At 60.6% G+C, this 55707-nt stretch carries 55 protein-coding genes, 1 tRNA gene and 1 pseudogene (1 of these 57 only partly in view); 28 read left to right on the forward strand and 29 right to left on the reverse strand.

Features of this window, described 5'->3' with window-relative positions; all coding sequences use genetic code 11:
* Positions 1 to 446 precede the first annotated feature (446 nt).
* Entirely contained in the window at positions 447 to 2396 is a 1950-nt protein-coding gene (locus EV561_RS12015) for a M23 family metallopeptidase (RefSeq protein ID WP_132521681.1), read from the forward strand.
* 67 nt (positions 2397 to 2463) lie between these two features.
* Here the strand turns inward: EV561_RS12015 and clpB are convergent, their stop codons facing one another.
* From clpB to EV561_RS12055, 8 genes are all read right to left on the reverse strand, one after another.
* Positions 2464 to 5067 (reverse strand): ATP-dependent chaperone ClpB, encoded by a 2604-nt coding sequence (gene clpB / locus EV561_RS12020; RefSeq protein WP_132521683.1) that lies wholly within the window; start codon positions 5065 to 5067, stop codon positions 2464 to 2466.
* A gap of 294 nt (positions 5068 to 5361) precedes the next feature.
* The gene (locus EV561_RS12025) at positions 5362 to 6054 is read right to left on the reverse strand and encodes a DUF4167 domain-containing protein (RefSeq protein WP_132521685.1); all 693 of its coding nucleotides are present in this window, start codon (positions 6052 to 6054) and stop codon (positions 5362 to 5364) included.
* Positions 6055 to 6390: 336 nt separating this feature from the next.
* Positions 6391 to 7263: a peptide chain release factor N(5)-glutamine methyltransferase gene (prmC, locus tag EV561_RS12030; protein WP_132521687.1), complete on the reverse strand. Its 873-nt coding sequence runs from the start codon at positions 7261 to 7263 to the stop codon at positions 6391 to 6393.
* Positions 7260 to 8339, reverse strand: a complete 1080-nt coding sequence (prfA, locus tag EV561_RS12035; protein WP_132521689.1) for a peptide chain release factor 1 — start codon at positions 8337 to 8339, stop codon at positions 7260 to 7262. Before prfA ends, prmC begins: the two co-directional genes overlap by 4 nt.
* A gap of 28 nt (positions 8340 to 8367) precedes the next feature.
* Positions 8368 to 10635, reverse strand: a complete 2268-nt coding sequence (gene ptsP, locus EV561_RS12040) for a phosphoenolpyruvate--protein phosphotransferase (protein WP_132521691.1) — start codon at positions 10633 to 10635, stop codon at positions 8368 to 8370.
* Between the two features lie 91 nt (positions 10636 to 10726).
* Entirely contained in the window at positions 10727 to 11980 is a 1254-nt protein-coding gene (locus EV561_RS12045; protein WP_132521693.1) for an aspartate kinase, read from the reverse strand.
* Between the two features lie 241 nt (positions 11981 to 12221).
* Positions 12222 to 12569, reverse strand: coding sequence for a hypothetical protein (locus tag EV561_RS12050; protein ID WP_132522593.1), 348 nt, complete (start codon positions 12567 to 12569; stop codon positions 12222 to 12224).
* 80 nt (positions 12570 to 12649) lie between these two features.
* On the reverse strand, positions 12650 to 13546 hold the full coding sequence (locus EV561_RS12055) for a LysR substrate-binding domain-containing protein (RefSeq protein ID WP_132521695.1): 897 nt from the start codon (positions 13544 to 13546) through the stop codon (positions 12650 to 12652).
* A 97-nt stretch (positions 13547 to 13643) separates the two neighbouring features.
* Between EV561_RS12055 and EV561_RS12060 the strand changes: the two genes are divergently transcribed.
* Positions 13644 to 14579 (forward strand): AEC family transporter, encoded by a 936-nt coding sequence (locus EV561_RS12060; RefSeq protein ID WP_132521697.1) that lies wholly within the window; start codon positions 13644 to 13646, stop codon positions 14577 to 14579.
* A 45-nt stretch (positions 14580 to 14624) separates the two neighbouring features.
* Here EV561_RS12060 and EV561_RS12065 read toward each other — a convergent pair whose 3' ends face one another.
* Positions 14625 to 14927, reverse strand: coding sequence for a hypothetical protein (locus tag EV561_RS12065; protein ID WP_132521699.1), 303 nt, complete (start codon positions 14925 to 14927; stop codon positions 14625 to 14627).
* Between the two features lie 287 nt (positions 14928 to 15214).
* Here EV561_RS12065 and EV561_RS12070 point away from each other — a divergent pair, with 287 nt between their 5' ends.
* The 3 genes from EV561_RS12070 (at position 15215) to ubiG (ending at position 17989) form a co-directional block, all read left to right on the forward strand.
* Entirely contained in the window at positions 15215 to 15832 is a 618-nt protein-coding gene (locus EV561_RS12070; RefSeq protein ID WP_132521701.1) for a TetR/AcrR family transcriptional regulator, read from the forward strand.
* An 82-nt stretch (positions 15833 to 15914) separates the two neighbouring features.
* The gene (locus EV561_RS12075; protein WP_132521703.1) at positions 15915 to 17144 is read left to right on the forward strand and encodes a YbfB/YjiJ family MFS transporter; all 1230 of its coding nucleotides are present in this window, start codon (positions 15915 to 15917) and stop codon (positions 17142 to 17144) included.
* An 86-nt stretch (positions 17145 to 17230) separates the two neighbouring features.
* Positions 17231 to 17989: a bifunctional 2-polyprenyl-6-hydroxyphenol methylase/3-demethylubiquinol 3-O-methyltransferase UbiG gene (gene ubiG / locus EV561_RS12080; protein ID WP_132521705.1), complete on the forward strand. Its 759-nt coding sequence runs from the start codon at positions 17231 to 17233 to the stop codon at positions 17987 to 17989.
* 10 nt (positions 17990 to 17999) lie between these two features.
* On the opposite strand, the gene EV561_RS12085 is transcribed toward ubiG, so the two are convergent.
* From EV561_RS12085 to EV561_RS12105, 5 genes are read right to left on the reverse strand one after another with little or no spacing between them, the layout of a single operon-like run.
* On the reverse strand, positions 18000 to 18584 hold the full coding sequence (locus EV561_RS12085) for a DUF3291 domain-containing protein (RefSeq protein WP_245512654.1): 585 nt from the start codon (positions 18582 to 18584) through the stop codon (positions 18000 to 18002).
* Between the two features lies 1 nt (position 18585).
* Entirely contained in the window at positions 18586 to 19014 is a 429-nt protein-coding gene (locus EV561_RS12090) for a DUF1178 family protein (protein ID WP_132521707.1), read from the reverse strand.
* Entirely contained in the window at positions 19011 to 19868 is an 858-nt protein-coding gene (locus tag EV561_RS12095; protein ID WP_132521709.1) for a carbon-nitrogen hydrolase family protein, read from the reverse strand. The genes EV561_RS12090 and EV561_RS12095 overlap by 4 nt, the downstream gene beginning before the upstream one ends.
* A 10-nt stretch (positions 19869 to 19878) precedes the next feature.
* Positions 19879 to 20136, reverse strand: coding sequence for a glutaredoxin 3 (grxC, locus tag EV561_RS12100; RefSeq protein WP_132521711.1), 258 nt, complete (start codon positions 20134 to 20136; stop codon positions 19879 to 19881).
* Positions 20137 to 20168: 32 nt separating this feature from the next.
* Entirely contained in the window at positions 20169 to 20945 is a 777-nt protein-coding gene (locus EV561_RS12105; RefSeq protein ID WP_132521713.1) for a ComF family protein, read from the reverse strand.
* Positions 20946 to 21041: 96 nt separating this feature from the next.
* Here EV561_RS12105 and EV561_RS12110 point away from each other — a divergent pair, with 96 nt between their 5' ends.
* On the forward strand, positions 21042 to 21926 hold the full coding sequence (locus EV561_RS12110; protein WP_132521715.1) for a methyltransferase domain-containing protein: 885 nt from the start codon (positions 21042 to 21044) through the stop codon (positions 21924 to 21926).
* A 32-nt stretch (positions 21927 to 21958) separates the two neighbouring features.
* Here EV561_RS12110 and EV561_RS12115 read toward each other — a convergent pair whose 3' ends face one another.
* From EV561_RS12115 to EV561_RS12140, 6 genes and pseudogenes are all read right to left on the reverse strand, one after another.
* The gene (locus tag EV561_RS12115) at positions 21959 to 22132 is read right to left on the reverse strand and encodes a Flp family type IVb pilin (protein ID WP_132521717.1); all 174 of its coding nucleotides are present in this window, start codon (positions 22130 to 22132) and stop codon (positions 21959 to 21961) included.
* 69 nt (positions 22133 to 22201) lie between these two features.
* The gene (locus tag EV561_RS12120; protein ID WP_132522597.1) at positions 22202 to 22516 is read right to left on the reverse strand and encodes a hypothetical protein; all 315 of its coding nucleotides are present in this window, start codon (positions 22514 to 22516) and stop codon (positions 22202 to 22204) included.
* A 147-nt stretch (positions 22517 to 22663) separates the two neighbouring features.
* Complete coding sequence (gene mutT, locus EV561_RS12125; RefSeq protein WP_132521719.1) at positions 22664 to 23077, reverse strand: 8-oxo-dGTP diphosphatase MutT; 414 nt, start codon at positions 23075 to 23077, stop codon at positions 22664 to 22666.
* Positions 23074 to 23882: pseudogene (locus EV561_RS12130) on the reverse strand (GNAT family N-acetyltransferase). Before EV561_RS12130 ends, mutT begins: the two are co-directional and overlap by 4 nt.
* Positions 23863 to 25104: a bifunctional glutamate N-acetyltransferase/amino-acid acetyltransferase ArgJ gene (gene argJ, locus EV561_RS12135; RefSeq protein ID WP_132521721.1), complete on the reverse strand. Its 1242-nt coding sequence runs from the start codon at positions 25102 to 25104 to the stop codon at positions 23863 to 23865. Before argJ ends, EV561_RS12130 begins: the two are co-directional and overlap by 20 nt.
* 50 nt (positions 25105 to 25154) lie before the next feature.
* On the reverse strand, positions 25155 to 26084 hold the full coding sequence (locus EV561_RS12140) for a peptidylprolyl isomerase (protein WP_132521722.1): 930 nt from the start codon (positions 26082 to 26084) through the stop codon (positions 25155 to 25157).
* A 241-nt stretch (positions 26085 to 26325) separates the two neighbouring features.
* Here EV561_RS12140 and secA point away from each other — a divergent pair, with 241 nt between their 5' ends.
* The 3 genes from secA (at position 26326) to EV561_RS12155 (ending at position 31954) form a co-directional block, all read left to right on the forward strand.
* On the forward strand, positions 26326 to 29049 hold the full coding sequence (gene secA / locus EV561_RS12145) for a preprotein translocase subunit SecA (RefSeq protein ID WP_132521723.1): 2724 nt from the start codon (positions 26326 to 26328) through the stop codon (positions 29047 to 29049).
* Positions 29050 to 29264: 215 nt separating this feature from the next.
* Positions 29265 to 30680, forward strand: coding sequence for a polysaccharide biosynthesis C-terminal domain-containing protein (locus EV561_RS12150; protein WP_132521724.1), 1416 nt, complete (start codon positions 29265 to 29267; stop codon positions 30678 to 30680).
* 2 nt (positions 30681 to 30682) lie between these two features.
* Positions 30683 to 31954: a GNAT family N-acetyltransferase gene (locus EV561_RS12155; protein WP_132521725.1), complete on the forward strand. Its 1272-nt coding sequence runs from the start codon at positions 30683 to 30685 to the stop codon at positions 31952 to 31954.
* Here EV561_RS12155 and EV561_RS12160 read toward each other — a convergent pair.
* On the reverse strand, positions 31932 to 33623 hold the full coding sequence (locus EV561_RS12160) for an AMP-binding protein (protein WP_132521726.1): 1692 nt from the start codon (positions 33621 to 33623) through the stop codon (positions 31932 to 31934). The two genes, EV561_RS12155 and EV561_RS12160, sit on opposite strands and share 23 nt — an antisense overlap.
* Positions 33624 to 33884: 261 nt before the next feature.
* Between EV561_RS12160 and EV561_RS12165 the strand changes: the two genes are divergently transcribed.
* Both EV561_RS12165 and EV561_RS12170 read left to right on the forward strand, forming a co-directional pair.
* Positions 33885 to 34865 carry an aldo/keto reductase gene (locus EV561_RS12165; protein WP_132521727.1) on the forward strand — a complete coding sequence of 327 codons (981 nt, stop codon included), beginning with the start codon at positions 33885 to 33887 and terminating at the stop codon, positions 34863 to 34865.
* 192 nt (positions 34866 to 35057) lie between these two features.
* Positions 35058 to 35852 carry a class I SAM-dependent methyltransferase gene (locus EV561_RS12170; RefSeq protein WP_132521728.1) on the forward strand — a complete coding sequence of 265 codons (795 nt, stop codon included), beginning with the start codon at positions 35058 to 35060 and terminating at the stop codon, positions 35850 to 35852.
* Positions 35853 to 35875: 23 nt separating this feature from the next.
* Here EV561_RS12170 and EV561_RS12175 read toward each other — a convergent pair whose 3' ends face one another.
* Positions 35876 to 36472 (reverse strand): TetR/AcrR family transcriptional regulator, encoded by a 597-nt coding sequence (locus tag EV561_RS12175; protein WP_132521729.1) that lies wholly within the window; start codon positions 36470 to 36472, stop codon positions 35876 to 35878.
* Positions 36473 to 36715: 243 nt separating this feature from the next.
* On the opposite strand from EV561_RS12175, the gene EV561_RS12180 reads away from it, so the two are divergent.
* From EV561_RS12180 to EV561_RS12190, 3 genes are all read left to right on the forward strand, one after another.
* On the forward strand, positions 36716 to 38014 hold the full coding sequence (locus tag EV561_RS12180) for an MFS transporter (RefSeq protein ID WP_132521731.1): 1299 nt from the start codon (positions 36716 to 36718) through the stop codon (positions 38012 to 38014).
* Between the two features lie 145 nt (positions 38015 to 38159).
* Positions 38160 to 38244: transfer RNA gene (locus EV561_RS12185), tRNA-Leu, on the forward strand.
* A gap of 211 nt (positions 38245 to 38455) precedes the next feature.
* Positions 38456 to 39205 carry a CHAP domain-containing protein gene (locus tag EV561_RS12190; protein ID WP_132521733.1) on the forward strand — a complete coding sequence of 250 codons (750 nt, stop codon included), beginning with the start codon at positions 38456 to 38458 and terminating at the stop codon, positions 39203 to 39205.
* Between the two features lie 383 nt (positions 39206 to 39588).
* On the opposite strand, the gene EV561_RS12195 is transcribed toward EV561_RS12190, so the two are convergent.
* Both EV561_RS12195 and EV561_RS12200 read right to left on the reverse strand, forming a co-directional pair.
* Entirely contained in the window at positions 39589 to 39798 is a 210-nt protein-coding gene (locus EV561_RS12195) for a KTSC domain-containing protein (protein ID WP_132521735.1), read from the reverse strand.
* 84 nt (positions 39799 to 39882) lie between these two features.
* Complete coding sequence (locus EV561_RS12200) at positions 39883 to 40167, reverse strand: hypothetical protein (protein WP_132521737.1); 285 nt, start codon at positions 40165 to 40167, stop codon at positions 39883 to 39885.
* Between the two features lie 254 nt (positions 40168 to 40421).
* Here EV561_RS12200 and EV561_RS12205 point away from each other — a divergent pair, with 254 nt between their 5' ends.
* Complete coding sequence (locus EV561_RS12205) at positions 40422 to 41012, forward strand: YqaA family protein (protein WP_132521739.1); 591 nt, start codon at positions 40422 to 40424, stop codon at positions 41010 to 41012.
* Positions 41013 to 41034: 22 nt separating this feature from the next.
* On the forward strand, positions 41035 to 41547 hold the full coding sequence (locus tag EV561_RS12210; RefSeq protein ID WP_132521751.1) for a disulfide bond formation protein B: 513 nt from the start codon (positions 41035 to 41037) through the stop codon (positions 41545 to 41547).
* Positions 41548 to 41568: 21 nt separating this feature from the next.
* Here the strand turns inward: EV561_RS12210 and EV561_RS12215 are convergent, their stop codons facing one another.
* On the reverse strand, positions 41569 to 42126 hold the full coding sequence (locus tag EV561_RS12215; RefSeq protein ID WP_132521753.1) for an HNH endonuclease: 558 nt from the start codon (positions 42124 to 42126) through the stop codon (positions 41569 to 41571).
* A gap of 112 nt (positions 42127 to 42238) precedes the next feature.
* A complete protein-coding gene (locus tag EV561_RS12220) occupies positions 42239 to 42883 on the reverse strand; it encodes a DNA-3-methyladenine glycosylase (RefSeq protein ID WP_132521755.1) in 645 nt (214 codons plus the stop codon).
* Between the two features lie 55 nt (positions 42884 to 42938).
* Between EV561_RS12220 and gluQRS the strand changes: the two genes are divergently transcribed.
* The gene (gluQRS, locus tag EV561_RS12225; protein WP_132521757.1) at positions 42939 to 43820 is read left to right on the forward strand and encodes a tRNA glutamyl-Q(34) synthetase GluQRS; all 882 of its coding nucleotides are present in this window, start codon (positions 42939 to 42941) and stop codon (positions 43818 to 43820) included.
* Here the strand turns inward: gluQRS and EV561_RS12230 are convergent.
* Entirely contained in the window at positions 43785 to 44696 is a 912-nt protein-coding gene (locus EV561_RS12230; protein ID WP_132521759.1) for a YihY/virulence factor BrkB family protein, read from the reverse strand. The two genes, gluQRS and EV561_RS12230, sit on opposite strands and share 36 nt — an antisense overlap.
* A 127-nt stretch (positions 44697 to 44823) precedes the next feature.
* Here EV561_RS12230 and EV561_RS12235 point away from each other — a divergent pair, with 127 nt between their 5' ends.
* The 6 genes from EV561_RS12235 to EV561_RS12260 all read left to right on the forward strand — a co-directional run bounded on the left by EV561_RS12235 (position 44824) and on the right by EV561_RS12260 (position 49394).
* Complete coding sequence (locus tag EV561_RS12235) at positions 44824 to 45657, forward strand: SDR family oxidoreductase (protein WP_132521761.1); 834 nt, start codon at positions 44824 to 44826, stop codon at positions 45655 to 45657.
* A 20-nt stretch (positions 45658 to 45677) separates the two neighbouring features.
* Positions 45678 to 45881: a twin transmembrane helix small protein gene (locus EV561_RS12240; RefSeq protein ID WP_132521763.1), complete on the forward strand. Its 204-nt coding sequence runs from the start codon at positions 45678 to 45680 to the stop codon at positions 45879 to 45881.
* A 10-nt stretch (positions 45882 to 45891) separates the two neighbouring features.
* The gene (locus tag EV561_RS12245; protein ID WP_132521765.1) at positions 45892 to 46470 is read left to right on the forward strand and encodes a cob(I)yrinic acid a,c-diamide adenosyltransferase; all 579 of its coding nucleotides are present in this window, start codon (positions 45892 to 45894) and stop codon (positions 46468 to 46470) included.
* A gap of 196 nt (positions 46471 to 46666) precedes the next feature.
* Complete coding sequence (locus EV561_RS12250; protein ID WP_132521767.1) at positions 46667 to 47416, forward strand: electron transfer flavoprotein subunit beta/FixA family protein; 750 nt, start codon at positions 46667 to 46669, stop codon at positions 47414 to 47416.
* Positions 47417 to 47441: 25 nt separating this feature from the next.
* Positions 47442 to 48371 (forward strand): electron transfer flavoprotein subunit alpha/FixB family protein, encoded by a 930-nt coding sequence (locus tag EV561_RS12255; protein ID WP_132521769.1) that lies wholly within the window; start codon positions 47442 to 47444, stop codon positions 48369 to 48371.
* 141 nt (positions 48372 to 48512) lie between these two features.
* Positions 48513 to 49394, forward strand: coding sequence for a 3-hydroxybutyryl-CoA dehydrogenase (locus EV561_RS12260; RefSeq protein ID WP_132521771.1), 882 nt, complete (start codon positions 48513 to 48515; stop codon positions 49392 to 49394).
* A 70-nt stretch (positions 49395 to 49464) separates the two neighbouring features.
* Here the strand turns inward: EV561_RS12260 and EV561_RS12265 are convergent, their stop codons facing one another.
* Positions 49465 to 50232 carry a DeoR/GlpR family DNA-binding transcription regulator gene (locus EV561_RS12265; protein WP_132521773.1) on the reverse strand — a complete coding sequence of 256 codons (768 nt, stop codon included), beginning with the start codon at positions 50230 to 50232 and terminating at the stop codon, positions 49465 to 49467.
* 124 nt (positions 50233 to 50356) lie between these two features.
* Here EV561_RS12265 and EV561_RS12270 point away from each other — a divergent pair, with 124 nt between their 5' ends.
* Both EV561_RS12270 and EV561_RS12275 read left to right on the forward strand, forming a co-directional pair.
* Positions 50357 to 51340 carry a nitrilase family protein gene (locus EV561_RS12270; protein WP_132521775.1) on the forward strand — a complete coding sequence of 328 codons (984 nt, stop codon included), beginning with the start codon at positions 50357 to 50359 and terminating at the stop codon, positions 51338 to 51340.
* A 98-nt stretch (positions 51341 to 51438) separates the two neighbouring features.
* A complete protein-coding gene (locus tag EV561_RS12275) occupies positions 51439 to 52461 on the forward strand; it encodes an LLM class flavin-dependent oxidoreductase (protein WP_132521777.1) in 1023 nt (340 codons plus the stop codon).
* Between the two features lie 15 nt (positions 52462 to 52476).
* On the opposite strand, the gene EV561_RS12280 is transcribed toward EV561_RS12275, so the two are convergent.
* Entirely contained in the window at positions 52477 to 53145 is a 669-nt protein-coding gene (locus tag EV561_RS12280) for a TlpA disulfide reductase family protein (protein ID WP_132521779.1), read from the reverse strand.
* A gap of 23 nt (positions 53146 to 53168) precedes the next feature.
* Here EV561_RS12280 and argH point away from each other — a divergent pair, with 23 nt between their 5' ends.
* From argH to lysA, 3 genes are all read left to right on the forward strand, one after another.
* Entirely contained in the window at positions 53169 to 54572 is a 1404-nt protein-coding gene (gene argH, locus EV561_RS12285; protein WP_132521781.1) for an argininosuccinate lyase, read from the forward strand.
* 306 nt (positions 54573 to 54878) lie between these two features.
* Positions 54879 to 55073, forward strand: coding sequence for a lipoprotein (locus tag EV561_RS12290; protein WP_132521783.1), 195 nt, complete (start codon positions 54879 to 54881; stop codon positions 55071 to 55073).
* A gap of 15 nt (positions 55074 to 55088) precedes the next feature.
* Positions 55089 to 55707, forward strand: the beginning of a protein-coding gene (gene lysA, locus EV561_RS12295; protein WP_132521785.1) for a diaminopimelate decarboxylase. It continues 650 nt past the right edge of the window; 619 of the gene's 1269 nt are visible here — the first part of the coding sequence; its start codon is at positions 55089 to 55091; its stop codon lies off the right edge, out of view.

Genomic DNA, 55707 nt, shown 5'->3' on the forward strand with positions numbered 1-55707 from the left:
CGAAACTCCAGAGCGAGGCAGTTCGTCGCCAGCAGCGCCGCCGCCCTCGTCAGTGATCGGGCTTATAGACCCTACCCAACGAACTAGTCAACAGCCGAATTTCAAAAAACTGTAAAAATTCGCAAATTATTGATTTTGAACGATAATTCTTAGAGGCCCTAAAATACGCCCTATTTTACCGACAAATACCAGCCTTCAGACGGCACGGAGGCCCGACCGGCATGGGGATGAGCGCCTCGCGAGATAGAAAGACGTGGATGCAGGCATATTTCCTTTGACGGAAGTCCCTCCATATTCCATTCGCCCGATTGCCCGAGCGACGCAGGATTCACACAGGCAAGACAATTTGACGTCACGCGCACGGGATTTGACTCCGCCGTGATAAATATGCACATCTTTTGCGCAGCCAGGACGGCTTGCTGGAGAAGGAACCTGATCGGATTGGCATGTTGACGGACAAGATGATGCTCCGATCGCTTGGCAACGAGCCGCCAATCCTGGCCGACGGGCGACGCGCGCCCGACCGACGCGAGGTTTCCTTGCGCTGGCTTTCGGGTACGTTCCTCACGGGCATCACGTCCAGCATCCTGATGGGCGTCGCGCTTTTTGCAGCGCTCGACGGTCGCCAACAGCTCGCCATCCCCGCCGAGGCTTATGCGACAGCCGATAGCGCCCAGGATAATGCAGACAATGCACAGGTGACCCGTGGCGGACGCCTTATCCCCACTGCCCTTGCCGCCAAACCATCCGACCGCAACATCCTCGAAGTATCGACCGTCGTCCGCGACGGCGAGAAGGAGGTCGTGCGCAGGCAGCCCTTCGCGCATGTGAAGATGGCGCTTGCCGCCAATCATGTCACATCGGAGGACTATCCCGCATTTGATCCACTCGCGATCTTCTCGGCGGATACCAACATTCCCGCCCCGGCCAACCACACTGGAGCGATCTATGGCTCCGACGTAGAATCCGAAGTCAGCCTCAAGACGATCCCCTTCCCGATCAAGGAGGCTAGCTTTCCGCTTGCCGCTTCCATGTCGCTCGATGAAGTGGAAGAGAACGTCCGTTCGAACGGCTCGGTCCTGACCGACGGCAACACCCAGGTTTCCGCTCTCTATTACGTCGATCCGCAGCGCTTTGCGACAGATGACACCGATGTCGATCTCACGGCGGGGCTTGCTGCCCGCATCGTCGAGGAAAACATGTCGGTGTCGACGCCGGAACAGGTAACGTCGAAAATGCCGGAATATGCCGACGACGTCATTCCGGCACGGCAGGATACGCCGATTGCGGCCGCGCTGACCAATGCCGGCTATACGCAGGCCGATGCGGACGCCATCGCCGGCAGTATCCAGCCGCTTTTCGGCTCGTCCGAACTCGAGCGCGGCGACGTGCTTCGGGTCGGCATTCTCCAGCAGGGCGAACAGACTGACATCATCAGGGCCAGCATCTACCGCGGCACCAAGCATCTTCTCACCATCGCCAAGGACGACAGCGGCAGCTTCGTCGCCGGCGCCGAACCGCCCGAACTGGATGCGGTCGCCAGCGCCTTCGACAATGACATGGCGCCGGTGACGGCCGGCCGCGACCTGCCGAGCGTCTACGACGGCGTCTACCGCGCCGGTCTTTCCTACGGCATGACCAAGGAGATGATCGCGCAGATCATCAAGCTGCTCGCCAGCAATGTCGATTTCCAGGCCCAGCTGAAGCCAGCGGATTCGCTGGAAGCATTCTTCTCGGTCGCCGACAAGAACGGCAAGGCGACGGCAGACTCGGAACTGCTCTACGTCAACGCCAAATTCGGCGACAACGAGACACGCTTCTACCGTTTCGAGGATCCCGAGGACCATTCGGTCGACTATTTCGACCAGAACGGCAAGAGCATCCGGCAGTTCCTGTTGAGGAACCCCGTGCCGAACGGTGTCTTCACCTCAGGCTTCGGCATGCGCCGCCACCCGATCCTCGGTTTTGCCCGCATGCACACGGGCGTGGACTGGGCGGCACCACGCGGCACGCCGATCATCGCGACCGGCAACGGCGTCGTCGAAAAGGCAGGCTGGGATTCCGGCGGCTTCGGCAATCAGACCCTGATCCGCCATGCCAACGGCTATGTCTCGTCCTATAATCACCAGAGCGCCATCGCCAAGGGCATCGTCCCGGGCGCCAAGGTCGTGCAGGGACAGGTGATCGGCTTCATCGGCTCGACCGGCATGGCAACCGGCGCGCATCTCCATTACGAGCTGGTCGTCAACGGCACCAAGGTCGATCCGCTGCGCATCCGCCTGCCGGGCGGAAAGACGCTGGACGGCGATGCGCTGGCGAAATTCGAGGAAGAACGCAAGCGCGTCGATACGCTGCTCAGCGACGAGAAGTCGAAGCAGGTCGCCAGCAAGGAATGACATAAGTCCGAGCAAGAAAATGGCGGCCCAAGAGCCGCCATTTCGTATTCGTTTATAGCGAGAAGCCTTACGCCGCCTGGCTCGTCGCCTGACGAGGCCGGAACAACAGGCGGTCCGAACCGCTTGTCACCTTGACCGTCGAGCCATCCGGAATGTTGCCCGACAGGATCTGCTCGGCGAGCGGGTCCTGGACGAACTTCTGGATCGCTCGCTTCAGCGGCCTTGCGCCATAGACGGGGTCGTAACCCTTGTCCGCCAGCCAGTTGCGCGCATCCTCATCAAGGTCAAGCGTGATCTTGCGCTCCGACAACAGAGCCACCAGCCGCTTGAGCTGGATATCGACGATCGCGCCCATCTCGCTGCGACGCAGGCGATGGAACAGGATGATTTCGTCGACACGGTTGAGGAACTCCGGCCGGAAATGACCGCGCACCACATCCATGACCTGGTCGCGAACCTTGTCACTATCATCATTGTCGCCAAGCTGAGCGAGATATTCCGCACCCAGATTGGAGGTCATGATGATCATCGTGTTGCGGAAATCGACCGTGCGGCCCTGCCCGTCCGTCAAGCGTCCGTCATCCAGAACCTGGAGCAGGACGTTGAAGACGTCGGGATGCGCCTTTTCGATCTCGTCGAACAGCACGACCTGATAGGGACGCCGGCGAACCGCTTCCGTCAGCGAGCCGCCTTCCTCGTAGCCGACATAGCCGGGAGGTGCGCCGATCAGCCGGGCAACGGAGTGCTTCTCCATGTATTCCGACATGTCCATGCGCACCAGCGCGGTCTCGTCGTCGAAGAGGAAGCGTGCAAGCGCCTTGGTCAGCTCCGTCTTGCCGACGCCGGTCGGTCCGAGGAAGATGAACGAGCCGATCGGCCGGTTCGGATCCTGCAGGCCGGCGCGCGCGCGGCGAACCGCCCGCGATACGGCCTGAACCGCATCGCCCTGGCCGACGACTGACTTAGCCAGCTCATCTTCCATCCGGAGCAGCTTGTCCTTTTCGCCTTCCAGCATCTTCTCGACCGGAATGCCCGTCCAGCGCGCCACGATCTGCGCGATGTTGTCGGCGGTCACGACCTCCTGCACCATCGCGTTGCGGCTGTTGTCTTCCTTGCTTTCCGCTTCCGCAAGCTGCTTTTCCAGCCCCGGGATCACACCATAGGCAAGTTCGCCGGCGCGCTGGAATTCACCCTTGCGCTGGGCGATCGCCAGTTCGTTGCGGGCGTCATCGAGCTGCTTCTTCAGGTCGGCGGCAAGACCGAGCTTCTGCTTTTCCGCCTGCCAGCGCGCGGTCAGCGCATCGGCTTCCTCTTCAAGGCCGGCAAGCTCGGTTTCGAGCCGAACCAGCCGATCGGCGGACGCCTGGTCGGTTTCCTTCTTCAATGCCTCGCGCTCGATCTTCAGCTGGATGATGCGACGATCAAGTTCGTCGAGTTCTTCCGGCTTCGAATCGACCTGCATTCGCAGGCGGGCAGCCGCCTCGTCCATCAGATCGATGGCCTTGTCGGGCAGGAAGCGATCGGTGATGTAGCGGTTGGAAAGCGTCGCAGCCGCCACCAGAGCCGAATCCGCGATCCGGACCTTGTGATGCTGCTCGTATTTTTCCTTCAGGCCGCGCAGGATCGAGATCGTGTCCTCGACCGTCGGCTCCTCGACCATGACCGGCTGGAAGCGGCGGGCAAGTGCCGGATCCTTTTCCACATGCTTGCGATATTCATCGAGCGTGGTGGCGCCGACGCAATGCAGCTCGCCGCGGGCAAGGGCAGGCTTCAACAGATTGGAGGCATCCATCGCCCCATCCGCCTTGCCGGCGCCGACGAGCGTATGCATTTCATCGATGAAGAGGATGATCTCGCCGTTCTCCGACTGAACCTCGTTGAGCACGGCCTTCAGCCGCTCCTCGAACTCACCGCGGAATTTCGCTCCGGCAATCAACGCGCCCATGTCGAGCGCCATCAGCTTCTTGTCCTTCAGCGATTCCGGCACGTCGCCGTTGACGATGCGCAGAGCAAGGCCCTCGACGATTGCCGTCTTGCCGACGCCGGGTTCGCCGATCAGGACAGGATTGTTCTTCGTGCGGCGCGACAGGACCTGAATGGTGCGGCGAATTTCGTCATCGCGGCCGATCACAGGGTCGAGCCTGCCCTCGCGGGCCTCGGCGGTGAGGTCGCGTGCATATTTCTTCAGAGAATCGAACCCCTGCTCCGCATTGGCGGAGTCGGCCGTACGGCCCTTGCGGATATCGTTGATGACCTGATTGAGAGCAACCGGTGTTACGCCTGCATTCTTCAGCGTCGTGGACGTGGAAGCTGTCGGCTCCAGGGCAAGCGCCTGCAGCAGCCGCTCGACGGTGACGAAACTGTCACCGGCCTTCTTGGCAGCCTCTTCGGCAGTCGTAAACACCTTGGCGAGCGGCTGCGCCAGATAAACCTGGCCATTGCCGCCGGAAACCTTGGGCAGCTTGGCAAGTGCGGCATCATTTGCAAGCCGTGCAGCCTTCGCATCACCGCCTGCGCGATCGATCAGCGACGCAGCCATGCCCTGATCGTCGTCCAGCAGCACTTTGAGAACATGTTCGGGCGTGAATTGCTGATGCCCCTGGGCAAGCGCATTGGTCTGAGCGGATTGCAGGAAACCGCGCACCCGCTCCGAGTATTTTTCTATATCCATTATGACCTCCATAGATCGCTCCGCCCTCAAGGCACGAAACGATGATTGAGATTGAGCTCCCTCAAGAGGCGAGCCCTGCCTGCCACGATTGGGATTTGCGGCGGGCAACTTTTCGTGAATATGGGATGATATTTCGACAGTTTAAAGAGCGCGGAAACGAAAAGTCCTGCGATTTCAAACCAACTCCGAAAGATCCGATTCCGGCTTGAGAAGCCCGGCGAACACCTAGCCTATAAACGCAAAAAAGCGCAGCAACCCGAAAGGCTGCTGCGCTTTCAAACTTCTAGGGAAAGCTTATTCCGAAGTGGCTTCGGCCAGGGCCGGAGACGCTTCGCTCGAAGCTGCCTCGCCTTCGCCCTGCGCGCCATCGCCGCTGTTGCGTGGCTGGCGGCGGGGACGGCTGCCGGTACTACGGCGGCGCGGCTGACGCGGAGCTGCAGCTGCCGGGGTCTCTTCCTCGATCGCGACTTCGGCCGGGATACCTTCGATCACGGGCTGGGGACCCGTGCCATCGATGATCTCTTCTGCCGGAGCAGCAACGGGAGCGGGCGCCGCCTGCTGTGTGCGAACCGGCGCAGCAGCGACCGGCTGTTCGTCCATGTCGCCGTTATCGAGATCATCCATATCGCGCTCGTTGCCGTCGCGATCGTTGTAATCCTGACGGTCATCACGCTGGAAGCGTTCCTGCATCTGAGCCTGGGCGGCTGCAATGATGCGGTTATAGTGCTCTGCGTGCTGAAGATAGTTTTCCGCCATGACACGGTCGCCGGCGCTCTGGGCGTCACGAGCGAGTGTCGAATACTTCTCGGCAATATGCTGAGCAGTTCCGCGGATTTTCACATCTGGACCCGAGCTGTCGTAGGTCCTGGTGAGCGGATTCGAGCCCTTGCGGTTAAAGTTGTTATTGTTGTTGTTATTGCCGCCGCCACCGCCGCCGCCGTTGTTACCACGCCCTCGACCGCGCTTGTTCTGCTGTCCTGGCCTCATAGATCCTTCACCTGAATTCCGTTGCTGTGATGAATATGCGGCACCTGCCGCCGTGGCCGGAATTTTCCGTGCCAGAGCTTTCGCACCGCAAGCAGACTGCGCCATCGCGCCGGTCTGCCGCTCGACTACATCAGATTAACTGATTCACGCATTGGGTAATCATCAACCTTTGCACTCTTTCGGAGCGGACCCCTGAGGCTGCCTGGAACCTTGACGAATCTCCGTCTGCTTCCAGCTGCCCAACGCGTGAGCGCAACCTATATTGCTTCCTCAGGAAATCCAAGCCTTTTCTTCGCAATAGCAATAACATCCCGGTAGCTGCTGCAATTTGTCGCTTCAACTACTATGCCTGAACACGAGCGCCCGATCGTTGTGACCGTAATCGCGCGCTGCCTCGACAAGGGTAAATCCCGTTCCTTCGAAAATCGACGTCACCGCAATGCGCTGGTCGAAACCAATCTCCACTCCGATAATGCCATCCGCATGCAGAAAACGTCCTGCATCGTTGGCAATCGCCCTGTACGCGTCAAGTCCGTCTTGGCCGCCGTCCAAAGCTGCCGGAGGATCGAAGATCTTCACTTCTGGTGCGAGAGTGGGGATGACACTGGACGCAATATAGGGCGGATTTGAGACAATCGCATGAAATTGACCGTGGACAGTCTCGAACCAACTACTTCTGAGCGTCTGGAATCTTCCCGATAAACCATTGCTTTCTGCGTTTGATTTCGCGATCTCAAGGGCATCTGCCGAGATGTCGGACCCGACGCCGGTCGCTGTGGGACATTCGCTCAAGAGCGCGAGGCAGATTGCCCCTGTTCCAGTCCCGATGTCGAGAATGTGGATATTCCCATGCGTAATTGCAAGACCCTTCAGGTAAACAAGTACGGTATCGACCAAGATTTCCGTATCCGGCCGCGGCTCCAGTGTCGCCGGCGAAAGCTTTAGCGGCAGCCCGTAGAATTCCCGTTCGCCAAGGATGCGATGCACCGGCTCATGGCCAAGCCGTCGCTCGATGGCTGCCTCCAGCGCGGCTGCCAGTTCCGGCCCGACGGCTTCGTCGCCGCGGACCGCAAGGTCCGTCGACGAAAGATCAAGCAGGCCTGAAACGAGAACGCGCGCATCGGCGGCCGGATCGTCGAGCCCAGCCTCGGCAAAGCGGCTGCGCGCCTGCCTCAGGAGCTCCGACACAGTCCGCCCTTCGCCGCTCATTGCTGCTCGCCGAGTTGGGCGAGCTGGCTCGCCTGGTAATCCGCCATCAGAGCATCGACCACTTCGTCGATTTCGCCTTCCATCATCCGGTCGAGCTTGTAGAGCGTCAGGTTGATGCGATGGTCCGTAATGCGGCCCTGCGGGAAATTGTAGGTTCGGATGCGCTCGGAGCGGTCACCCGAACCGACCTGGCTCTTGCGATCGGCCGAACGCTCGCTGTCCATGCGCTGGCGCTCCATATCATAAAGACGCGAGCGCAGAACCTGCATGGCCTTGGCGCGGTTCTGGTGCTGGGATTTCTCCGAGCTGGTGACGACGATGCCGGAGGGCAGATGCGTGATGCGCACGGCGGAATCGGTCGTGTTGACGTGCTGGCCGCCGGCACCCGACGAACGCATCGTGTCGATTCGGATATCTTCCGGCTTGATTTCGATATCCACCTCTTCCGCCTCAGGCAGAACCGCGACGGTCGCCGCCGACGTGTGGATACGGCCGCTGGCCTCGGTTTCCGGGACGCGCTGCACGCGATGGACGCCGGATTCGAATTTCAGCTTGGCGAAGACGCCCTTGCCGGTGATCGTCGCAATGATTTCCTTGTAGCCGCCGGCTTCGCCGTCGCTTGCCGAGAGGATTTCCACCTTCCAGCCGTGGGTCGCCGCATATCGCTCGTACATGCGAAAGAGATCGCCGGCGAAAAGTGCTGCCTCGTTGCCGCCGGTGCCGGCACGGATTTCAAGGATGGCGCTCTTTTCGTCGGCGGCATCCTTCGGCAGGAGCTGGATCTGGATTTCCGTTTCCAGCCCCTCTATCCGGTCCTTGACCTCGGGTAGCTCGGTTTCCGCAAGCTCGCGCATCTCGCGATCGACATCCTTCTCCGCCAGCATGGTTTCGAGATCAGTCCGCTCCGCCAGCGCCTTTTCATAGTCGCGGATTTTCGTCACGACGGGCTGCAATTCGGAATATTCCGACGCGAGCTTCACATAGACATCCGCCGAGGGCCCGGCCGACATACGCGCCTCGATTTCGCCGAAGCGGCGCTCCAGCTCGCGCATCTTTTCAACGGGAAGCTTCGCCACCCTTCACTCCGATTCTTCTTTTGTTTTTCTAAAGGGGAATATTGTGGCTTTCGGCAAAGCCGACAAGGATATCGCGCATCGCAACCGTCGAATGCGTGTCGTCCAGCGCCTCCTCCACGGTCTTCGACAGCGCAGCAGCATCCAGCCCAAGCAACATGGCCTTGACTGGACCGATTGCGGCCGGGGACATGGAGATCGAGCGGAAGCCGATACCGATCAGGGCCATGGCCGAGATTGGCCGTCCCGCAAGCTCGCCGCACAGGGTCACCGGCGTGTTGTTGCGTTCGCCGGCCCTTACGATATCGCGAAGGATGCGCAGGAACGGCCGCCCCAACGGATCGAAGCGGTCCGAAACGCGGGCATTGCCCCGATCGGCCGCCATAGAAAACTGGAAGAGATCGTTGGAGCCAACGGAAACGAAGTCGACGGCGTCCATCAGCTCGTCGAGCTGCCAGAGAAGTGCCGGCACTTCCAGCATCGCGCCGAATTGCAGCTTGCGCGGCAGCGCGTAGCCGAAGCGCGACAGATGCTGCACTTCCTTCTGCAGCAGCTCCCGGACCGCCGCAATCTCGGATACTTCCGTGACCATCGGCACCATCATCTTCAATTCGCCGTCCGCCGCAGCCCTGAGCATAGCGCGAAGCTGGGTGCGCAGGAGGCCCGGCCGGTCGAGCGACAGGCGGATGGCGCGCCAGCCGAGCGCCGGATTCTCTTCCTCATGCGCGCGGAAGTAAGGCACCACCTTGTCGCCGCCGATATCGAGCGTCCGGAAGGTGACCGCGCGGCTGCCGGCCTGCTTCAGCACCGTGCGATAAAAGGCTTCCTGCTCATCCGCCTTCGGCATGGTCGAGGCGATCATGAACTGCAGCTCGGTGCGGAAGAGGCCGATGCCCTCGGCACCGGATTCGGCAAGCTGCGGCAGGTCCACGACGAGGCCGGCATTCATCAGAAGCGAGATTCGCTGACCGTCCTTGGTGACTGGATCGACGGAGCGCAGCGCGCGGAACTGCTCCTGCCGACGGGCGCGAAAGCGCACCTTTTCCTCGTAGGACCGCTGGTGATCCTGCATCGGGCGCAGATGGACGTGACCCTCGTCGCCATCGATGATGACGGAATCACCGTTCTCCACGAGCGCCACGATACCCGTCGCCTGGCCGACGACGGGAATGCCCATGGCCCGGGCGACAATGACCACGTGACTGGTGACCGCGCCCTCCTCGAGCACAAGACCGCGAATATTGGTGCGCGGATAGTCAAGTAATTCGGCAGCGCCCATGGCACGGGCAAAGATGATGGCGTCGTTCGGAAAGCCTTCCGAGGCGGCACGGCCGGAATAGCCGGTTAGCTGGCGCAGCAGCCGGTTGGCCAGATCCTCGAAATCATGCATGCGCTCACGCAGGTAAGGATCCGTCAGGCGCATCATCCGCGCCTTGGTGTCGGACTGCACCTTCTCGACAGCAGCCTCGGCGGTCAGGCCGTTGCGGATCGCCTCTTCCAGCTTGCGCACCCAGCCCTGGTCATGCGCGAACATGCGGTAGGTTTCCAAGACCTCGCGGTGCTCGCCTTCGGTCGGCACGTCACGGCGCGACAGCATGTCGTCGATAGAGATGCGCAGCGAGCCCAGCGCATCCGCCATGCGCTGGATTTCCTTCTCGGTATCGTCGTTCAGGAGATTGGTGACGACGACGCGAGGCTCGTGCAGCACGACGTAACCGAGCCCGATGCCCTCATTATAGCTATCGCCGTCGATGGTGAGGGAGCGGGTAAGGTCGAGTTCGAGACCGGGCTTGGCGATCTTCTTGAGTTCGCCGGTCGCGATCATTTCCGCCAGGACCATTGCGGTCGTCTCGAGCGCTTCAAGCTCCTCGTCACGATAGTTGCGGCTGGCCTTGTTCTGTACGACGAGGACGCCGAGCGAACGGCCGGCACGCAGGATCGGCACGCCGAGGAAGGAATGGAATATTTCTTCGCCCGTTTCAGGCAGGTAGCGGAAGGCGGGGTGCGACTGCGCGTCCGAAAGATTGAGCGGCTGCGCGGACGCGGCGATCGTGCCGACGAGGCCTTGCCCCATCTTCAACTGCGAAAGGTGGACGGCTTCCTTGTTGAGACCTTCGGTCGCGTAAAGCTCCAGCACGCCGTCGGCGCGCAGCACGTAGACGGAGCAGACCTCCGCCACCATGTTTCCGGCAATCTGGCGAACGATCCGATCAAGCCGCTCCTGCGGTTCGAGCGGCTCGGCCATGAGCTCTCGCAGCCGTTTGAGCAGAACGCGTGGACCGCCGGATAGGTCTCTCATGGCGCCTCAAGCTCCCGAAAACAAAGATATCACCCTCGTTTGCGCCGGCCGAAACTGCCCCCTGTCGCGGTCCGCCAAACCTAATGATGAATCAACTCTTATCCAGACCGTAGCAAGAATGCAAAGTCCTGACTGCAAGTTCCGCATATGGACCGTCGATAAGAATGGAAATCTTGATTTCCGACGTGGTGATCGCTTTGATGTTGATGCCTTTTTCGGCAAGTGCACGGAAAGCAGTCGCCGCAACGCCCGCGTGAGAGCGCATGCCGATACCGATGACAGACACCTTCACCAGACCTGATTCGTTCTGGATGACGTCATAGCCGATCTTTTCCTTGTGCTCGGAGAGCACGCGCATCGCCTTGTCGACATCGCCCGACGGCACCGTGAAGGTCATATCGGTCTTCGAGCCGTCCTCGGAGATGTTCTGGACGATCATGTCGACATTAATATGGGATTCGGCGAGCGGTCCGAAGATCGCGGCGGAGACGCCCGGCCGGTCGGCAAGACGGCGCAGCGAGATTTGGGCTTCATCCTTGGCATAGGCGATGCCGGTGACTACTTCCTGTTCCACGATTTCTTCCTCGTCACAAATCAGCGTTCCGGGCGGGTTCAAGAGGTCGCCCATGCCCGGAGCATCGGGATCCTCGAATGAAGAGCGAACGAAGGTGCGCACCTTGAAGACCATGGCAAGCTCAACCGAGCGCACCTGCAGCACCTTGGCGCCGAGCGACGCCATTTCCAGCATTTCTTCGAATGCGATCTTTTTCAGGCGACGTGCCTTCGGCTCGATGCGCGGATCCGTCGTATAGACGCCGTCGACATCGGTATAGATGTCGCAGCGGTCGGCCTTGACGGCAGCGGCGATCGCCACGGCCGAGGTGTCCGAGCCGCCGCGGCCGAGCGTCGCGATCCGGTTATCGGGGCCGAGACCCTGGAAGCCGGCGACGACGGCCACTTGGCCCTCGCCCATGCGGCGGATGATTTCATCGCCGTTTATTTCCATGATGCGGGCTGCGCCATGGGCATTGTCGGTCTTGATCGGAATCTGCCAGCCCTGCCAGGAGCGAGCATTGATGCCGAGATGTTGAAGCGCGATCGCCAGGAGACCCGAGGTTACCTGCTCGCCGGAGGCAACGACGGCGTCATATTCGCGCGCATCGTGCATCGGCGACGCATCGCGGGTCCAGCCAACCAGCTCGTTAGTTTTGCCGGACATGGCGGAGACGACAACTGCCACCTCGTGGCCGGCATCGACTTCACGTTTCACATGGCGGGCGACATTGCGGATGCGGTCCAGATCAGCGACGGATGTTCCGCCGAATTTCATTACGATGCGTGCCATAGGCCTCTACCAATCAAGCGCCGAGCGGCCCGAAAGGCGAAACAGCCCGGCATACCAATGCGCCCCGCGCCTCAAGCGGACGGCCTCTGGGGAAAGCGGACTTTCGAGAAGGGCACCGTCGCCGGAACAGCGGACGTCAAGTTGCGGCGTCTCTTAGCGAGTTTGTCGGGTAAGGGCAATGGGGATCGCAGGAACGGTAACGAGTATATGACAGCGGCGCTCAACAATAGGCGCAGGTCCCTCAGCCGAGTATCGGCATCTTGCCGAGGCCGAGCATGTCGTTGACGAGAGCGATGCCCATGCCGACTGCAACGATGATCAGCCCTATCATGAAGAGTTTGCGTGACCGATCATATTTAGAAGCCAGCAGGGAGTCGCGGGCAAGAAGATCGGAAACAACCTTTACCTGCAGGACAATGCCGACAAGCAGAAATCCCGCCGGCAGGATATCGACCCGGCTCCAGTCGTTGGGATTGGAAACCCAATGGCTGATGAAGCTCAGCGAAAAACCGAGAATGATCCCGACAGCCGTCAGCGTGCCGTTGCGAAATGTCGAGTCGATCTTCTCTTGCGGCTGCGGATCGGACATGGCTGTTTCGCTCTGCATCAGTGGCGACCGATCGTCAGGAAGTCAGAAAATCGGAACGGCGGCAAGCGGGAAAACCCATGTCAGTCCAGCTGCATCGTGGCTTTGGGCACCTCGGCCACCGTAAGAAACGCTCTGAGGGCCGGATTGAGGTTCTGCGGCCTCCAGGCGATCACCTGCTCGATGGCAGGCGCATCCTCAAGCGCGCGAAAAACCACGTCGCGGGTCTGAAGCTTGGCCATCGACTGCGGCACGAGCGCAATGCCGAGATTTTCGCCGACGAGGCTAATGATCGTCTGCTGGAGCTGTGTTTCCAGCCTGATCGTCGGCTCGAAACCGTAAGGCCGGCAATAGTCGGAGATCGCCTGCCGGAGCGTTGGAGCGACATCAACCGGTGTCGCAATCAGCGGCTGCCCCTCAAGCGCCGCTGCGCCGATGACATCATGCGCCGCGAATTCGTGCTCGCGATGGATTGCAAGGCACAGGTTTTCCCGATGCACCGGATAGGTTGCCAGCCCCCTGACGGGGCCGGGCGAAAACGTGATCCCGGCATCGAAACGCCCCGCCACCACATCGCCGGACAGGGAGCTCGGGATGACTTCGCGCAATTTGACCTCCACCAACGGAAAGGCCGCCATGTATCGCTTGGCGAGGCCGGGCAGGACGGTGTGGGCGGCATGCATCATGAAGCCGATCGAAAGTTCCCCGAGCTCGCCGCGATCGGCGAGACGAACATTGCGGCAGGCCTGATCGAAGGAAGACACGACGGAGCGGGCATCCTCCAGAAATTGCTGACCGGCGGCAGTCAATACCGCCCGGCGCGAATGCCGCTCAAGCAGCTTCACCCCAAGCTCGCGCTCCAGTGCGCCCACCTGACGGCTGAGGGGCGGCTGGGTGATGTTGAGCCGATCGGCGGCGCGGCCGAAATGCAGCGTTTCGGCAAGCGCAATGAAATAACGCATCTGGCGAATGTCGACCATGATACCGATCCGGTATGAATTGAGGCAGAAAACGGCATTGGATTATATCAATCACCGGCGGTAGAGGAAGCCATTCTGTTCTTTCCGGCACCGTCTCATGATCTCGACCTTTTTCACCGTCATTCCGATCTTCGCGCTCATTCTTGCGGGCTGGGTTGCCAGACGAACCGCCGTTCTCGGTCCCCATGCGACGACGGAGCTCAACCGCTTCGTCGTTTATCTGGCCCTGCCCGCGCTGCTGTTCGATATCATGGCCCATGCCCAATGGTCGGATCTGTGGCAGCCCGGCTTCATCGCTGCCTTCGGTCTCGGCAGCCTTCTGGTCTTCGCGGTGACGGTATTTGTGCGGCTTCGGGGCGCCCGCCATCTCGCGGATGCCGCGATCGACGGTTTGAATGCCGGCTATGCCAATACGGGTTTCATGGGATTTCCGCTTGCGCTGGTGGCACTCGGAAGCCAGGCGATGCCTTCGGTAACGATCGCGACGATCATCACCGTCTGCCTGATCTTTGCCGTCGCCATTGTCCTGATCGAGATCGGCCTGCGCACGGACAAGAACCGCGGCAATGTCGTCTTCAAGGTCGCCCGGGCGTTGGTGAAGAACCCGCTGCTCGTTTCGCCCACCCTCGGCGCACTTGCGTCTTTGGCCCAGCTACCGATTCCTGCGCCGGCCGAGACTTTCCTGAAACTTTTGGGTGGTGCGGCCTCACCGAGCGCGCTTGTGGCCTTAGGGCTGTTCCTCGCAACCCCGCGAGAGAAAACCTCTTCGACCGACGGGTTGAGCGCCATACTCGTCGGCGCCAAGCTGATATTGCAGCCCGTCCTCACCTGGATACTGGCCGCTCTCGTCTTTCACTTGCCACCAACATTGACGCAATCGGCAACCTTGCTTGCCGCGCTGCCAACTGGCACCGGACCTTTTATGCTCGCAGAGTTCTACAATCGCGAGGCGGCGGTCACATCTAGGGTGATCCTGATCTCCACCGTCTTTTCGATCCTGACGGTCTCAGCCTATCTTGCCCTGGCAAAATAGGCTTCCTACATCCATTTTAAGTGCTAAGCGCCGACCTCAAGGAGGTCAGCAGGACCGTCCGCCATAAGGCGACTCTTCCTCACAACGCACGTGGTAATGCCAGTCACCTACCGTCTGGCTGGCGGCTGGCAGCGTATGGTGAGGCTGAGCTGGCGGCGAAAGACGACCACCGACTGCGACGCCGGTCAGGAGCGCCACGACCAGGAAGAGCACGAGGCGTTCGCCGGCCGACAGGATATGGCTGCGGACATGCTGGATATAATCCCTCTCGCCGCCCGCCTTTTCGGTGCCCGTATGAGATTCGCGAGACGCCCCGTCTTGGCGGCTGAAAAAATCGCAATTTGCCATGGTTTTTCTGCTCCTTTCTCCGCCCCCGCAGAAGTTCTTTTCTCGATTACGCTGCATCATGTGTGCTTTTGAAGGCCACGCTTAAAGAGCCTTTCGGCAAACGCACTGTTCGCGAATTGTGTCTAATTCTCGGCAATTATTGCTTGACGCACGGAAGCGTGAACAAAGGGCAGAAAATGGCTTGGATAACGACTCGAATTTCCTCTTGATATTTTAGATCGGTCGCTCTAATTAAATTCTAGAGCAAACGCTCCAAAATCAGTTTTTCCGCAAGAGGGCGCCTCCTGATGGCAAGACCCAGACAGTTCGATGAAACACAGGTGCTGGAAGCCGCCGGAAACATTTTCTGGCTGAAAGGCTTTGAGGCCACGTCGACCCGCGATTTGGCCGAGAGCATGGGCCTGACACAGGCTAGCCTCTACAATGCCTTCGGCGACAAGCGCGGCCTCTATATGAAGGCGCTCCGGCAATATGTCGACAGTCGCCTCTATGGTCGATTCGCCCGCAGCACCGGCGCTCCGACGCCCGGGCTTGCCATTGTTTCCTACTTCTCATCGATCATACGGGATTCGCTGGCCGATCCCGATCATCGCGGCTGCCTGCTTGTCAACGGCGCGTTTGAAGCGCAGCCGGACGACGCAGAACTGCAGAGAGTCATCGCCGCGGAAACCACAGAGATCGAGGCCTTCTTCCGCCATCATCTTGCTCTTGCTCAGGAGAGCGGCGAGATCCCGAATTCAGAGCCTCCCGAGGATCTGGCAAAAATGCTGCTCGCCGTTCAATTCGGCTTGCGTACCCTCGTCCGCGTCCGCCCCGAACGTGAACTGCTCGATGGCATGGTCAGGCCTGTTATGTCGATGCTGACCCTGCCCTGGCCACTGCCCGCGCCGCAGCCGGACGGATAAGCCCTAAATTCCATCTAATCCCGAAACAGAGAAATCAGGAACGGACCGCGGCTTCGGCGGGTCCGCAACAGAGACTATTGCCATGTCCACTGACAGAACCCAGACATCTTCGGCCCATGCCGCCGCTGCCGCCTCTCTTGACCGGTCGGCATGGTTTGCCACCATAGCCGGCCTTTGCGGCAGCCTCGTTGCCATCGGCCTTGCCCGCTTTGCCTATACGCCGCTCATTCCGTCGCTGATCGAAGCCCACTGGTTTTCGGCTGGTGACACGGTAACGCTCGGTGCCGCCAATTTTGCCGGCTATCTCGCCGGCGCCCTCCTCGGCCGGCCGATCGCGGCAGCCCTGTCGAACCGGCAAGCCCTGCGTCTTTTGATGGCGATGGCAACAGCCGCATTCTTCGCCTGCGCCTTCCCGGTCTCGATCCCCTGGTTTTTTGTCTGGCGCTTCGCCTCCGGTCTTTCCGGTGGGGCGATCATGGTTCTGGTCGCAACCAGCATTCTTCCGCATATCCCGGTCGCGCGTCGCGGTTTCGTCGGCGGCATGATCTTTCTCGGTCTTGGCCTCGGCATTGCCGCATCAGGCACGCTCGTTCCTGAACTCCTGCGGTTTGGCTTGCAGGAAACGTGGATCGGCCTTGGCGTCCTTTCGCTTATCCTGACTGCGGTGAGCTGGTTCGGTTGGCCCGCGGCCAATCCGCCGCAGCCGGCTGCCCATCCCTCCGGGCACCATCGCTCCGCCAAGAGCGAATGGTCCCTGCGCATACTTTATGGACAATATGCGGCCAACGCTCTGGGACTCGTGCCCGCAATGGTTCTCCTTGTCGACTATGTCGCCCGCGGCCTCGGTCGCGGAGCCGATATCGGCGCTGCCTACTGGGTTATCTACGGCCTCGCGGCCATCGCCGGCCCGGTCATTTCAGGCTACGTTGCCGACCGCATAGGCTTCGGCGCTGCCTATCGCTGCGCCCTGCTGCTTCAGGCCGTCGCCGCAGCACTGCTCGCAGCCAGCGGCAATTGGATCGTGATCGGCATCGCCACTGTCATCTTCGGCGTCTGCACGCCCGGTATCGTTCCCCTTGCGCTCGGCCGCATCCACGAGATCCTGCCGCACAGCCATGTCGAACAGCGTGCCGCCTGGAGCAAGGCGACGACAGGCTTTGCCCTATTCCAGGCTCTCGCCGGCTACGGCTATTCCTATCTCTTCATCCACACCGGCCAGAACTACGCGATCATCTTCCTGTGCGGGACGGCAGCGCTCGTGCTTGCCCTGCTGGGCGACGCGCTCTTCAGCCTGAAGAAGCACAAGTCGTAGGCCAGTGGCGGGATGCGACCGTCCTGCCCCTTGACTTCCAGCGCCGATCGTCCGACTTCACATCGAAGCAGATGAAGGAGCGACCCATGAGCGAAGCGGCGAAAAGCACCATCGACCAGAGCGAAGTGGATCGCTTTTCCGCCATGGCAGCGGAATGGTGGAGCCCGACCGGCAAGTTCAAGCCACTGCACAAGTTCAATCCCGTTCGCCTCGCCTATATCAGAGACCGCGCCTGCGAAAACTTCAGCCGCGACCCGAAGACGGCCCGGCCGCTCGAGGGCCTGCGCGTCCTCGATATCGGCTGCGGCGGCGGACTGCTGTCGGAGCCGATCGCGCGCATGGGCGCGTCGGTCGTCGGCGCTGATCCGTCCGAAAAAAACATCGGCATCGCCTCGACCCATGCAAAGGCGTCAGGCGTTGCCGTCGATTATCGGCCTGTTACCGCCGAACAGCTGGCCGAGGCGGGAGAAAGCTTCGATATCGTCCTGAACATGGAAGTGGTCGAACACGTCGCCGATGTCGAGTTCTTCCTTTCGACCTGCGCCAAGATGGTCCGCCCCGGAGGCCTGATGTTCGTCGCCACGATCAACCGTACGATGAAGGCCGCAGCACTGGCCATCTTCGCCGCCGAAAATATCCTGCGCTGGCTGCCGCGCGGCACGCATCAATATGAAAAGCTGGTGCGCCCGGAAGAGATCGAGAAACCGCTGGCAGCAGGCGGAATGGAAATCATCGCGCGGACAGGCGTCTTCTTCTCGCCGCTCCAGAACGAGTGGAACCTGTCGAAGGACATGGACGTCAACTACATGCTGCTAGCAAGGAAATTGGACGCCGCTTCCGGCTGATTTCCGTTGATCAAACCGGCAAACCGGCGACATGGACGAGCAAATCCTTTTGGCTCTCCGCGTTCAACACTGCGATCCGGCGTACCGCATCGCGATCTATCAGGGTTTCGCTGCCATCCTCCGCGAAAGGCTGCTTGAACGTGAAGGCCAAAGGGCTCGAGCCGACATCGTGCAGGTATTCCAGCCGTTCCACACCCTCTCGCCATTCGGGAATATGCTCCGGCTCGACCCACCAGAGCACCAGCGGCGGCCAGGATTGTTTGACGTTCCAATTGCGAGCGCCCCTGAGCGCTTCGGCATGAACGCCGCCATAGGAAAAGGCCATCAAGGATTCGATATCGGTCCAGAGCGACAGTGAAGACGGCGCGCTGGAGAAGCCGCTGCCTTCGATGAAACGGGGAAACACCTGGGTTCCCCAGCTCTCCGGACCTGCCTCGCCTGCATAACCCGATCGTGCAACAAAACCATGGGCACCGGCCGCGGCGTCGAAATTTGGCCCTTCCCGCAACCGGAAACCTTCGACACGTGGGCTGTCGTAGGGTGCGACATGTAACCCGAAATTATAGATCGCCAGACGCTTCCGCGCGCCGTTCACGTCAATTCACGTCGTCGGGCAAGACGGGGATCGCCGCGATCTCGATGCCTTCGTCGATCAGCGCTTTCGCCTCAGTCGGTGTGGCCTGGCCGATGATGCCTCTGGCATCTGCCTCGCCATAGTGGATCTTGCGAGCCTCTTCCGGGAATTTGGTGCCGACATCCTCGGCATTGGCCTTTATCGCGTCGACGGCCTCTTTCAGTTTGGCAAGCGCTTCCTTGCGCGCTGTGTCCATGGCAAGGGTCTGCATCTCCTGCTTCTTGCGGGCGGTCGAAACCGACGGCGCCATCAGAAGCTTCGAGATCGCCGAGGAGCCGCAGGTCGGGCATGTCAGGAAGCCGCTCTCCCCCTGCCGGTCGAAGTCGTCGCTTGCCGCAAACCACCCTTCGAACTCATGGGCATTGTCACAGGTAAGCGAATAGCGGATCACGCGGCAACGCCTCCGGTCGCCGGTGCTTCCACCTTTTCGAGCGAGAAATCGCGGGCATTCCTAAGATTTGGGATCTTGCCGCGCGCCGCCTTGACCGCCGCGACATCGATATCGGCAGTAACGACCGCTTCACCGGTCCCGCCGGCAGATGCGAGCACCTTGCCCCAGGGGTCGATGATCATCGAATGGCCGAATGTTTCGCGGCCGTCTTCATGTACGCCGGCTTGAGCCGCCGCAATGACGAACATGCCGTTCTCGATGGCGCGGGCACGTAGCAGGATTTCCCAATGCGCCTCGCCCGTCTGCCGCGTGAAGGCGGCAGGCACCGTCATCACTTCGGCGCCGGCAACAGCCTGCGCCTGGAAGAGCTGCGGAAAACGCACGTCGTAGCAAATCGAAAAGCCCATTTCGGCAAAGGGCAGCGAAACCACCCGGGCTTGCGAGCCGGGCGTATAGGCAGCACTTTCGCGCCAGCTTTCGCCATTGTCGAGATCGACGTCGAACATGTGGATCTTGTCATATCGGGCAAGCAGCGCGCCGTTCGGACCGAAAAGAAAGCCGCGATTGGCGATCTTGCCGTCTTCGAGCGCAATCGCCGTCGAGCCGACATGCACGTGGATGCCGAGTTCCTTCGCAAGGTCCGAAGCCGTCCGTGCAATGATGTCGCTACCCTCATCTCTGAGGACAGCGCGCAAGGCTGCGCGATCTTTTTGCAGAGCGCCAGTCATCTCCGGCGTCTGCACGTAAACAGCACCTTGCCCTGCAGCGTCACGGACGAGCCGCGCCATGTCGGCAGCGTTCCTTACAGGGTCGACCCCGGAGCACATCTGGATGGCTGCAGCCTTGAAACTCATCGTCATTTCCTCACGCCGCGAGCAGCGGATCAAGCTTGCCGGCGCGGTCAAGCGCGTGCAGGTCGTCGCAGCCGCCGACATGTTCGCCGTTGATGAAGACCTGCGGGAACGTCGAGCGGCCATTCGACTTGCTGATCATCTCCTGACGGAGATCGGGCGAATAGGTCGCATTATGCTCGACAAAATCGACGCCCTTGGATTCCAACAGCGACTTGGCGCGAGCACAGTAACCGCAAAATTCCCGGGTATAGATGACAACAGATGCCATGATGCACTCCAAATGGAAAAGACCTTTATCCGTCATATAGTTTCGGCCAGGGCCCTTGCAAAGGTCAAAACTGTCACATCCGCGGCACCTGCCCTCTTGAGAACGCGTGTTGCCGATGCGACCGTGGCGCCGGTCGTATAGACATCGTCGATCAACACGATCCGACGTCCGAAAATGTCATTGTCGCGACGGGGAGCGATGGCGAAAGCGCCGCGGACATTGTCCTGACGAGCACGGGCTCCGAGGCCGACCTGCTGGGTCGTTCGCTTGACGCGAAGCAGGGAGGAGGCGAGCAGAGGCTTGCCCGAGAGCAGGCTGAGATGCCGCGCAAGCTCCGCCGCCTGATTGTATTTGCGCGAGAACAGCCGCACGCGATGGAGGGGAACGGGAATGAGCGCATCGCATCGCGCGACCGCGCCGTCGCTGGCGCGCAACATCCACGCCGCCATCATCGGCGCCAGATCGGTCCGATCACGATATTTGAGCCCGTGAACGAGATCGCGAACGACGCCGTCATGGATCGCGGCCGACCGCAGCCGGTCGAAGGGCGGCGGCTCCGCGATCGCACCGGCACTCAGGATGCCGGCGCCGAGATCATGCGAAAAAGGACTGCCGAGCACTTCGCAATAGGGTCTCTCGATGAAGCGAATGGAACTCCAGCAGGCCGGGCAAAGGCTGCGATGCGTGCCGGTGGAAATGCCACAGCCGGCACAGCTCGGCGGGTAGAGGAGATCGGCCAGCGCCAGCCACGGTCGCGCAAACCCCGTTCGGCGGCCGGATATCGTGAATTCGAATTTGATCGTCCCCATATGAAGAAGACTAGCCTTTTCCCGCCACCTTTGCGAAGGGAAAAGCGTCGGCTGCAAAGCCGGGCAGCACGACATTGCGAATGCAGGAAATAACCCATGGATATCGTCTTCGACCAGATGCTGATTGCCGCCAACCGCCGCCGCGCCCTTGCGCAACAGGGCGCCAAGGCTGATTTCCTTCTGGAGATTGCCGCACAGGAAATGGCCGAGCGCCTGACGGTCGTGGAGCGACATTTCGACGAGGCGGTCGAACTTCATGGGGCAACCGGCATCGCCGGGCGGGAAGCGCTTGCGACCGGCAAGATCGGCCATCTGGCCCGGATCGAGAGCAACGCTGCTTTCGCGGCCTCCGGCGAAGACATCATCGAGGCCGAGTCGGAAGAGGTGCCGCTGGCTCCGCAATCCGTCAATCTCGTGCTGGCGCCCCTTAATCTGCATGTGACCAACGACACGCCCGGCATCTTCATCCAGATCCACCGGGCTCTGAAGCCGGATGGCCTCTTTCTGGCTGCAATCCCCGGCGCGGGAACGCTTCAGGAATTGCGGGATGTCCTGTTGTCGACCGAGATCGAGCTGAGCGGGGGCGCGAGCCCGCGCGTCATTCCCTTTGCCGATGTTCGCGATGTCGGCGGGCTGCTGCAGAGGGCGGGATTCAGCCTGCCGGTCATCGACGCGGAAACCTATACCGTTCGCTACGATTCCCTGTTTCCGCTGATGAAGGACCTGCGCGCCATGGGCATGGCCAATCCGCTTGCCGACCGCAGCCGCAAGCCGTTGACGCGCGCCTTCTTCATGCGCGCGGCCGAAATCTATGCGGAACGCTATTCGGACCCTGATGGCAGGATCAGGGCAACGTTTTCCATCATCTATGCCTCAGGCTGGACACCGCATGAGAGCCAGCAGAAACCCCTGCGCCCCGGCTCGGCAAAGGCGCGGCTTGCCGATGCCCTCAAGGTCGAGGAACACAAGCTGAAACAATAGGATTCGATAATTGGCAGGCCGGCAGCAAAAGCTTACGGAGCAGGCTGCTCGATGTTGTTTGCCACCGTGCCGAATACGTTCTGGAGACTGCTCCCGATCGCTCCGACCCCGGCGATAAGACTGACCGAGATGAGTGCGGCAATAAGGCCATATTCGATGGCAGTCGCACCGGTTCTGTCCTTCAGGAAATTCCGAAAAAACGTCATAAAAGGTCCCCTGATCAATTAAATATCAGCGAACCCGATGCGAAGAGCATCCGATAAGCTGGTTAAATTCTAGCAACCGCTATCCGCACCATAACCTTGGACGACGCAAACCGAACCCGGCTCCTGCTGCAGCACGCTGCGGCGGATCGTGTAACGCTTGCCGTTTTCGGTCTTCGGGATGGAACCGGTGGTAATATTATCGAAATCCGGCGCGCTTGCGAGCACGCTCGACTTGGACTTATCGGAAAGCATGGGCGTCAGGATGAGCGAAAGCGCAACAGCCGCCGTGCCGAACAGCAGGGCGATGTTCAATGCTCCCGTCTTGCGCGACGTAAAAGAAGTCTGTTCCTTTTCGCGGACAGCCTTCCAGAAATCGTCGTCCATCATGTCAAGCCTCTTTACTCGTACGACAACCGCTTGATTGAGGCCGATCTTTGCCAGAAGGTATTAAACGATCTCTTAATATCCACAGCCAAAAGCGCTGTATTGTGTTCACATTTAAGTAATACGCTAAATTAGTTGAGATTCAAATCAGAGCAGATCCTGCAGGAAAGGAATAAGCGGCTCGTCGGCGGGCGGCATCGGATAATCGCGCAATGCCAGCGGCCGGACCCACTTGATCGCCTGGCCTTCCCTGCCCCGCGGTATGCCCTCGTAACGACGGCAAATGTAAAGCGGCATAAGGAGATGGAAGCTGTCGTAGGTGTGGCTCGCAAAGGTCAGCGGAGCAAGGCAGGGGATGCGCGCCGTGATCCCAAGCTCCTCGTCGAGTTCCCGCACAAGTGTCTCCTCCGGCGTCTCTCCGGCCTCGACCTTGCCCCCAGGAAACTCCCACAAGCCGGCCAGCGATTTCCCTTCCGGGCGTTGTGCCAAAAGAATACGACCATCCGTATCGATGAGCGCACAGGCGGCGACGAGGAGAATTTTGCGGCCGCCTTCGCTCACCGGACGTCCTTCGGCCGCCAATAGCGGTAACGATATGCTTCGCGAAAGCCGAAGCGGGCGTAAAGGCCGAGTGCCGGCGCATTGCTCGCGCCGACCTGCAGCCAGCCGATCTTGGCGCTGCGCATTCGCGCCCAGCGCAATGCTGACGAAAGGATCTCGACGCCAAGGCCCTTGCGCCTGTGGTCGGCTGAAACAGAGAGCGACATGATCCCGGCGAGATCATTGTCCTGCACGCAAAGCACGGTCGCCATCGGCCCCGCCTCGGCGTCCTCGATGACAAACAGGCCGGTTGGCGGCTTGATGCCGCTGACAACCTCAGCCAGAGCCGGCTTGAGCGCCGGATCGGAACGATCGACCAGCAGATTGGCATCGACGAAACGACCTACATCGTGGCTCGGCAGGTGATCGAGCATATCGGGCAGCTCGATATCGCCGAGGCTGGCGGTCATCACGACCGTTTCCTCAAAGCAGGTCCAGTCCTCGCGGCGCAAAAGATCCATCAGGACAGGCGGTGCGAGTGGTGTTTCGCGCACCACGATCGGCCGTCCATATGCTTCGAACTTGCGCTGCGCCTTCTGCAGGCGGATTTCGACGTCGCGATGATCGGATGGATCGAGCGGAACGATGGAGTTCAGCCGCTTGGAAGGATGGCCAGCCGTCAGCCGCACCTGCCAGCTTCCGTCATATTGAACGGACGAAGCCGGCCAGGCCCGGAAACCGACGGCCTCAAGCCTGCGCACAAGCGGCAGATTATTCAAAGGGGTAAGCGCATGCATCAACGACGGTCAGCTCCGATAGTCGCCATTGATGGCAACATATTCCTTGGTGAGGTCGCAGGTCCAGACCGTGGCCTTTCCGCTGCCAAGACCCAGATCGACTTTCAACGGGATATCCTGCCCCTTCATGACATTTGAGGCGGCCTCTTCGGAATAGTCGGGATCACGCTCGCCGTTGACGGCGACGCGGACATCGCCGAACCAGATCGCCAGCTTGTCTCGGTCCGCGGCCTCGCCGGCCTTGCCGACGGCCATGACCACGCGACCCCAATTGGCGTCCTCGCCGGCAGCCGCCGTCTTGACCAGCGGCGAATTGGCGATCGACAACGCGATCGTCTTGGCTGCCGCATCGCTTTCAGCGCCCGTGACGGTGATCTCGAGCATCTTGGTGGCGCCTTCACCGTCGCGGGCGACTTGGATGGCAAGATCCTTGAGGAGATCATCGAGTGCTGCGCGGAAAGCGGAAACGCGCGGATCGTCGGCACGGTCGATACGCCCCTGGCCGTCGACCGAAGCGGCGCCGGTTGCAAACAGCATCAGCGTGTCCGAGGTGGATGTATCGCTGTCGACGGTCATCGAGTTGAAGGAGGGTTCGACACCGGCAGAAAGAAGCGATTGCAGGACCGGCGAAGCGATATCCGCATCGGTCACGACGAAGGAAAGCATGGTCGCCATGTCGGGGGCAATCATACCGGCGCCCTTGGCGATGCCGTTGATCGTGACCTTGACGCCATCGATCACGGCGCTGCGCGTCGCGACCTTCGGATAAGTATCCGTCGTCATGATCGCCTTGGCGGCTTCGAACCAGAAATCGCCTGTCGCTTGGGCGTGCATGTCGCCAAGCACGCCTGCAAACTTGGTGGCATCGAGCGGCTCACCGATGACGCCGGTCGAGGCGAGGTAGACTTCGTTCTCGCCGCAACCGACCGCTGATGAGGCCGATTTTGCGGTCAGCTCGGTCGCCTGGCGACCCTTAAGGCCCGTGAAGGCATTGGCGTTGCCGGAATTGACGACGACGGCGCGCGCGGTCCCATGCGAAAGGTTGCTGCGGCAGAAATCGACGGGAGCCGAAGGGCACTTCGAACGGGTGAAGACGCCGGCGACGGATGCCGGCTTGTCGAAGACCATGAGAAGCACGTCGGTCCGGTTCTTGTACTTGATACCGGCGGACGCGGTCGCCATGCGCACGCCGCGCAGGGCCGGCAGCGAGGCGAAGGATTTAGGAGCAAGCGGAGAGACGGAACCGGACATGGGGCAACCTCGATAGTAAAGGGCCCGGAAAAACCGGGCCCTGATTGTTGTTACTGCTGCGGCTGCGCGTCGGGCTGTGCCGCATCGGGCTGGCCGGCGTCCGGCTGAACCGCCGAGGCGTCGCCCGGCTGCGGCTGCTTGTTGGCGTCTTCATAGCCCTTGGCGAGCGCCGGATCGGTGATCTCGACCTTTTCCGAAGCCTTGGCCTGGTTCAGGAGATCAAGATACTTGTCGCGCATGACGAGCTGCTTGACCTGATCCTGTACCTGGTCGAACGGCGGAGGAGGAGCGTCGCGCTTGTCTTCGACCTTGATGACATGGAAGCCGAAATCGGTCTTAACAGGGGTCTTGGAATAGGTGCCGACCGGCATGGCGAATGCGGCGTCCTCGAATTCCTTGACCATGCGGCCACGGGTAAAGTAGCCGAGATCGCCGCCATCAGCCTTGTTCGGATCGGTGGACTTTTCCTTGGCCAGCGCAACGAAGTCCTTGCCGGCGTCCAGTTCCTTGATGATTTCCTTGGCTTCGTCCTCGGTCTTTACGAGGATGTGACGGGCATGCACTTCTTCCTGCTTGGGAAGAGCGGCAACTTCCTTGTCGTAGCGAGCCTTGACTTCATCAGGCGTTACGGCGTCGACGACGTGAGCCTTGAAATAGGCGTTGTGCAGCTCGCGGTCCTTCAGGTAGGCCATGCGGCTCTTGAAATCATCGCTCTGGTCGAGCTTTTCGGCGGCCGCCTTCTGCGACAGCAGCTTGACGTCGATGGCAGCCGACAGTGCTGCGACCTTCTTCTGATCGTCCGGAAGCTGTGCGAGCTGAGGATCGAGGTTGGCAACAGCCAGATTAAGCTCCGACTGATGGATTTCCACAGTGCCCACCTTGGCAACGACCGCGTCCGTGGCATCGGCAGCGAAGGCCGGGACCTGGAACGCAACAACGGTTGCAAAAGCAACAGCGGCAAGTTTGTTGTAGCTCAACATAAAGTATCCCTTTGGAGTTCGCACCGGCTTCAACCACGCGAAACCGGCCGGAAAAAAGCCTTCAGCATCAGAATGTGGCCTTTCTGTATCGGCCAATCCCGTTGACATCAATCGACCCCCCTCTTATCTGTCACGCAACCTCGCGTCCAGAACAGTTTCCGGACGTTTCATGCGATAGGCCGATTTTTTCGGGACGGATATTGCAGGAAACGTCGGATGTAAATCAGAAAGGACCAGTCATATGGTCAGCTTTGGTGGAATAGCCCGAAAGTTGTTTGGCTCGGCCAATGATCGCCGTGTCCGGTCGTTTCAGCCCAACGTCGCGGAAATAAACGCGCTCGAAGAGAGCATGCGCGCCTTGTCGGATGAAGCACTGGCAGCCAAGACGGCTGAATTCCGCCAGCAGCTCGCCGATGGCAAATCGCTGGACGACCTGTTGATACCCGCTTTTGCCGTGGTCAGAGAAGCTTCGCGCCGCGTTCTGGGGATGCGGCCTTTTGACGTACAGCTCGTCGGCGGCATGATCCTGCACTCGAACGCCATTTCGGAAATGAAGACGGGCGAAGGCAAGACGCTGGTTGCGACCCTGCCCGTCTATCTGAACGCACTTGCCGGCAAGGGCGTCCACGTGGTGACCGTCAACGATTATCTGGCGCAGCGCGATAGCGCGACGATGGGCCGCCTCTATGGCTTCCTCGGCCTGACCACGGGCGTCATCGTCCATGGCCTCGACGATGACGAGCGCCGTGCTGCCTATGCCTGCGACATCACCTACGCCACGAACAACGAGCTCGGTTTCGACTATCTGCGCGACAATATGAAATACGACCGCGGCCAGATGGTCCAGCGCGGTCACAATTTCGCGATCGTCGACGAAGTGGACTCGATCCTGGTCGACGAAGCGCGCACGCCGCTGATCATCTCCGGCCCGCTCGATGACCGCTCGGAACTCTACAACACGATCGACGCCTTCATCCCGATACTGACGAAGGATGATTACGAAATCGATGAGAAGCAGCGGTCGGCCAACTTCTCGGAGGACGGCACCGAAAAGCTCGAAAATCTTCTGAGGGATGCCGGACTCCTGAAGGGCGAGTCGCTCTACGACATCGAGAACGTCGCGATCGTTCACCACATCAACAATGCGCTGAAGGCCCATAAGCTCTTCACCCGCGACAAGGACTACATCGTCCGCAACGGCGAGGTGGTCATCATCGACGAATTCACCGGCCGTATGATGCCGGGTCGCCGCTATTCCGAAGGCCAGCACCAGGCGATCGAAGCCAAGGAAAAGGTGCAGATCCAGCCGGAAAACCAGACGCTGGCCCAGATCACCTTCCAGAACTATTTTCGCATGTACGAGAAGCTGGCCGGCATGACCGGTACGGCGCAGACGGAAGCGGAAGAATTCGGAGACATCTACAAGCTGGAAGTGCTTGAGGTCCCGACCAACCTGCCGATCAAGCGTATCGACGAGGACGACGAGGTCTATCGTACGGTCGAAGAGAAGTACAAGGCGATCACGACGGAGATCATCGACGCACACAAGCGCGGCCAACCGGTTCTCGTCGGCACGACCTCGATCGAAAAGTCGGAATATCTTGCCGAGCGCATGCGCAAGGAAGGCTTCACGAACTTCCAGATCCTGAATGCCCGATATCACGAGCAGGAAGCCTATATCGTCGCCCAGGCCGGCGTGCCCGGCGGCGTGACGATCGCCACCAATATGGCCGGTCGCGGTACCGACATCCAGCTCGGCGGCAACCTCGAAATGCGCGTCGAGCAAGACCTCCACGATGTCGAGCCGGGTCCGGAACGCGACGCGAAGATCGAAGCGATCCGCGAAGAGATCAAGCAGTTGAAGGAAAAGGCGCTCGCTGCCGGCGGTCTCTACGTCATTGCGACAGAGCGCCACGAAAGCCGCCGCATCGACAACCAGCTGCGCGGCCGCTCCGGTCGCCAGGGCGACCCGGGCCGTTCGAAATTCTATCTGTCGCTCCAGGACGACCTGATGCGCATCTTCGGCTCCGACCGTATGGACGGCATGCTGCAGAAGCTCGGTCTCAAGGAAGGCGAAGCAATCGTCCACCCCTGGATCAACAAGGCACTGGAACGCGCCCAGAAGAAGGTCGAAGCCCGCAACTTCGATATTCGCAAGAATCTCCTGAAGTATGACGACGTGCTGAACGACCAGCGCAAGGTCATCTTCGAACAGCGTGTCGAGCTGATGGAGGCCACAAACCTCGACGAGACTGTCGGCGACATGCGCCATGAGGTCATCGAGGATCTGGTCACCAAGCATATCCCCGAACGCGCCTATGCGGAAAAATGGGATGCGGACGGCCTGAGGACGGCCCTCGTCAATCTCTTCGATCTCGACCTGCCGGTTCATGACTGGGTCAAGGAAGAAGGCATCGCCGAAGACGACATCCGCGAACGCATTACGGAAGCCGCAGACAAGGCCGCCCAGGAAAAGGCCGAGCGCTTCGGCCCCGAGATTATGGCCTATGTCCAGCGTTCCATCGTTCTGCAGACGCTGGATGGCCTGTGGCGCGAGCATATCGTCAACCTCGACCATCTGCGTTCGGTCATCGGCTTCCGCGGCTATGCCCAGCGTGATCCGCTGCAGGAATACAAGGCCGAGGCTTTCGAGCTGTTCAACTCGCTGCTCAACAATTTGCGCCAGGCGGTTACCGCTCAGCTGTCGCGCGTTGAGCTGGTCCAGCAGCCGGCTCCGGAACCCGAGCCGCCGGTCATGCAGGTTCATCACCTCAACGCGACGACCGGCGAGGACGAATTTGGCAGCATCCTCCCGGCCAATGATCTTTTCGTGGCACCGGCCGAGCGCGATCCGCAGAATCCCGCCACCTGGGGTCGTATCGGCCGCAACGAGGCCTGCCCTTGCGGCTCCGGCAAGAAGTACAAGCATTGCCATGGCGCTTTCGAGCACCAGGAAACTGTTTGATCTTCTGCAACAGGATTTATCATTTCAGATGCCGCCTTCGGGTGGCATTTTGCTTTGTAGTTTCAATACTTACGGTCGGTGCTCGATTTTTCGAAAAGCACCTGAATTGAGCCCATCACATTGGGTAAAATGCCTGCAACAACACCGTTTCTTAACCCTGATCTGGCATGACTGATGTACAGTCAGAGCTTTGTTTAGAGTATTGCGTATTGTTCATGGCGGTCATCGAAACAGCGGAAAGAATGCTGCCCTCTGGGCTGCGGGCAACGCTGTCGCCGTCACTTCAGAAGCTCGGCGCGATCCTTGGCGACCGCAGCGAAAAGGCCGCCTCGCAAAGAATGGCGCTCGTCGCCTTCGTCATCCGCATCGCCAGCGCAGCACTCGCCTTCCTGTCCCAGATCTTCCTTGCCCGCATGATGGGCGAGTTCGAATACGGCATCTTCGTTTTCGTCTGGGTGCTGATGATCCTTTTCGGCAATCTTGGCTGCCTCGGGTTCCACACCGCCGTCATCCGCTTTCTTCCGCAATACAAGGCCGATGGCGCGCATGCCGAGATCCGCGGGCTCACCAGCACCGCGCGCCGCTTCGCACTGGCGCTTTCAGGCAGCCTTGCCCTAGTGGGTATCATCGCCCTGCACTTCCTCGGCGGAATGATCGAAAACTATTATGTGATGCCGATCTTCCTCGGCCTCATCGCCATGCCGATGATCGCGCTTGGCGACATTCTCGACGGCACGGCGCGGGCAAACCACTGGCCGGTCATGGCGCTGAGCCCGACCTTCCTCATCCGTCCGACGCTGATCATCACCTTCATGCTGGCGGCAATCCTCGCTGGCGCATCCCATAGCGCCGTTACCGCCATGCAGGCAGCACTCGCCGCCACCTTCGCCACTGTCCTGATGCAATATCTCGCCGTGACTGCACGGCTGCGCCATCACTATTCGACGGGCCCGAAAGTCATCGACTTCCCTGCCTGGCTGGCCGTCGCCTTTCCGATCTTCCTGATCGAGGGCGTGAGCTACCTGCTCACCAATTCCGACGTCGTCGTCGTTGGCATCTTTCTCGATCCCGAGCAGGTCGCGATCTATTTCGCAGCGGCAAAGACGATGGCGCTGGTTCATTTCGTCTACTTCTCGGTCAAGGCAGCGGCCGGTCCGCGGTTTGCAAGCATCATCGCCGAAAATGATCGGGGCAAGCTCGCCGCCTTTGCCGCCGAGACCGCGCGCTGGACGTTCTGGCCGGCGTTGGCGGTCGGGCTCGCGGTTCTTGCCGCGGGGCAATTCCTGCTTTCCCTCTTTGGCGCCGCCTTTATGTCCGGGCATCTGGTGATGGCCTTTCTTCTTGTCGGCATCCTCGCAAAGGCTCTGGTAGGCCCCGGCGAAGTATTGCTGATAATGGCCGGCAAGCAGAGGCTCTGCGTCTATCTCTACGCCGCTGCCCTTGCCGCCAACATCGGCATCAACGTGACGCTGATCCCGCATTTCGGCATCGAGGGCGCTGCAATCGCCACGGCTTCCGCAATGGTGGTCGAAGCTGTTCTCCTGCATATCGCCGTGCGCCATACGCTCGGCATCGTCCTTTTTGCTTTCATCCGCCCGCATATAACAACCATGAACGCCAAGGCTTCCTGATAATGGCGCGTCCCCCGCTGACCCAAAGCACCGACAGCAAGGCCAATGCCATGATGCATGGGCTGGCCTCCCTGCATTTCGAGGCGCCGCAGGCCGAGGTTCGCGTCGAGATCGGCCGGCCGGGCCGCGAGCTTTCGCTCTATCCGGCCAAGCTCGGCTATGAACTCCAGGACGAACTCGATTTTCTCTCGAACCGGGCGATGGAGCCGAACGTATTCTTCTCCGGCCGGTTTCTCGCGCCTGCCATGCCGCGTCTGGAAGACCGTCAGGTTCGTCTTGCGCTGATGCGCGACGACAACGGCCAACGCAGCCGCATGCGCCTGCTGATGCCGTTCACGGTCGACAAGCCGGGTCTGGCTGTCGGCCCATCGATCATTCGCGTATGGGCAAATTCCTTCGCCCCGCTCGGAACCCCCTTGGTCGACGGCGAGGAAGCAGCCGAGACGATGGACAACCTGTTCGAGGCGCTGGCAAGGCCCGAGGCGCGTCTGCCGGCCACGCTGGTCCTGCCGGATCTGCGCCTCAACGGCATTTTCGCGCAGATGGCAAAGGCCGTGGCACTCAGCCGCAACCTGCCGGTCACGATCTCCAATCCGTATCAGCGGCCGATGCTGCAAAGCTATGATGACGCCGACACCTACCTGCGCCGGACGATCTCTTCATCGCATTTGCGCGAAATGCGCCGGCAATGGCGGCTGCTCGAACAGCATGGCACCGTCACCTACAATCTTGCCCGCCAGCCGGGCGAAGTGCATCTGCGCATGGAAGAATTCCTGGCGCTGGAGGCGAGCGGCTGGAAGGGCAAGAAGCGCAGCGCGCTGGTCCTCGACCGTTATCACGCCGCCTTTGCCAGAGAAGCGGTCTCCAATCTCGCCGCTGTCGATGCCGTGCGCATTCATACGATCGACCTCAACGGCGCGGCGATCGCATCGATGATCGTGCTGATGATGGGCGGCGAAGCCTATACCTGGAAGACCGCCTATAACGAGGAATACTCTCGCTTCTCCCCCGGCAAGCTGCTGATGGGCGAACTGACCGAATGGCATCTCGACGACGCCAACATCGTGCGCTCGGATTCCTGTGCCATCCCCGATCACCCGATCATGAGCCGCTTTTGGCAGGAACGGGAAGAGATGGGCACTTTGATCATCGGTCTGTCGCAGAACGGAGACCGGGACGTCCGGCAGGTGGCAGCCCAGCTTCACATGTACCGAAGCACACGCAATATCGCCAAGCGCCTGCGCGAAAAGATCATGTCGCTGGCTGGCCGGTAAAGCCCGCTTCAAGCTCGCCTGCTTCAAGCTCCCCCGCCTCAACTTCCATTGAAGCGCGTTCGCGCAATTGCCGGCGGATGACCTTGCCCGATGTGGTCAGGGGCAGCGCATCGACGAATTCCACTTCGCGGGGATATTCGTGCATCGAAAGCCGCGTCTTCACCCAATCGCGAATGTTCTCGGCAAGCGCCAGGCTCGGTTCATGGCCTGGAATGAGCACGACATAGGCCTTGACGATCTCCGTGCGCACCGGATCAGGCTTGCCGACGGCGGCCGCCATCTGAACGGCGGGGTGGCCGCCGAGACAGTCCTCGATCTCGCTCGGGCCGATGCGATAACCGGATGAGGTGATGACATCGTCGTCGCGACCGACAAAGGAGATGAAGCCCTCGGCATCCTGCTTTCCCAAATCGCCCGTCAGCAGCCAATCGCCGGCGAATTTGGCCTCGGTTGCCTTCTCGTCCTGCCAATAGCCGAGAAACATGACGGGATCCGGCCGCTGAATGGCGATCTGGCCCGCCTCACCCGCCGGCAGCACCCTGCCCTTGCTATCGACGATGGCGACCTTGTGCCCGGGTACCGGCTTGCCGATGGCGCCGGGCTTGCTGACGCCGAAGGCGGCGCTCGACGAGAGCACGAAATTGCACTCCGTCTGCCCGTAGAAATCGTTGACGGAAACGCCGAGCGTTGCATGCGCCCACTCATAGGTCTCGCGGCCCAGCGCTTCCCCGGCAGAGCCGATCGTCCGCAGCTTCAGATCATAGATGCTGCGAGGGTTCTCGACCGATTTCAACAATCGCAATGCCGTGGGTGGAATGAAGGCGTTGCGGATATCCATCTCAGCCATGATGCGGAACGCCATGTGCGGATCGAACTTCTGCGCCGGCGACGACATGACGGGGACGCCGAGCATGAGGCTCGGCAGCAACGCATTGAGAAGACCGCCGGCCCAGGCCCAGTCCGCCGGCGTCCAGAGCCTGTCACCCGGCTGCGGAAAGCCCTCATGGGCAAACTGCATGCCTGGAATGTGACCGGCGAGAACCCGGTGGCCGTGAAGCGCGCCCTTCGGTGGACCCGTCGTGCCCGAGGTGAAGATCATCAACGCCGGATCGTCGGGGCCGGTATCGGCGACAGTCAAACGGGACGGATGGGCGGCTACCAGATCGGCAAAACCCAGGACATCTCCCTTGGCACCATCGATACTGATGACGTGGGCGAGACCGGGCAGGCCGTCGCGAACCGGTGCCAGTCGCTCCAGACCGAAGGAATTCGTGACGATCGCGTGAGCGCCGGACACTGTCAGCCGATATTCCAGCGCTTCCGCCCCGAACAGCAGAGCAAGCGGCAGGGCGATGCCACCCATCTTGTAGATTGCCGCATGCGCCACGACCGTCTCGAAACTTTGGGGCAGAAGCAGCGCGACCCGATCGCCGCGCTTGATGCCGAGCGCAAGCAGCGCATTGGCAAGGGAATCCGATCGATCCTTAAGCTCGCCATAGGTCAGCGACGAGTGCCGCCCGCCCGGATCGAAATGCTGAAGACAAACACGATCGGGCTCACGCGCGGCCCAGGCATCGCAGATGACATCGCCTATGTTGAAGCGCGCCGGGATATCCCAGCGAAAATCGCGATAAAGCGCGTCGTAACTATCTTGCAAAAGCAGTTTCATACCGAAATCCGATAAATGCTGCATTGCAGCTAACACCGATGGCTGCGTCAGGAAAAGTATTTTGTCGGCTATTTCGATCGGAGCGAGCTTATTTGTAAGTCTGCCTTAAAAGCCTATTGCGGATTATTGAGCTAATTGCCGCAACCGCTCTTCGTTAGCTTGGCGTATGATCATGGGTAAACTCTGCCTCCCCAGGGAGTGAGCCTCCCAGAGGAGACGGAACGTTTCTGCATCGGACCTACAACAGGATGGAGAGCATCGATGGAATACGTGAAGTTTGGCGCGACCGGCCTTGAGGTCTCTCGCATCTGCCTCGGCTGCATGACCTATGGCGACCCGAATCGCGGCACGCATGAATGGTCGCTCAACGAGGAAATGAGCCGCCCGCTGATCCGGCAGGCGGTCGAACTCGGCATCAACTTCTTCGATACCGCAAACACCTATTCCAACGGCTCCTCGGAAGAAATCGTCGGCCGCGCCATCAAGGATTTCGCCCGCCGCGACGACATCGTGCTCGCAACCAAGGTTTTCAACCGCATGCGCCCCGGCCCAAACGGCGCCGGCCTGTCGCGCAAGGCGATCTTCGACGAGATCGACAACAGCCTTCGCCGTCTCGGCACCGACTATGTCGACCTCTACCAGATCCATCGGCTCGACCACACGACGCCGATCGAGGAAACGCTGGAAGCCCTGCATGACATCGTCAAGGCCGGCAAGGCCCGCTATATCGGCGCTTCCTCCATGTATGCTTGGCAATTCGCCAAGGCGATCTATACGTCGCGCCTAAACGGCTGGACCCAGTTCGTCAGCATGCAGAACCACCTGAACCTGCTCTATCGCGAGGAAGAGCGCGAAATGCTGCCCTTCTGCCAGGACCAGAAGATCGCTGTGATCCCCTGGAGCCCGCTTGCCCGCGGCCGCCTGACCCGCGACTGGGACGAAACGACCGCCCGCTCCGAGACGGACGAATTCGGCAAGACGCTCTACACCCAGGCAATGGAAGCAGATCGTAGGATTGTCGAGGCCGTCGGTACGATCGCCAAGGCCCGCGGCGTTCCCCGCGCCCAGATCGCCACCGCCTGGATCCTACAGAAAAGCCCCGTCACCGCCCCGATCATCGGCGCCTCCAAGCCGGGTCACCTGACCGACGCCGTCGCCTCGCTCGCGATTAAGCTGACGCCTGACGAAATCGAGGCGCTGGAGCAGCCCTACATCCCGCACCGTGTCGCGGGCTTCAAATAAGACCCATATCGGGCCGCCCGTTCGACGACCGGCGGCCGCCACTACTTAGGCCGGAGGCATCTGCCACCGGTACCGGAATGTCAGGCTCGGGCCAGCAAAGCCTCGCGCAAAAATCTCTTCACGAGCCAGTCACAGTTCGGTCCTAACAGGCAGTAAGATCGCATTGCCTGACGCCCCTACAAGGACAGATCGATGACCACCATTCCTTTTGAAGCAAGGCGGTTCCAGTCCACTGCCGCCTATTATCTTCGCTACCGCGTCCCCTATCCGGATGCGCTCATCAGCCGCGTTGCCGAACGCAGCGGCCTGAAAGCCGGCGACCATGTGCTGGATCTCGGCTGCGGCCCCGGCCAGCTCGGCATCGCATTTGCCCGGCTTGCCGCCGCCCAAGTAACGGCGATGGACCCGGAGCCGGAAATGCTCGCCGCAGCGGCTGAAGGCGCAAAGGAAGCGGGCGTCGATATCGCTATCCGCCAGGGCTCTTCCTACGATATCGGTCCGGATATCGGAAAGTTGCATCTGACGGTCATGGGCCGTTCGTTCCACTGGATGGATCGCTCGGCCACGCTCGACGCACTCGACAAGTTGATCGAGCCCGGCGGTGCCGTGGTGCTGTTTCACGACAAGGGCGTTCTGGCCAACCCGAATTGGCACGGCATCGTCGAAAAATTGGCGGAGACCTATGCGCCGGAGCGGCGTGCCAACCACTTGTTGCGCAAGAGCAAGGATTGGCTGCCGCACGAAGCGATACTGCTGCGCTCGCGGTTCTGCAATCTGGAGCGGATCGGCATCATCGTCGAACGCCAGCTCGATATCGAAGACATCATCGGCCGCGTCTATTCCATGTCCGGCACCTCGCCGCAGGCGCTGGGCGACAAGGCAGGCGAGTTCGAAAGAATTCTGCGCTCCGAGCTTCAGGCTGTGTCTCCCGACGGCAAAGTCACTGAGATCGTTGAATCCCGAGGGCTCCTCGCTTTCCGCGATTGACGGTAGCAATTGCGAAAAGGACGCTAGTCGTCCTTTTTGCTTCCGGGACTATCCGGCAGGGACAGCTCCTGCCGGGTGGCCGACAGGAACTCATCGGCGAGAGCTGGATCATCCATGGCGCGCGCCAGGATGACGGCGCCCATCATGCTAGAGAGGCTCGCAAGCGCGCGCCTGCGCCGCTCTTCCGGCGTTTCGCCGGGAACGAGATCCTCCAAAATACCGGCAAGCGCCATCAGGCCGCCAGTAAAGGCCTCCTGCATGGCGGGACCATGTCGGCTTACCTCCTGCGTCAGCGATGCAAAGACGCAGCCATCGCCAAGATCCACGACATTGCGACGCGACAGATAGTGGTCCAGCAATGCATCGAGCGGCGCATCCGGGGATTTTTCCACCACAGCCTTCCAGCGCTCTTCCGTCCGCATGACCAGGTTCTTGCTGGCCTCGCAGGCAAGCTCGTCCTTGGAATCGAAGTGACCGTAGAAACCGCCATGAGTCAGCCCGGCCGCCTTCATGATCTCGGCAACGCCTATGCCGTCAAATCCCTTTTTCCGGAAAAGCTCCCCCGCGACCTCAATGATCTTTTCCCGGTTCTGCGCGAATTTCTCGCGGCTCACTCTCATCGACAGTCTCCAAAATTGCTGCTTGACAATTTATATGACAGCCATCATCAATAAGCAACAAATATGATGGCTATCATCTAAATCTTCTGCACAATCGTTCAAGGCAGAAGAGTGATTATGCCGTATCCGTCTGCGCCCGGCTCACCGAGCGGAGCAGTGGAATTTGTCGACTACAAAAACTGATCTTACGGGCCGTCTTCTTGGACAGCACACCAGAACTCAACGCGTGATTGGAAGGACGACATGGTCTCCACAGCACTTGCCTCCACTCTCGCCCGGCGCAACATCCATTATGGATGGGTCGTCGTGGCGGCTACCTTCCTCACCATGCTGGTCACCGCCGGCGCAATGGGCGCGCCGGGCGTTCTCATCAAGCCGTTGCAGGATGAGTTCGGCTGGGAGACATCGCAAATCTCCTCCGCGCTCGCCATCCGCCTGATCCTTTTCGGCCTGATGGGTCCCTTCGCCGCCGCCTTCATGAACCGCTTCGGTGTCCGCCGCGTCATCGTCTTCGCACTTGCGACCATCGGCGTCGGCTTCGTCGGCTCGCTGTTCATGACACACCTTTGGCAGCTTCTGTTGTTCTGGGGTGTCATCGTCGGCTTCGGAACGGGCCTGACCGCCATGGTGCTGGGGGCCACGGTTTCGACGCGCTGGTTCACCAAGCATCGCGGTCTCGTCGTCGGCATGCTCTCGGCAAGCTCGGCAACCGGCCAGCTCGTCTTCCTGCCGTTGATGGCGGAGCTGACCGAGCGCTACGGCTGGCGCGCCACCGTCCTTTTCGTCTGCGGCATGATCGCCGTGGCGGCGTTGATCGTGCTGGCGCTGATGCGCGATCGGCCTGCCGATCTCAACCTGCCGCTGGTCGGCGAAATCCACGTGACGCCCGCCCCGCCGCAGGCGACCGGACTGGCGACGCTGCTCGCCTCGCCGCTCGCAGTGCTGAAGGAAATATCCGGCACATCGACCTTCTGGATCCTGTTTGCCACCTTCTTCATCTGCGGCCTTTCCACCAACGGCCTCATCCAGACGCATTTCGTCACGCTCTGCGGCGATTTCGGCATCCTGCCGGTCGCAGCCGCCAGCATGCTCGCCGTCATGGGCATCTTCGATTTCTTCGGCACGATCGGCTCCGGCTGGCTCTCCGACCGGTTCGACAATCGCTGGCTGCTCTTCTGGTATTACGGTCTGCGCGGCCTGTCGCTGCTCTACCTGCCCTTCAGCCACTTCACCTTCTACGGCCTGTCGATCTTCGCCGTCTTCTACGGCCTCGACTGGATCGCGACCGTGCCGCCGACCGTGAAGATCGCCGCCGATCGCTTCGGTCGCGAAAAGGCAGGGCTCGTCTTCGGTTGGGTCTTCGCCGGCCACCAGCTGGGCGCCGCCACCGCAGCCTTCGGCGCCGGCCTGTCGCGCACCGAGCTCGAAAGCTACCTGCCCGCCTTCTTCGTCGCCGGCGCCTTCTGCCTGCTCGCCGCGATCCTTGCGATCACCCTTCGCAAGCCAGGTATCACGATCAGGGGCGCTGCCGTCGCCCACTGAGATCGGTAAACCCGAACGTACATGGCGGCATCAGCCGCCATGTACGAAAAGCCAACTATCCGAAAACGCTCGCCATTAGTTCGCCCACCCGTCTTGCGCGCCCCGGCGATCACATGCTAGACACCGCGCTCGTCAGTATCCCGTTGCCCCATTGGCGGAATTGGTAGACGCGCTCGACTCAAAATCGAGTTTCGAAAGAAGTGCTGGTTCGACTCCGGCATGGGGCACCACCTCTCCAAATGATCATTCTAAAATCAAGAAACTGCTGCGCGACCGCCTCCGCGACGGTTGCGACGAGCCAGCTTCGAATAAAACCCCTCCCCCAAGAATATTTAATCTGCAACGAGCGAAACAATATTCGCCCGAAGAGAGTTATTGAGGCCATCGGGGTGTTCAAACCAGCAATGAAGGAATGTAATCTTACGATTAGAGCGGCAAATCATGCTAAATCGACGCACATTCGTTTTGGACTTTGCCGCCGCCATGGCCGGCATACCGGGATATGCCGTTGCTCAAAAGCTGGGTCGCGAGAATATTGTGCAACTCCAGTATCCTCCCCCCTCCCCGTCACAAAACCTGCCCCATCAGGAGCGGCGGAAACCGTCGGCGGCCGAGATCCTCTTTGCGCGCGCAATCGTCAGCCGAACCCCCTATGGCCCGCGACCGATCGATATCGCGCAAAGTTTTGTCGACCGGTTCTCTCGCGCAAATCCCGCGGCGATATCGCAACCATCGCCGCCTGCAGCTCCCAATCCACTGATCTCGGAGTTCATCAAACCCGCCGGGCGCTTCTCAGGGCAAGACGACATCATCCCCTGGTGCGCTGCCTTCGTGAACTTCTGCATCGAGCGAAACGGAGGGGCGGGAAGCAACAGCGCCTGGTCACAATCATTTCTGGCGCCCCCATTTGAAAAAGTGACACAGCCCGAGGAAGGCGATCTGGCGGTCTTTACCTGCTATTCCCCGTCAAGCGACGCCGACATGGGATTGGGCCACGTCGCGTTCTTTCGCCGCATTTCTGAAAATGGCCAGATTGTCGTCGTCGGAGGCAACCAGTCCAATGGCCGACACACAAGCATAATTTCGGAAAAAGTCCTGGAGACGGGCAATCAGCCCGTGAAGAGGCGCCTGCCCAACGGCCAATATGTTACCGCCGTTATGCGTCTCAATGCCTTTGTGCGTCCGGGGTAGCGACACGCTCCCTGCGATCTCTGGCGTTCATGGAAAATGGGATAGACCCGGAATTGCCAAGGCAATCCGGCAGGGCCTCTCCGCCGCCCACCGGAGGGCGTGGGGAAACGGCTCACTATGCTTGCGCTGCGTATTTTTGTGTAGGCCGCACCCCGGGCAGCCCATCAAGGCAGAAGAAGACCCGGCCACCACTTCGTGACGCCGGGCCTCCGCGCCGCCCATCAAAGGGGGTGTGGAACGGCATCCTGTATGTGCCCCTCGCAAAGGCGACGGGTCCATCCGGAGCAATCGGATAGGGATAGCAAATCGATAATATCCACCGGTCCACGATCCGTTATGAGACGGATCGCGATCGCCAGGTTTAAAACGAGAGAGACGGAAGCTCAGGCAGCCAGACGCTCGAACTGCGTGCGAACGTTGGTGATGTAGAACTCGCCTGGGGACGGCGCCTTTACCATCTCCCGGACGATATCGCGCGGCACACCGGCGAAGAGGCGACGCTCGCCATTCTTGAATTCCAGGCTGAGCTGCTGGCGCTCCTTGTCGTATTGCAGGCCGACAATGATACGCGACTTGATGCGAATTTTTTCCATAACCTGACCCTGTTTTATATTGTTGGGTTCAACCTACAGGAAACACCCGAATATCCGGTCAACAGGGGTAGTTAACTCATGGTTTCAAAGGGATGGCCAATATGTATCGGAACGGAAATCGTCCGGAATACGCTCCAGGCGCGATAGCGCCTCGGCCACGAAACTGATCTGCATCTGCAGGTATCTGAGTGCCACAGGCATGGCCACGCCGGTCACGAATTGCCTGATGCGCCAGTCCTCGTAGCCGCTTTGCCGGACACGTCGTGCGGCCTCGGCCTTGACGTCTTCGCGCGTGGGAGCAGCAGGCCCGATTTCGAATACGGAATCCGGCGCAACACTGGTACCGCCCTCTATGACAAACAGCTTCATTTAAACTCCCTGAGATTCGCCATGGCATCCAGCTTGCGAAGGGATTGATCGCCTCGCAATGCACCAGGACCACGCCTGGGCACGGAAATGGGATGTCTGTTCAGCGAAGTGTCATGTTTGCCACATAGTTTGCCGACCGAAGAAATTTCGCTTCACGAAAAATTTTTGTTTTCAGGCACGTCCTTCACGCATCGGGCATTTACAGCAACATTTGCCGCACCTAATGCTCTTGCACCGCAACGGAAAGGAATTGAATGCTCCGCAGACTTTACGATTGGACCATGTCGCTGGCAGGTCGTCCGACAGCCGAAATATGGCTCGCAGTCATCGCCTTCGTGGAAAGCTCGATCTTCCTGGTCCCCGCGGACGTTCTCTTCCTGCCAATGTCGCTTGCAAGACCTCAGCGCGCCTGGCGCTATGCCCTGGTCGCGACGGTCGCCTCCGTTCTCGGCGGCATCGCCGGCTGGATGCTCGGCTATTACGCTTTCGAGACCATCGCCAAGCCGATCCTGGAATTCTACGGCAAGCTCGACGCCTTCGATAAGCTACGCCAGGGCGTCACCTACGAAACCGTCGTGCTCCTGCTGGTCACATCGGGCTTTGCGCATCTGCCGCCGATCAAGGTCGTGACGATCCTGTCAGGCGTCGCCAACATCAATCTCGGCCTCTTCATCATCTCGGCCATCATTGCCCGCGGCGCGCGCTTCTTCTTCCTTGCCTGGCTGCTGCGCCGTTATGGCGAACCGATCCGGCATTTCATCGAGAAGCGCCTCGGCATAATTGTAACCGCTGTGGCCGCCGTCCTCATCCTGCTTTATATCGCCTTCCATCTGCTGGTGCATTGAGACAACCTGACGGAGCCATGACATGACTGAGACATCGATCCGAACACGCGCCGGCTTCGGATATTCGCTTGTGCTGGTGATCGGCATGGCGGCCGTGGTGGGTTCCGCGCTCGGCTTCCAGTATATCGGCGGCTATATTCCCTGCGAGCTCTGCCTGTTGCAGCGCCAGCCCTATTACTACGGCATCCCCGTCGTTCTCGCCGGCGCAATCGCAGCGCTGGCAGGCGCTCCCGCCTGGATCACTCGGGCGCTGCTCGCGATCGGCGGCATCATGATGCTGGTCGGCGGCGGGATCGGCGTCTATCACGCCGGCGTCGAATGGCATTTCTGGGCTGGTCCCACAGCCTGCTCGACCACGGCAAGCAGCATGACGAAGAATGCCGGCGATCTGCTCACCCAGCTGAACACGATCAAGGGCCCGTCCTGCGACGCGGCAGCTCTGCGCATCTTCGGCATCTCCATGGCCGGCATGAACGTCATCGCAAGCGCCATCCTTGCCGCGATCGCCTTCACAGGCGTCCGCAAGACAGCATAGGGATCGTCAGGGAAAGATCGCTTACGGCTGCAGTTCGGTATCCCAGTAGAGATAGTCGAGCCAGCTGTCGTGAAGATAGTTGGGCGGGAACAGTCGGCCGTTATTATGCAAGTCCTGCACGGTCGGCTGGTAGGGCTTCTGGGCCGGGAACATGGCAGCCTGCTTCGGCAGCTTGCTGCCTTTCCTGAGATTGCAGGGCGAGCATGCTGCGACCACGTTTTCCCAGGTCGTCTCGCCGCCATGGGCGCGCGGGATGACATGGTCGAACGTCAGGTCGTCATGCGCGCCGCAATACTGGCATTCGAAACGGTCGCGCAGGAAGACGTTGAAACGGGTAAAGGCCGGGTTGCGCGAAGGCTGAACATAAGTCTTCAGGCATACCACGCTCGGCAGTCGCATGGAAAAGCTCGGCGACGAGACCGATTGGTCGTATTCGGCAATGATATTCACACGGTCAAGGAAGACCGCCTTGATCGCGTCCTGCCAGGACCAGAGCGACAAGGGATAATAACTCAAAGGCCGGTAGTCAGCGTTCAGAACGAGCGCCGGCAGGGCCTGTGGTGAGACTGCAATCGTCAAGGAACCCTCCTGATCGATTCGGCATCTGCTCCTGTATATTAGGCCGGTTGTTACAGGATTGTGAAGTCCAATAAATTCAGGGCATAGCGGCAATTGCGAAGCGCGTTGCAGATTAGCCAATCGGCATGATGTCGCGCTTCACGCGCACGGCATAGTAGGCCCAGAACAGGCGTGCGGCAATCGAGCGCCAGGGCGCCCAAACGCCTGCAAATGCCGCCAATGCCTTGGTCTGCGGCCTGGTCTCCATGTCGAAGGCCATTGCGACCGCCGCCTGCAACGCCACATCGCCGGCAGGAAACACATCTGCGTGACCGGCCGAAAACATCAGGTAAACCTCAGCGGTCCACGGCCCGACACCCTTGATGGCGGTGAGACTTGCGAGCGCTTCGGCCGGATCCTTCTCCCCGAGGGATCGCAGATCGAGCGCGCCCTCCACCACCGCCTGGGCGATGCGGGTCAAGGTCTCGGCCTTGCCGCGCGAGAGGCCGAACTCCCGCCAGGCCTCGGGATGAAGGGCGATATAGCTTTCCGCGGTCAGCTTTTCGCCTGACGCGAGCATGCGCGCCCATATCGCCTCAGCGCTTGCCCGCGAGACGGACTGTGACACGACAACATGCGCAAGGCCGGCATAGCCGGGCTCGACGAGGCGAAGCGGCAAGGGACCGACATCCGAGGCAATCTGCCGCAGACGGGGATCGATCTCAAGAAGCGCCTCCAGCCCTTTCCTCACATCGTCGTCGCCCCGAATGATATGCATCGTCCCTCATTCCCTCACGCATGGCCGAAGCCGCGATTCCATGGCAGAAGAAAGCATGATCGCTTCCCCCCGTCAAAAACCCGTCTTCCGTTTCGCCCCCAGCCCGAATGGCATGCTGCATCTCGGCCATGCACTTTCCGCCATTCTGAACCACGATATGGCGAAGGCATCGGACGGCCGTTTCCTGCTGCGCATCGAAGACATAGATCTTGCCCGCTGCACACCCGATTTCGAAAAGGCGATCCATGACGATCTTTCCTGGCTGGGCCTTGGCTGGGATGAGCCCGTCAGGCGGCAATCCGACCATTTCGCCGACTACGCCGATGCCCTGCAATCCCTGATCGGCCGCGGCCTCGTCTATCCGGCCTTCATGACCAGGGGAGAGGTCAAGGCGCGGGTAACCGCTGCCGAGGCTGAGGGAAAATCATGGCCGCGCGATCCCGACGGCACGCCGCTCTATCCGCCGGATGATCGTCTGCGCGGCATCCCGGAGCGGGAGGAATTGCTGACATCAGGCGTCAGGCATGCCTGGCGGCTCGACATGGGCCGCGCCCTTCCGGAAGTCGGGGAGACGCTTTCCTGGATCGAAACCGGAAATGCCGAACGGGGTGAAATCAAAGCCGATCCGGCCGCCTGGGGCGACGTCATCCTGTCGCGATCCGACGCGCCGTCGAGCTACCACCTCTCCGTCGTGATCGACGACGCCTTGCAGGAGGTCACCCACGTTGTTCGTGGGCTCGATCTGTTTCATGCGACGTCGATCCACCGCCTGCTGCAGGCGTTGCTCGGCCTTCAGCAGCCGATCTATCACCATCACCGGCTGGTTCTCGGCGACGACGGCAAGAAGCTGTCGAAAAGCCAGGGAGACACGGGCATCGCCGATCTGCGGCAAGCCGGTCTCTCAACGGCGGATATCCGCCGCCTTATTGGCCTTTGAAGCATTGCGCTCCTCGGCCTCATAGAGCCGCGTAAGAATGCGGCGCACCCTGAACTTGAGCAGTGCCGCGTTGATCTCGGCGCCCATAATAAAGATCACCCCAACCATATAGAGAAAGATCAGCACGATCATCACGGAGGCAAGACCCGCATAGGTCGCGGTATAATTGGCAAAAGTCTGCAGATAATAGGCGAAGATCAGCGCACCCCCGAGCCAGGCGAGCATCGTCAGCAACACGCCGGGCACCACGTCGAGCACCTTGCGTCGCCCCGCCGGCAGCCAGAGATGGACGATCAGCAGCCCGGCGGTCAGCACGAACAGCGTGCCGTAGATCCGCCAGTTCGATACCACGGCAAGCGTATCGGCGAGCCACGGCAGCCACTGGCGTGTATAATTCTCGACGACGGGCACGGCGACAAGAAGAAGGCTGATGGCGGCAAAGATCAGGACCGCAATCAGGACAAAGCCGAGGCTCGCAAGACGCGTAAAATACCAGGGGCGCGTTTCCGTCATCCGGTAGGCACGATTGAGCGAGATGCGCAGTGCCTCCACCCCGTTGGACGCAAAATATGCGGCCGCCAGCACCGAAATGGTCAGCAGCCCGCCCCTGGGGATCGTCAGCACCTCGATGACCTGGTCGGCCAGCGGCTTGGCAATTGCCTCGGGCCATGTATCGAAGATCAGATGGATGGCGGTACCGGAAAATTGGCTCGCACCGAGAAAGCTCGCAAGCGCCGTGCCGAAGATCAGGAATGGAAAGACGGCAAGCAGGGTGGACAGCGCCACGTGGCTCGCCATGGCAAAACCGTCGTCCTCGATAAAATGAAATACGGCATCGTAGATCACCTTGTAGAGGGTGCGAAGAATTCTCTGCATTCCATCTCCGCTAAGATCTGAAGCCTCCCGCCGGTTATTCGCCGCCGGTTTGTTGCCGTTTGTTTGTCGATTGTGTCGCTTCGATGAATATGGGAAACGAGTCGTGCTTTGTACAGGAAACAATGGGATGGCGGATCAACGCACTATCATCGTCACGGGTTGCTCTTCCGGCATCGGCGCCCATTGTGCCCGTGCCCTGAAGGCCGATGGCTGGCGTGTCTTTGCAACGGTGCGCAAGGAAGCCGATCTCGAGCCGCTTGCGACTGATGGCATCGAAGCACGGATCATGGACTATACGAGGCCGGAGACGATCTCGGCGCTGGTGACAACGGTCAGCGAGCGGACGCAAGGGCGCATCGACGCGCTCTTCAACAACGGCGCCTACGGCCAGCCTGGCGCCGTCGAGGACCTGTCGACCGATGTGCTGCGGGCGCAGTTCGAGACCAATGTCTTCGGATGGCACGATCTGACGCGGCAGGTCATCCCGTTGATGCGAGAGCGGGGAGAAGGCCGGATCGTTCAATGCTCCTCCATTCTCGGCCTTGTCCCCTATCGTTTTCGCGGCGCCTATACGGCCTCAAAATTCGCAATCGAGGGCCTCAGCGTGACATTGCGCATGGAACTCCAGGGCAGCGGCATTCATGTGAGCCTGATCGAGCCCGGGCCGATCGCCACGCGTTTCACCGCCAATGCGCTTGCCAAGATCAAGGAGCATATCGACCTCGAAGGCTCGGCCCATGCCGCGGAATATAAACGGCAATTGGCGCGGCTGAATGGCACAGGCCCAATCAACAGGCACAAACTGGGGCCCGAAGCCGTTTATCTTGTGCTAAAGCATGCATTGAGTGCGAGGAGTCCACGTCCCCATTATGTTGTCACCACCCCTGCAAAGCAGGGCGTGTGGCTGAAGCGTCTGTTGCCGGCAGATGTCTTCTACCGTCTGATGCGCCGGCTTGATTGAAAGACGAAAGCGCGTAATCGATGTCCACATTCACCTATACGCTTGCCATCATCGTCATGGGCCTTGTCGCGATCGTGCTCGTGCGCGGTCTCTTCAACATGATGAAGGGCGATAATCCAAGCCTCTCCAACAAGCTGATGCAGATGCGCGTGCTGTTGCAGGCAATCGCGATTATCCTCATCATGGCCACCCTGTGGCTGACCGGCGGCGGAAGGCCGCACTGAGACGGAACGAATGGTCAAGCTCAACAAGATCTACACCAAGACCGGAGATGACGGCACCACGGGCCTTGTCGCGGGTCCCCGCCGCCTGAAGCATGATCTGCGCGTCGAAAGCTATGGCACGATCGACGAGACCAATTCCGTGATCGGCGTGGCTAGGCTCCATACGTCGGCCATGCCTGATCTCGACGCCATGCTTGCCGCGATCCAGAATGACCTCTTTGATCTCGGCGCCGATCTCTCGACGCCCGAGACCGATGAACCGGCCGCCTATGAGCCGTTGCGCATCGTCGAAAGCCAGGTGGAACGTCTCGAACGCGATATCGACACGTTGAACGCCGAATTGAAGCCGCTGACCTCCTTCATCTTGCCCGGCGGCTCCCCTGCCGCCGCACATCTCCATCTCGCCCGCACCGTTGCGCGACGCGCCGAGCGGCTGATGGTGGCGCTGTCGCGGACCGATGGAGAACGCGTCAGTGCGGCGGCGCTGAAATATGTCAACAGACTGTCCGATTTCCTCTTCGTTGCCGCGCGTCATGCCAATGACGGCGGCGCAGCGGATGTTCTCTGGGTGCCCGGCAAGAACCGCTGATAGCCCTCCAGCCATCCCGGTGGGCACAACATTGACGTTTACGTAAAGATTATATCACTACCTAAAGCATTTTCGCTTTTTGCGACATGGAAGCGTTGTGTTTGGAGAAAAAACGCGTATCCATGTCGCCATTCGACAAATGGAAAGGCGTCGCTCGGCGCATTTTCTCGGGCGATCATGTTGAAGGAAGGATTCCATGAAGATTCTCGTCCCCGTGAAGCGGGTTGTTGATTACAACGTCAAGATCCGCGTCAAGCCGGATGGTTCGGGTGTAGAGCTTGCCAACGTCAAGATGTCGATGAACCCGTTCGACGAAATCTCGGTGGAAGAAGCGCTTCGCATCAAGGAATCAGGCAAGGCGGAAGAAGTGGTCGTCGTGTCGATCGGCCCGGCCAAGGCCGAAGAGACGCTGCGCACCGCGCTCGCCATGGGCGCCGACCGGGCGATCCTGGTCGAGACCGACGATGCCGTCGAGCCGCTCGCCGTTGCCAAGATCCTCAAGGGCGTGGTCGATGCCGAACAGCCCGGGCTTGTCATCGTCGGCAAGCAGGCGATCGACGACGACAGCAACCAGACCGGCCAGATGCTGGCAGCCCTGATGCGCTCCGCCCAGGCGACCTTCGCCTCGAAGATCGAGATCGGTGACGGCAAGGCCCAGGTGACGCGCGAAGTCGATGGCGGCCTGCAGACGATCGAGATCAAGCTCCCAGCCGTGGTTACGTCGGACCTGCGCCTGAACGAGCCGCGCTATGCCTCGCTGCCGAACATCATGAAGGCCAAGAAGAAGCCGCTCGACAAGAAGACGCCTTCCGATTTCGGTGTCGACACCACGGCGCGACTGAAGGTTCTGAAGACCGAGGAGCCCGGTGGCCGCAAGGCAGGCGTCAAGGTGAAGTCGGTTGCCGAGCTTGTCGACAAGCTCAAGAACGAAGCCGGCGTGCTTTGATCAGGCTGGAACAGGAGCAATTATCATGACCATTCTTCTTCTGGCTGACCACGACAATGCTAGCCTTTCCGACCAGACCGCCAAGGCACTGACCGCAGCCGCCAAGATCGGCTCCGATGTCCACGTGCTTGTCGCCGGCAAGGGCGCCAAGGCTGTGGCCGATGCCGCCGCAAAGCTGTCGGGCGTCTCCAAGGTTCTGCTTGCCGAAAGCGACGAGCTTGCCAACAACCTGGCCGAACCGCTGGCCGACCTGATCGTCTCCCTGGCCGGCAGCTACGACGCCATCGTCTCGGCTGCCACCTCGGTCGGCAAGAACGTCATGCCGCGTGTCGCAGCGCTGCTCGACGTCGCCCAGGTCTCGGAAATCATCGAGGTGGTTTCGGCCGATACGTTCAAGCGCCCGATCTATGCCGGCAATGCCATCCAGACGGTACAGTCGACCGACGCGAAGAAGGTGATCACCGTGCGCACCGCGTCCTTCGCCTCTGCGGCAGAGGGCGGCTCGGCCTCGGTCGAGACCATCGGCGCCGTCGCAGGTGCGGGTCTATCGACCTTCGTGAAGGATGCGCTGTCCACCTCCGACCGTCCGGAGCTGACGTCTGCCAAGATCATCATCTCTGGCGGCCGCGCGCTTGGCTCGGCGGAGAAGTTCAAGGAAGTCATCCTGCCTGTTGCCGACAAGCTCGGCGCCGCTGTCGGCGCAAGCCGTGCCGCCGTCGACGCCGGCTATGCGCCGAACGACTGGCAGGTCGGGCAAACAGGCAAGGTCGTCGCTCCGCAGCTCTATATCGCCTGCGGCATATCGGGCGCGATCCAGCATCTGGCCGGTATGAAGGACAGTAAAGTCATCGTCGCCATCAACAAGGACGAAGAGGCTCCGATCTTCCAGATCGCCGATTACGGCCTCGTCGCCGACCTCTTCGAAGCCCTGCCGGAACTCGAAAAGGCACTATAAGCGCCTTACCCGCTCTTCGCAGTTGCGAATGACTGGAAAATTGTCATTTATCGGTCTATCAATCTTGCCGGGCCAGCAATGGCCCGGCAAATTTGCGAATAAAGCGGTCCTACAGCAAAGCGTACCGCGGGGGAGTTGGCGATGAGTACGGTGCTGAAGAATATCGGGATTATCGGCGCGGGTCAGATGGGTTGCGGGATCGCCCATGTTTCGGCCGCAGCCGGATATAAGGTTCATATCTACGATCTGTCGCAGGATCGTATCGAGAGCGGTCTTGCCACGATCAACGGCAATCTTGCCCGCCAGGTTTCCTCGGGCAAGATGACCGACGAAGTCCGTAAGGCGACGCTGGCGCATATTTCCGGCTCCGGCGACATCAACGATCTGGCGCCGATGGACCTCGTCATCGAGGCGGCGACGGAAGACGAGAGCGTCAAGCGCAAGATCTACGCGCAGGTCTGTCCGGTCCTGAAGCCGGAAGCGATCCTCGCCACCAACACCTCCTCGTTGTCGATCACCCGGCTTGCCGCCGCGACCGACCGGCCGGAACACTTCATGGGCATTCATTTCATGAATCCCGTGCCCGTGATGAAGCTCGTGGAACTGGTGCGCGGCATTGCGACGGATGAATCGACCTTCAATTCCGCCAAGGAATTCGTCAGCTCGCTCGAGAAGACGATAACGGTCGCCGAAGATTTCCCGGCCTTCATCGTCAACCGCATCCTGCTACCGATGATCAACGAGGCGATCTACACGCTCTACGAAGGCGTGGGCACGGTCGACGCCATCGACACCGCCATGAGGCTCGGCGCCAACCACCCGATGGGCCCGCTGCAACTGGCCGACTTCATCGGCCTCGACACCTGCCTGTCGATCATGCAGGTGCTGCACGATGGCCTGGCGGACTCGAAATACCGCCCCTGCCCGCTGCTCGTGAAATATGTCGAAGCCGGCTGGCTCGGTCGTAAATCCGGCCGTGGTTTCTACGACTATCGCGGCGAGACCCCGGTTCCGACACGCTAAGCCCGGCACCCATTGGGTAGAACCGGAAGATGATGGCCGGTTGCAACATGGATTGCAGCCCAGCCGGCTTTTAAGCGAAGAGCAACTTCGTGCTTTTGCTCACCTGCTCGGAAAACTGCCGTGCAATCACCGTATCCTCGGCAACGATAAAGTCGAGGTCGGAGACTTCCGCGAACTTGTGAGCAGCTGATGTACCGAACTTGCTTTCCGTTACCAGCGCTACGACCTCCGCTGACGCATTCATCATAGCCTTCTTGATCGTCGCTTCGTCGAGACCCGCCGTTGCTAGACCAACCTCCGGATGAATGCCGTGAACCCCGATAAAGCAAAGGTCCGCCCGGACGAGCGCCAGTTCGCTAAGCACATGCGCGCCAAGCGTCATCTGGCTGCGCTTGTCGAAAATGCCGCCGAGAAGAATGACCTCGAGGAGCGGATGCTCGGAGGTTTCGGTCGCAATCCGCGGGCTATTCGTTACGATAGTCGCGGCCAGATCGCGTGGCAGTTGGCGGGCCAGTTCCAGATTCGTGGTGCCTCCATCCATGATGACCAATTGACCCGGTGAGATCAGCTGACTTGCGCAGCGTGCAAGCCTCACCTTCTCTTCGTTGGCAATACGGTAGCGTTTGACGAAAGGCAGCCCCGCCGGCGAGACCGGCAGGGCGCCGCCATGAACCCGCTGCACAAGTCCGGCCGAGGCCATCTCGCGCAGGTCGCGCCGCGCCGTATCCTCAGAGATCTGGAAATGCTCGGAGAGCTCGCTCGTATTGAGCCGGCCTTTGGCTTCAAGCGTCTCGATTATGAATTTCTGCCGCTCTTCCGGCGTTGCTTCCTGGCTCATCGTTGACTCCTTTGCACGTTTATGCACAATTATGTGGAAACGTGCAAGCGCGTTTCGAAAACCGCCGGTCGCCGTATCCACCTGATTAATTGACGACGCCAGGCCAAAGAGCAGGAGAAGAGCCGTGAAGAATGTGGTTCGTGTTGCCAGTGTCCAATTCCAGCATCGTCCGAGCGACAAATCCTACAACATGGAGAGGTTAGAATTTTTCGCGAGGCAAGCGGCCGAACAGGGCGCTGCCTTGGTCGCAATGCCGGAAATGTGCATCAGCGGATATTGGCATGTTCCCGGGCTCGATCGGGCCGGACTGGACCAGCTGAGCGAGGAACTGCCCGATGGCCCCTCCGCCCGCAAGGTCCGCCAGCTTGCGGTAGACCTCGGCATCGGGATCGGAGCGGGGCTGCTCGAACGCTCCGCGGATGGCGAGTTGTTCAACAGCTATTTCATGGCATTGCCGAACGGCGACGTCCATGTGCATCGCAAGCTTCACGCCTTCGAACATGACGAAATCCGCAGCGGCGACACATACACGGTCTTCGACACGCCCTGGGGCATCCGCATCGGAATTCTGATCTGCTACGACAACAACCTCGTGGAAAATGCCCGGGCGACGGCGCTCATGGGCGCAGACGTGCTGCTCGCCCCTCACCAGACCGGCGGCTGCAATTCGCCGAGCCCGCACGCGATGGGCCTGATCGATGTCGAGATCTGGCGCAATCGTGACAAGGAACCGGAAGCGATCGAGCGCGAAATTCTGGGGCCGAAGGGCCGTGAATGGCTGATGCGATGGCTACCCTCGCGAGCCCGCGACAACGGGATGTTTGTTGTATTCAGCAACGGCGTCGGCGAAGACACCGGCGAAGTGCGGACCGGCAACGCCATGATCATCGATCCCTATGGGCGGATTCTGCAGGAGACATGGGCAGCCAGCGATGAGATGGTGATCGCGGATCTGGACCTTGACCTGCTGCCGATGAGCCAGGGACGGCGCTGGCTGAAGATACGGCGGCCGGAGCTTTATGGAATCCTAGTGCAGCCGCAGTCCGACACGGTCTCCACCCGCGCGGCCCGCCTCTCGAATGCGCCGATCAAGCCGCCCCAGGTTTGAGCCTCCCCGAAGACGGTCCGTCTATGGAACGTCAACTATATCCCGTTCCGGATTTATGCGATGAAACGTCATCAACACATCCTGAAAGCGAGAAAATCATGAAGAAGATTGGTTTCCTGTCGTTCGGACACTGGACGCCTTCGCCGCAATCGGGAACCCGCTCTGCCGGCGACGCGTTGCTTCAATCCATCGATCTCGCGGTTGCCGCCGAGGAGCTTGGGGCGGATGGCGCCTATTTCCGGGTGCATCACTTCGCCCGTCAGCTGGCCGCACCCTTTCCGCTGCTGTCGGCGGTTGGCGCAAAGACCCGCCGCATCGAGATCGGCACCGCCGTGATCGACATGCGCTATGAGAACCCGCTCTACATGGCCGAGGATGCAGGTGCCGCCGATCTCATCGCCGGAGGCCGGCTGCAGCTCGGCATCAGCCGCGGCTCTCCGGAACAGGTGATCGACGGCTGGCGCTACTTCGGCTACGGCCCCGAGGAAGGCCAGAGCGATGCCGATATGGGCCGGCGTCACACCGAAGTACTGCTGCAGGTCCTGAAAGGCGAAGGCTTCGCAGAGCCCAATCCGCGGCCGATGTTTCCGAACCCTCCTGGCCTCCTGCGGCTGGAACCGCATTCGCAAGGCTTGCGCGAACGCATCTGGTGGGGCGCCGGCTCCAACGCAACGGCCGTCTGGGCCGCCAAGCTCGGCATGAACCTGCAGAGTTCGACGCTGAAGGACGACGAGACAGGCGAAGCCTTCCATGTGCAGCAGGCGGCACAGATCCGTGCCTATCGCGACGCCTGGAAGGAAGCGGGGCATACGCGCGAGCCGCGCGTCTCGGTCAGCCGCAGCATCTTCGCTCTGGTGGACGAGCGCGACCGCGCCTATTTCGGTGGCGGCGGCAAGGAGGCTGACTCCATCGGCTTCATCGATGCGAACACCCGCGCGATCTTCGGCCGCAGCTATGCCGCCGAACCGGACGCCCTGATCGAGCAGCTGGCGAAGGACGAGGCGATTGCGGCGGCCGACACGCTTCTCCTGACTGTGCCCAACCAGTTAGGCGTCGACTACAATGCGCATGTCATCGAGTCGATCCTGACCCATGTCGCGCCTGCGCTCGGCTGGCGCTGAGGCAGGCGGAAAAACTTAAGACCCGATCGCAGCCTTGATCAGACCCTTGGCGTCCTCGCTGTCCCAGGCAGCGGGGCCGTTCATGGCCGACAGCAGGCAGCCCTTGGGGCCAACCAGCAGCGTGACCGGCAGGCCGAAGGCAAGACCATTCTTCTTCAGCGCATTGAACGCACCCATCGTGCCGTCACGGTAATAGCCGAGCGCATCGATGCCGTAATCGGTGCGGAAGGCCTTCGGCTTCTCATCGTCGCCGGTATCGATGTTGACGGCGACGACCTCGAACTTGTCGCTGCCCATCTCCTTCTGCAGCGCGTTCAGCGCCGGCATTTCCTCGCGGCAGGGAATGCACCAGGTGGCCCAGAGATTGAGCAGCACCGTCTTGCCGGCAAAGTCCTGAACCGAAAGCGGCTTGCCCTCCGGCCCCTTGAAGGAGACGTTCTGCAGCGACACCGGCTTCTGTGCCGCGACCATGGCGGCGACCTGCCCCTTGGTGAATGGCGTCAGCGCTGCCGAATGGTCCTTGGCTGCCTCGCAATCGCTTGAAAGGGCGGCTGTCTGAGCGTTGCCATTGCCATACCCCTCTTCCTTCACGTATACCGCTGCCGCACCCGCAAGCACGCCTGCAACGGCTGCGATCAGGATCAGTTTCACGGACGGCAGACCGAACGGCTTCTTCGCTGTCATTTCATTCTCCAGGTAGGCATCGCATGGCTGAAGATACCACGGACACCAACTCCTCCAACAAGATGTGGGGCGGACGTTTCGCCTCAGGCCCCGCTGCAATCATGGAGGAGATAAACGCCTCGATCGGTTTCGACAAGAAACTCTTCGCACAGGATATCCGCGGCTCCATCGCCCATGCGACCATGCTTGCCCATCAGGGCATCATTTCGGCAGACGATAAAGACAAGATCGTTCACGGCCTGAACACGATCCTGTCAGAGATCGAAAGCGGCAATTTCGAATTCTCTCGCAAGCTCGAAGACATCCACATGAACGTCGAGTCGCGGCTGGCCACCTTGATCGGCCCAGCCGCCGGTCGCCTGCACACCGCCCGCTCGCGCAACGACCAGGTGGCGCTCGATTTCCGCATGTGGGTCAAGGAAGAGCTGCAAAAGACGGAAGCGGCGCTGACCGGCCTCATCGCCGCGTTCCTCGACCGCGCCGAAGAGCATGCCGATACCGTCATGCCCGGCTTCACCCATCTGCAGACCGCCCAGCCGGTCACCTTCGGCCATCATTGCATGGCCTATGTCGAAATGTTCGGCCGCGACCGTTCGCGCGTTCGCCACGCCATCGAGCACATGGACGAATCCCCCATCGGCGCTGCAGCCCTTGCCGGCACCGGCTTCCCGATCGACCGCCACATGACGGCAAAGGCACTCGGCTTCCGCGAACCGACCCGCAATTCCATCGACACGGTCTCCGACCGCGATTTCGCCATCGAATTCCTGTCGATTGCCGCGATCGCAGGCATGCACCTCTCGCGTCTCGCCGAAGAGATCGTCATCTGGTCGACGCCGCAATTCGGCTTCGTGCGCCTGTCCGACGCCTTTTCGACCGGCTCCTCGATCATGCCGCAGAAGAAGAACCCCGATGCTGCCGAGCTGGTACGCGCCAAGACCGGCCGCATCAACGGCTCGCTGGTGGCGCTGCTGACGATCATGAAGGGCCTGCCGCTCGCCTATTCCAAGGACATGCAGGAAGACAAGGAACAGGTCTTCGATGCAGCCGAGAGCCTCGAGCTTGCGATTGCCGCCATGACCGGCATGATCCAGGATATCACCATCAACACCGCCCGCATGAAGGCCGCCGCCGGCTCCGGCTACGCGACCGCCACCGATCTTGCCGACTGGCTCGTTCGCGAAGCCGGCCTGCCCTTCCGTGATGCCCATCACGTGACAGGCCGGGCAGTCGCGCTTGCGGAAAGCAAAGGCTGCGATCTCGCAGAACTCAGCCTCGCCGACCTGCAGGCGATCCATCCCGATATCACCGACAAGATCTTCGAAGTGCTGACCGTCGAAGCGTCAGTCGCCAGCCGCAAGAGCTTCGGCGGCACGGCGCCCTCGGAAGTGCGCAAGCAGATCGCGTATTGGCGTGGCAAGAATTGAGCCAAACCGCGGCCTTTGATATCGGCCAATCAGCATGGCTATCGCAATCGCCTTGGCGGCCCCTCCCCAATCCCTCCCCACAAGGGGGAGGGACTTACCAGCCGCACCGCCGAAGTTCCTAAATTTAGCGAGGCGATGCCACGAGTCTTCTCCCCCCTTGCGGGGGAGATGCCCGGCGGGGGAGATACCCGGCAGGGCAGAGAGGGCCTTAAGCCGGACGCGATCGCTCAACAATCAGGGTGCACAAGGCAAATAAACTTCGCTATGAAGAAGCCACCCGCCTGTCGCCTGCCCAAGAGGACATAGATGCAGATCAACGTGCCGCAGATTCTCCGCCTGACCCTCGTCGTTTCCTTCGTCGGTCTCGCCGTTGCCGAATGTGGCCGCAAGGGCGACCTCGATCCGCCGAGCGCCAATGCCACGAAGGGCGGCGATGTGAACCAGAAGACCAAACAGCCGGGCACGGAAGACAGGCACTTCCTCCTCGATCCGCTGCTCTGAGACAGGCATAGTTCCGTGAACCACTTTCAATATCGCGACGGCATTCTCTACGCCGAGGACGTACCCGTTCCCGAAATCGCCAAGGCCGTCGGCACGCCCTTCTACTGCTATTCGACCGCAACGCTGGAGCGACACTACCGCGTCTTTTCCGAAGCCTTTTCGGGCGTTGACGCGATGGTCTGCTATGCGATGAAGGCAAATTCCAACCAGGCGGTCCTGAAGACGCTCGGCCGCCTCGGCGCCGGCGTCGACGTCGTCTCGGTCGGCGAGCTTCACCGCGCGCTCGCAGCCGGCATCCCCGCGTCTAGAATCGTATTCTCCGGCGTCGGCAAGACCGCCGCCGAGATGGACGTCGCGCTCGAGGCCGGCATCTACTGCTTCAACGTCGAATCCGAACCGGAACTGGAAGTGCTGAACCAGCGGGCGCTGCGCGCCGGCAAGGTCGCGCCGGTATCCTTCCGCATCAATCCCGATGTCGATGCCCGCACCCATGCGAAGATCTCGACCGGCAAGAAGGAAAACAAGTTCGGCATCGCCTATGAACGCGCCCGTCCCGTCTATGCGCGCGCCGCCGAACTGCCGGGCATCAAGGTGACCGGTATCGACATGCATATCGGCAGCCAGATCACCGAGC

The organism is Rhizobium sp. BK376 (assembly GCF_004341625.1).
In the GTDB taxonomy this organism is placed as follows: Bacteria; Pseudomonadota; Alphaproteobacteria; order Rhizobiales; family Rhizobiaceae; genus Rhizobium.

Excerpts from the sequence above, each read along its gene's own strand:
- EV561_RS12195 (WP_132521735.1), bottom strand. The coding sequence starts at position 39,798 with ATGGAAAAAATTCGCATCAAGTCGCGTATCATTGTCGGCCTGCAATAC.
- EV561_RS12070 (WP_132521701.1), top strand. The coding sequence starts at position 15,215 with ATGGCAAGACCCAGACAGTTCGATGAAACACAGGTGCTGGAAGCCGCC.
- EV561_RS12220 (WP_132521755.1), bottom strand. The coding sequence starts at position 42,883 with ATGCATATCATTCGGGGCGACGACGATGTGAGGAAAGGGCTGGAGGCG.
- EV561_RS12165 (WP_132521727.1), top strand. The coding sequence starts at position 33,885 with ATGGAATACGTGAAGTTTGGCGCGACCGGCCTTGAGGTCTCTCGCATC.
- EV561_RS12180 (WP_132521731.1), top strand. The coding sequence starts at position 36,716 with ATGGTCTCCACAGCACTTGCCTCCACTCTCGCCCGGCGCAACATCCAT.
- EV561_RS12075 (WP_132521703.1), top strand. The coding sequence starts at position 15,915 with ATGTCCACTGACAGAACCCAGACATCTTCGGCCCATGCCGCCGCTGCC.
- EV561_RS12170 (WP_132521728.1), top strand. The coding sequence starts at position 35,058 with ATGACCACCATTCCTTTTGAAGCAAGGCGGTTCCAGTCCACTGCCGCC.
- EV561_RS12200 (WP_132521737.1), bottom strand. The coding sequence starts at position 40,167 with ATGAAGCTGTTTGTCATAGAGGGCGGTACCAGTGTTGCGCCGGATTCC.
- grxC (WP_132521711.1), bottom strand. The coding sequence starts at position 20,136 with ATGGCATCTGTTGTCATCTATACCCGGGAATTTTGCGGTTACTGTGCT.
- gluQRS (WP_132521757.1), top strand. The coding sequence starts at position 42,939 with ATGATCGCTTCCCCCCGTCAAAAACCCGTCTTCCGTTTCGCCCCCAGC.
- EV561_RS12150 (WP_132521724.1), top strand. The coding sequence starts at position 29,265 with ATGGCGGTCATCGAAACAGCGGAAAGAATGCTGCCCTCTGGGCTGCGG.
- EV561_RS12255 (WP_132521769.1), top strand. The coding sequence starts at position 47,442 with ATGACCATTCTTCTTCTGGCTGACCACGACAATGCTAGCCTTTCCGAC.
- EV561_RS12050 (WP_132522593.1), bottom strand. The coding sequence starts at position 12,569 with ATGTCCGATCCGCAGCCGCAAGAGAAGATCGACTCGACATTTCGCAAC.
- EV561_RS12120 (WP_132522597.1), bottom strand. The coding sequence starts at position 22,516 with ATGGACGACGATTTCTGGAAGGCTGTCCGCGAAAAGGAACAGACTTCT.
- EV561_RS12280 (WP_132521779.1), bottom strand. The coding sequence starts at position 53,145 with ATGACAGCGAAGAAGCCGTTCGGTCTGCCGTCCGTGAAACTGATCCTG.
- EV561_RS12095 (WP_132521709.1), bottom strand. The coding sequence starts at position 19,868 with ATGAGTTTCAAGGCTGCAGCCATCCAGATGTGCTCCGGGGTCGACCCT.
- ubiG (WP_132521705.1), top strand. The coding sequence starts at position 17,231 with ATGAGCGAAGCGGCGAAAAGCACCATCGACCAGAGCGAAGTGGATCGC.
- argH (WP_132521781.1), top strand. The coding sequence starts at position 53,169 with ATGGCTGAAGATACCACGGACACCAACTCCTCCAACAAGATGTGGGGC.
- prmC (WP_132521687.1), bottom strand. The coding sequence starts at position 7,263 with ATGAGCGGCGAAGGGCGGACTGTGTCGGAGCTCCTGAGGCAGGCGCGC.
- EV561_RS12245 (WP_132521765.1), top strand. The coding sequence starts at position 45,892 with ATGGTCAAGCTCAACAAGATCTACACCAAGACCGGAGATGACGGCACC.
- argJ (WP_132521721.1), bottom strand. The coding sequence starts at position 25,104 with ATGTCCGGTTCCGTCTCTCCGCTTGCTCCTAAATCCTTCGCCTCGCTG.
- EV561_RS12230 (WP_132521759.1), bottom strand. The coding sequence starts at position 44,696 with ATGCAGAGAATTCTTCGCACCCTCTACAAGGTGATCTACGATGCCGTA.
- EV561_RS12065 (WP_132521699.1), bottom strand. The coding sequence starts at position 14,927 with ATGGCAAATTGCGATTTTTTCAGCCGCCAAGACGGGGCGTCTCGCGAA.
- EV561_RS12265 (WP_132521773.1), bottom strand. The coding sequence starts at position 50,232 with ATGAGCCAGGAAGCAACGCCGGAAGAGCGGCAGAAATTCATAATCGAG.
- clpB (WP_132521683.1), bottom strand. The coding sequence starts at position 5,067 with ATGGATATAGAAAAATACTCGGAGCGGGTGCGCGGTTTCCTGCAATCC.
- EV561_RS12140 (WP_132521722.1), bottom strand. The coding sequence starts at position 26,084 with ATGTTGAGCTACAACAAACTTGCCGCTGTTGCTTTTGCAACCGTTGTT.
- EV561_RS12025 (WP_132521685.1), bottom strand. The coding sequence starts at position 6,054 with ATGAGGCCAGGACAGCAGAACAAGCGCGGTCGAGGGCGTGGTAACAAC.
- EV561_RS12290 (WP_132521783.1), top strand. The coding sequence starts at position 54,879 with ATGCAGATCAACGTGCCGCAGATTCTCCGCCTGACCCTCGTCGTTTCC.
- EV561_RS12275 (WP_132521777.1), top strand. The coding sequence starts at position 51,439 with ATGAAGAAGATTGGTTTCCTGTCGTTCGGACACTGGACGCCTTCGCCG.
- EV561_RS12240 (WP_132521763.1), top strand. The coding sequence starts at position 45,678 with ATGTCCACATTCACCTATACGCTTGCCATCATCGTCATGGGCCTTGTC.
- EV561_RS12110 (WP_132521715.1), top strand. The coding sequence starts at position 21,042 with ATGGATATCGTCTTCGACCAGATGCTGATTGCCGCCAACCGCCGCCGC.
- EV561_RS12190 (WP_132521733.1), top strand. The coding sequence starts at position 38,456 with ATGCTAAATCGACGCACATTCGTTTTGGACTTTGCCGCCGCCATGGCC.
- EV561_RS12210 (WP_132521751.1), top strand. The coding sequence starts at position 41,035 with ATGACTGAGACATCGATCCGAACACGCGCCGGCTTCGGATATTCGCTT.
- EV561_RS12175 (WP_132521729.1), bottom strand. The coding sequence starts at position 36,472 with ATGAGAGTGAGCCGCGAGAAATTCGCGCAGAACCGGGAAAAGATCATT.
- EV561_RS12105 (WP_132521713.1), bottom strand. The coding sequence starts at position 20,945 with ATGGGGACGATCAAATTCGAATTCACGATATCCGGCCGCCGAACGGGG.
- ptsP (WP_132521691.1), bottom strand. The coding sequence starts at position 10,635 with ATGAGAGACCTATCCGGCGGTCCACGCGTTCTGCTCAAACGGCTGCGA.
- EV561_RS12205 (WP_132521739.1), top strand. The coding sequence starts at position 40,422 with ATGCTCCGCAGACTTTACGATTGGACCATGTCGCTGGCAGGTCGTCCG.
- EV561_RS12250 (WP_132521767.1), top strand. The coding sequence starts at position 46,667 with ATGAAGATTCTCGTCCCCGTGAAGCGGGTTGTTGATTACAACGTCAAG.
- EV561_RS12235 (WP_132521761.1), top strand. The coding sequence starts at position 44,824 with ATGGCGGATCAACGCACTATCATCGTCACGGGTTGCTCTTCCGGCATC.
- EV561_RS12055 (WP_132521695.1), bottom strand. The coding sequence starts at position 13,546 with ATGGTCGACATTCGCCAGATGCGTTATTTCATTGCGCTTGCCGAAACG.
- EV561_RS12160 (WP_132521726.1), bottom strand. The coding sequence starts at position 33,623 with ATGAAACTGCTTTTGCAAGATAGTTACGACGCGCTTTATCGCGATTTT.
- EV561_RS12045 (WP_132521693.1), bottom strand. The coding sequence starts at position 11,980 with ATGGCACGCATCGTAATGAAATTCGGCGGAACATCCGTCGCTGATCTG.
- EV561_RS12115 (WP_132521717.1), bottom strand. The coding sequence starts at position 22,132 with ATGACGTTTTTTCGGAATTTCCTGAAGGACAGAACCGGTGCGACTGCC.
- EV561_RS12015 (WP_132521681.1), top strand. The coding sequence starts at position 447 with ATGTTGACGGACAAGATGATGCTCCGATCGCTTGGCAACGAGCCGCCA.
- EV561_RS12060 (WP_132521697.1), top strand. The coding sequence starts at position 13,644 with ATGATCTCGACCTTTTTCACCGTCATTCCGATCTTCGCGCTCATTCTT.
- EV561_RS12260 (WP_132521771.1), top strand. The coding sequence starts at position 48,513 with ATGAGTACGGTGCTGAAGAATATCGGGATTATCGGCGCGGGTCAGATG.
- secA (WP_132521723.1), top strand. The coding sequence starts at position 26,326 with ATGGTCAGCTTTGGTGGAATAGCCCGAAAGTTGTTTGGCTCGGCCAAT.
- EV561_RS12155 (WP_132521725.1), top strand. The coding sequence starts at position 30,683 with ATGGCGCGTCCCCCGCTGACCCAAAGCACCGACAGCAAGGCCAATGCC.